The organism is Variovorax sp. 10N420, from assembly GCF_056394705.1.
The window spans coordinates 227,908-283,632 of the sequence record NZ_JBFTIJ010000009.1 but is presented as its reverse complement, the minus strand read 5'-3'; the positions used below and the strand labels follow the sequence as shown (position 1 = coordinate 283,632).

Annotated in this window: 55 protein-coding genes (2 of these 55 cut by a window edge); 31 read left to right on the top strand and 24 right to left on the bottom strand. The window is 63.3% G+C overall.

Annotation, left to right across the window (positions count from 1 at the left end; translation table 11 throughout):
* A protein-coding gene (locus AC1DEK_RS23100) for a hypothetical protein (RefSeq protein WP_478127624.1) crosses the window boundary here: on the top strand, nt 1–125 show its 3' portion. 121 nt of this gene lie to the left of the window's left edge; the window shows 125 of its 246 coding nt (coding positions 122–246); the start codon falls outside the window, past its left edge; the stop codon is at nt 123–125.
* Here the strand turns inward: AC1DEK_RS23100 and AC1DEK_RS23095 are convergent, their stop codons facing one another.
* Nucleotides 126–404, bottom strand: a complete 279-nt coding sequence (locus tag AC1DEK_RS23095) for a hypothetical protein (RefSeq protein WP_478127623.1) — start codon at nt 402–404, stop codon at nt 126–128.
* A gap of 81 nt (nt 405–485) precedes the next feature.
* Nucleotides 486–1,070: a cob(I)yrinic acid a,c-diamide adenosyltransferase gene (locus tag AC1DEK_RS23090; RefSeq protein ID WP_478127622.1), complete on the bottom strand. Its 585-nt coding sequence runs from the start codon at nt 1,068–1,070 to the stop codon at nt 486–488.
* A 58-nt stretch (nt 1,071–1,128) separates the two neighbouring features.
* Here AC1DEK_RS23090 and AC1DEK_RS23085 point away from each other — a divergent pair, with 58 nt between their 5' ends.
* Nucleotides 1,129–2,553: an FAD-binding oxidoreductase gene (locus tag AC1DEK_RS23085; protein ID WP_478127621.1), complete on the top strand. Its 1,425-nt coding sequence runs from the start codon at nt 1,129–1,131 to the stop codon at nt 2,551–2,553.
* Nucleotides 2,554–2,611: 58 nt separating this feature from the next.
* On the opposite strand, the gene AC1DEK_RS23080 is transcribed toward AC1DEK_RS23085, so the two are convergent.
* From AC1DEK_RS23080 to AC1DEK_RS23050, 7 genes are all read right to left on the bottom strand, one after another.
* On the bottom strand, nt 2,612–3,553 hold the full coding sequence (locus AC1DEK_RS23080; RefSeq protein ID WP_478127620.1) for a ParB/RepB/Spo0J family partition protein: 942 nt from the start codon (nt 3,551–3,553) through the stop codon (nt 2,612–2,614).
* Nucleotides 3,554–3,558: 5 nt separating this feature from the next.
* Nucleotides 3,559–4,101, bottom strand: a complete 543-nt coding sequence (locus AC1DEK_RS23075) for an RBBP9/YdeN family alpha/beta hydrolase (protein WP_478127619.1) — start codon at nt 4,099–4,101, stop codon at nt 3,559–3,561.
* Nucleotides 4,102–4,129: 28 nt separating this feature from the next.
* Nucleotides 4,130–4,984, bottom strand: a complete 855-nt coding sequence (locus AC1DEK_RS23070) for a ParA family protein (protein WP_478127618.1) — start codon at nt 4,982–4,984, stop codon at nt 4,130–4,132.
* A 65-nt stretch (nt 4,985–5,049) separates the two neighbouring features.
* Complete coding sequence (locus AC1DEK_RS23065) at nt 5,050–5,664, bottom strand: LysE family transporter (RefSeq protein ID WP_478127617.1); 615 nt, start codon at nt 5,662–5,664, stop codon at nt 5,050–5,052.
* Nucleotides 5,665–5,723: 59 nt separating this feature from the next.
* Nucleotides 5,724–6,362, bottom strand: a complete 639-nt coding sequence (gene rsmG, locus AC1DEK_RS23060; RefSeq protein ID WP_478127643.1) for a 16S rRNA (guanine(527)-N(7))-methyltransferase RsmG — start codon at nt 6,360–6,362, stop codon at nt 5,724–5,726.
* 5 nt (nt 6,363–6,367) lie between these two features.
* Nucleotides 6,368–8,314: a tRNA uridine-5-carboxymethylaminomethyl(34) synthesis enzyme MnmG gene (mnmG, locus tag AC1DEK_RS23055; protein WP_478127616.1), complete on the bottom strand. Its 1,947-nt coding sequence runs from the start codon at nt 8,312–8,314 to the stop codon at nt 6,368–6,370.
* A gap of 165 nt (nt 8,315–8,479) precedes the next feature.
* Complete coding sequence (locus AC1DEK_RS23050; RefSeq protein ID WP_478127615.1) at nt 8,480–8,674, bottom strand: DUF1328 family protein; 195 nt, start codon at nt 8,672–8,674, stop codon at nt 8,480–8,482.
* 173 nt (nt 8,675–8,847) lie between these two features.
* On the opposite strand from AC1DEK_RS23050, the gene gstA reads away from it, so the two are divergent.
* Entirely contained in the window at nt 8,848–9,456 is a 609-nt protein-coding gene (gene gstA / locus AC1DEK_RS23045; RefSeq protein ID WP_478127614.1) for a glutathione transferase GstA, read from the top strand.
* Nucleotides 9,457–9,488: 32 nt separating this feature from the next.
* On the opposite strand, the gene AC1DEK_RS23040 is transcribed toward gstA, so the two are convergent.
* Nucleotides 9,489–10,724, bottom strand: a complete 1,236-nt coding sequence (locus tag AC1DEK_RS23040) for a YbfB/YjiJ family MFS transporter (RefSeq protein WP_478127613.1) — start codon at nt 10,722–10,724, stop codon at nt 9,489–9,491.
* 118 nt (nt 10,725–10,842) lie between these two features.
* On the opposite strand from AC1DEK_RS23040, the gene AC1DEK_RS23035 reads away from it, so the two are divergent.
* Complete coding sequence (locus AC1DEK_RS23035; protein WP_478127612.1) at nt 10,843–11,943, top strand: alkene reductase; 1,101 nt, start codon at nt 10,843–10,845, stop codon at nt 11,941–11,943.
* A 130-nt stretch (nt 11,944–12,073) separates the two neighbouring features.
* Here the strand turns inward: AC1DEK_RS23035 and AC1DEK_RS23030 are convergent, their stop codons facing one another.
* Nucleotides 12,074–13,444 (bottom strand): sensor histidine kinase, encoded by a 1,371-nt coding sequence (locus AC1DEK_RS23030; protein WP_478127611.1) that lies wholly within the window; start codon nt 13,442–13,444, stop codon nt 12,074–12,076.
* On the bottom strand, nt 13,441–14,130 hold the full coding sequence (locus tag AC1DEK_RS23025) for a response regulator transcription factor (RefSeq protein ID WP_478127610.1): 690 nt from the start codon (nt 14,128–14,130) through the stop codon (nt 13,441–13,443). Before AC1DEK_RS23025 ends, AC1DEK_RS23030 begins: the two co-directional genes overlap by 4 nt.
* A gap of 157 nt (nt 14,131–14,287) precedes the next feature.
* Between AC1DEK_RS23025 and AC1DEK_RS23020 the strand changes: the two genes are divergently transcribed.
* A complete protein-coding gene (locus tag AC1DEK_RS23020; protein WP_478127609.1) occupies nt 14,288–14,482 on the top strand; it encodes a heavy-metal-associated domain-containing protein in 195 nt (64 codons plus the stop codon).
* 39 nt (nt 14,483–14,521) lie between these two features.
* On the opposite strand, the gene AC1DEK_RS23015 is transcribed toward AC1DEK_RS23020, so the two are convergent.
* Entirely contained in the window at nt 14,522–15,562 is a 1,041-nt protein-coding gene (locus AC1DEK_RS23015; RefSeq protein ID WP_478127608.1) for a cupin-like domain-containing protein, read from the bottom strand.
* A gap of 99 nt (nt 15,563–15,661) precedes the next feature.
* Between AC1DEK_RS23015 and creB the strand changes: the two genes are divergently transcribed.
* A complete protein-coding gene (creB, locus tag AC1DEK_RS23010) occupies nt 15,662–16,423 on the top strand; it encodes a two-component system response regulator CreB (protein WP_478127607.1) in 762 nt (253 codons plus the stop codon).
* A 4-nt stretch (nt 16,424–16,427) separates the two neighbouring features.
* Nucleotides 16,428–17,867, top strand: a complete 1,440-nt coding sequence (gene creC / locus AC1DEK_RS23005) for a two-component system sensor histidine kinase CreC (protein WP_478127606.1) — start codon at nt 16,428–16,430, stop codon at nt 17,865–17,867.
* Here creC and AC1DEK_RS23000 read toward each other — a convergent pair.
* Together AC1DEK_RS23000 and AC1DEK_RS22995 are read right to left on the bottom strand one after the other, a co-directional pair.
* Complete coding sequence (locus AC1DEK_RS23000) at nt 17,861–18,466, bottom strand: hypothetical protein (RefSeq protein WP_478127605.1); 606 nt, start codon at nt 18,464–18,466, stop codon at nt 17,861–17,863. The two genes, creC and AC1DEK_RS23000, sit on opposite strands and share 7 nt — an antisense overlap.
* 64 nt (nt 18,467–18,530) lie before the next feature.
* Nucleotides 18,531–20,915: a penicillin-binding protein 1A gene (locus AC1DEK_RS22995; RefSeq protein WP_478127604.1), complete on the bottom strand. Its 2,385-nt coding sequence runs from the start codon at nt 20,913–20,915 to the stop codon at nt 18,531–18,533.
* Between the two features lie 342 nt (nt 20,916–21,257).
* Between AC1DEK_RS22995 and AC1DEK_RS22990 the strand changes: the two genes are divergently transcribed.
* From AC1DEK_RS22990 to AC1DEK_RS22940, 11 genes are all read left to right on the top strand, one after another.
* Nucleotides 21,258–23,324: a VIT and vWA domain-containing protein gene (locus tag AC1DEK_RS22990; protein WP_478127603.1), complete on the top strand. Its 2,067-nt coding sequence runs from the start codon at nt 21,258–21,260 to the stop codon at nt 23,322–23,324.
* Nucleotides 23,325–23,344: 20 nt separating this feature from the next.
* On the top strand, nt 23,345–24,235 hold the full coding sequence (xrtQ, locus tag AC1DEK_RS22985; protein WP_478127602.1) for an exosortase Q: 891 nt from the start codon (nt 23,345–23,347) through the stop codon (nt 24,233–24,235).
* Nucleotides 24,216–24,788: a hypothetical protein gene (locus AC1DEK_RS22980; protein WP_478127601.1), complete on the top strand. Its 573-nt coding sequence runs from the start codon at nt 24,216–24,218 to the stop codon at nt 24,786–24,788. Before xrtQ ends, AC1DEK_RS22980 begins: the two co-directional genes overlap by 20 nt.
* A gap of 7 nt (nt 24,789–24,795) precedes the next feature.
* Nucleotides 24,796–26,076 carry a biosynthetic peptidoglycan transglycosylase gene (locus AC1DEK_RS22975; protein ID WP_478127600.1) on the top strand — a complete coding sequence of 427 codons (1,281 nt, stop codon included), beginning with the start codon at nt 24,796–24,798 and terminating at the stop codon, nt 26,074–26,076.
* 44 nt (nt 26,077–26,120) lie between these two features.
* A complete protein-coding gene (locus tag AC1DEK_RS22970) occupies nt 26,121–27,233 on the top strand; it encodes an ABC transporter ATP-binding protein (RefSeq protein ID WP_478127599.1) in 1,113 nt (370 codons plus the stop codon).
* Between the two features lie 73 nt (nt 27,234–27,306).
* On the top strand, nt 27,307–28,578 hold the full coding sequence (locus tag AC1DEK_RS22965) for an ABC transporter substrate-binding protein (protein ID WP_478127598.1): 1,272 nt from the start codon (nt 27,307–27,309) through the stop codon (nt 28,576–28,578).
* A 148-nt stretch (nt 28,579–28,726) separates the two neighbouring features.
* Nucleotides 28,727–29,644, top strand: a complete 918-nt coding sequence (locus tag AC1DEK_RS22960) for an ABC transporter permease (RefSeq protein WP_478127597.1) — start codon at nt 28,727–28,729, stop codon at nt 29,642–29,644.
* Nucleotides 29,641–30,531 (top strand): ABC transporter permease, encoded by an 891-nt coding sequence (locus AC1DEK_RS22955; RefSeq protein ID WP_478127596.1) that lies wholly within the window; start codon nt 29,641–29,643, stop codon nt 30,529–30,531. The genes AC1DEK_RS22960 and AC1DEK_RS22955 overlap by 4 nt, the downstream gene beginning before the upstream one ends.
* On the top strand, nt 30,531–31,265 hold the full coding sequence (locus tag AC1DEK_RS22950; RefSeq protein ID WP_478127595.1) for an aspartate/glutamate racemase family protein: 735 nt from the start codon (nt 30,531–30,533) through the stop codon (nt 31,263–31,265). The genes AC1DEK_RS22955 and AC1DEK_RS22950 overlap by 1 nt, the downstream gene beginning before the upstream one ends.
* A gap of 49 nt (nt 31,266–31,314) precedes the next feature.
* Complete coding sequence (locus AC1DEK_RS22945; RefSeq protein WP_478127594.1) at nt 31,315–32,226, top strand: pirin family protein; 912 nt, start codon at nt 31,315–31,317, stop codon at nt 32,224–32,226.
* A 154-nt stretch (nt 32,227–32,380) separates the two neighbouring features.
* Nucleotides 32,381–32,944, top strand: a complete 564-nt coding sequence (locus tag AC1DEK_RS22940; protein WP_478127593.1) for a Spy/CpxP family protein refolding chaperone — start codon at nt 32,381–32,383, stop codon at nt 32,942–32,944.
* Between the two features lie 76 nt (nt 32,945–33,020).
* On the opposite strand, the gene AC1DEK_RS22935 is transcribed toward AC1DEK_RS22940, so the two are convergent.
* The gene (locus AC1DEK_RS22935) at nt 33,021–33,449 is read right to left on the bottom strand and encodes a serine/threonine protein kinase (RefSeq protein ID WP_478127592.1); all 429 of its coding nucleotides are present in this window, start codon (nt 33,447–33,449) and stop codon (nt 33,021–33,023) included.
* 208 nt (nt 33,450–33,657) lie between these two features.
* Between AC1DEK_RS22935 and AC1DEK_RS22930 the strand changes: the two genes are divergently transcribed.
* From AC1DEK_RS22930 to AC1DEK_RS22915, 4 genes are all read left to right on the top strand, one after another.
* Nucleotides 33,658–34,413 (top strand): endonuclease/exonuclease/phosphatase family protein, encoded by a 756-nt coding sequence (locus AC1DEK_RS22930; protein ID WP_478127591.1) that lies wholly within the window; start codon nt 33,658–33,660, stop codon nt 34,411–34,413.
* The gene (gene clsB / locus AC1DEK_RS22925) at nt 34,410–35,651 is read left to right on the top strand and encodes a cardiolipin synthase ClsB (RefSeq protein WP_478127590.1); all 1,242 of its coding nucleotides are present in this window, start codon (nt 34,410–34,412) and stop codon (nt 35,649–35,651) included. The genes AC1DEK_RS22930 and clsB overlap by 4 nt, the downstream gene beginning before the upstream one ends.
* Nucleotides 35,651–36,643 carry a lysylphosphatidylglycerol synthase domain-containing protein gene (locus tag AC1DEK_RS22920; RefSeq protein ID WP_478127589.1) on the top strand — a complete coding sequence of 331 codons (993 nt, stop codon included), beginning with the start codon at nt 35,651–35,653 and terminating at the stop codon, nt 36,641–36,643. The genes clsB and AC1DEK_RS22920 overlap by 1 nt, the downstream gene beginning before the upstream one ends.
* A gap of 117 nt (nt 36,644–36,760) precedes the next feature.
* Complete coding sequence (locus AC1DEK_RS22915; RefSeq protein WP_478127588.1) at nt 36,761–37,510, top strand: TIGR03915 family putative DNA repair protein; 750 nt, start codon at nt 36,761–36,763, stop codon at nt 37,508–37,510.
* Here the strand turns inward: AC1DEK_RS22915 and AC1DEK_RS22910 are convergent.
* On the bottom strand, nt 37,452–38,162 hold the full coding sequence (locus AC1DEK_RS22910; protein ID WP_478127587.1) for an acyloxyacyl hydrolase: 711 nt from the start codon (nt 38,160–38,162) through the stop codon (nt 37,452–37,454). The genes AC1DEK_RS22915 and AC1DEK_RS22910 overlap by 59 nt on opposite strands.
* Nucleotides 38,163–38,204: 42 nt before the next feature.
* Here AC1DEK_RS22910 and AC1DEK_RS22905 point away from each other — a divergent pair, with 42 nt between their 5' ends.
* Complete coding sequence (locus AC1DEK_RS22905) at nt 38,205–38,705, top strand: polyhydroxyalkanoate granule-associated phasin (RefSeq protein WP_478127586.1); 501 nt, start codon at nt 38,205–38,207, stop codon at nt 38,703–38,705.
* 3 nt (nt 38,706–38,708) lie between these two features.
* Here the strand turns inward: AC1DEK_RS22905 and AC1DEK_RS22900 are convergent, their stop codons facing one another.
* The 6 genes from AC1DEK_RS22900 to dnaA all read right to left on the bottom strand — a co-directional run bounded on the left by AC1DEK_RS22900 (nt 38,709) and on the right by dnaA (nt 46,783).
* Complete coding sequence (locus AC1DEK_RS22900; protein WP_478127585.1) at nt 38,709–39,890, bottom strand: metallophosphoesterase; 1,182 nt, start codon at nt 39,888–39,890, stop codon at nt 38,709–38,711.
* A gap of 144 nt (nt 39,891–40,034) precedes the next feature.
* Nucleotides 40,035–40,505, bottom strand: coding sequence for a hypothetical protein (locus tag AC1DEK_RS22895; RefSeq protein ID WP_478127584.1), 471 nt, complete (start codon nt 40,503–40,505; stop codon nt 40,035–40,037).
* A 126-nt stretch (nt 40,506–40,631) separates the two neighbouring features.
* Complete coding sequence (locus AC1DEK_RS22890; RefSeq protein ID WP_478127583.1) at nt 40,632–41,129, bottom strand: hypothetical protein; 498 nt, start codon at nt 41,127–41,129, stop codon at nt 40,632–40,634.
* A gap of 136 nt (nt 41,130–41,265) precedes the next feature.
* The gene (gene gyrB, locus AC1DEK_RS22885) at nt 41,266–43,893 is read right to left on the bottom strand and encodes a DNA topoisomerase (ATP-hydrolyzing) subunit B (RefSeq protein ID WP_478127642.1); all 2,628 of its coding nucleotides are present in this window, start codon (nt 43,891–43,893) and stop codon (nt 41,266–41,268) included.
* Between the two features lie 134 nt (nt 43,894–44,027).
* The gene (gene dnaN, locus AC1DEK_RS22880; RefSeq protein WP_478127582.1) at nt 44,028–45,134 is read right to left on the bottom strand and encodes a DNA polymerase III subunit beta; all 1,107 of its coding nucleotides are present in this window, start codon (nt 45,132–45,134) and stop codon (nt 44,028–44,030) included.
* A gap of 269 nt (nt 45,135–45,403) precedes the next feature.
* A complete protein-coding gene (gene dnaA, locus AC1DEK_RS22875; protein ID WP_478127581.1) occupies nt 45,404–46,783 on the bottom strand; it encodes a chromosomal replication initiator protein DnaA in 1,380 nt (459 codons plus the stop codon).
* Between the two features lie 350 nt (nt 46,784–47,133).
* Between dnaA and rpmH the strand changes: the two genes are divergently transcribed.
* The 7 genes from rpmH (at nt 47,134) to AC1DEK_RS22840 (ending at nt 52,663) form a co-directional block, all read left to right on the top strand.
* Nucleotides 47,134–47,268, top strand: a complete 135-nt coding sequence (rpmH, locus tag AC1DEK_RS22870; RefSeq protein ID WP_047486751.1) for a 50S ribosomal protein L34 — start codon at nt 47,134–47,136, stop codon at nt 47,266–47,268.
* A gap of 75 nt (nt 47,269–47,343) precedes the next feature.
* A complete protein-coding gene (locus AC1DEK_RS22865) occupies nt 47,344–47,733 on the top strand; it encodes a ribonuclease P protein component (RefSeq protein WP_478127641.1) in 390 nt (129 codons plus the stop codon).
* Nucleotides 47,730–48,020 carry a membrane protein insertion efficiency factor YidD gene (gene yidD, locus AC1DEK_RS22860; RefSeq protein WP_478127580.1) on the top strand — a complete coding sequence of 97 codons (291 nt, stop codon included), beginning with the start codon at nt 47,730–47,732 and terminating at the stop codon, nt 48,018–48,020. Before AC1DEK_RS22865 ends, yidD begins: the two co-directional genes overlap by 4 nt.
* Nucleotides 48,017–49,771, top strand: a complete 1,755-nt coding sequence (gene yidC, locus AC1DEK_RS22855) for a membrane protein insertase YidC (protein ID WP_478127579.1) — start codon at nt 48,017–48,019, stop codon at nt 49,769–49,771. Before yidD ends, yidC begins: the two co-directional genes overlap by 4 nt.
* Nucleotides 49,772–49,836: 65 nt before the next feature.
* Nucleotides 49,837–51,243, top strand: a complete 1,407-nt coding sequence (mnmE, locus tag AC1DEK_RS22850; RefSeq protein ID WP_478127578.1) for a tRNA uridine-5-carboxymethylaminomethyl(34) synthesis GTPase MnmE — start codon at nt 49,837–49,839, stop codon at nt 51,241–51,243.
* A gap of 86 nt (nt 51,244–51,329) precedes the next feature.
* The gene (locus tag AC1DEK_RS22845) at nt 51,330–51,797 is read left to right on the top strand and encodes a Crp/Fnr family transcriptional regulator (protein ID WP_478127640.1); all 468 of its coding nucleotides are present in this window, start codon (nt 51,330–51,332) and stop codon (nt 51,795–51,797) included.
* Between the two features lie 341 nt (nt 51,798–52,138).
* Nucleotides 52,139–52,663 (top strand): hypothetical protein, encoded by a 525-nt coding sequence (locus AC1DEK_RS22840; RefSeq protein WP_478127577.1) that lies wholly within the window; start codon nt 52,139–52,141, stop codon nt 52,661–52,663.
* A 16-nt stretch (nt 52,664–52,679) separates the two neighbouring features.
* On the opposite strand, the gene AC1DEK_RS22835 is transcribed toward AC1DEK_RS22840, so the two are convergent.
* Nucleotides 52,680–54,665 carry a monovalent cation:proton antiporter family protein gene (locus AC1DEK_RS22835; RefSeq protein WP_478127576.1) on the bottom strand — a complete coding sequence of 662 codons (1,986 nt, stop codon included), beginning with the start codon at nt 54,663–54,665 and terminating at the stop codon, nt 52,680–52,682.
* 77 nt (nt 54,666–54,742) lie between these two features.
* Between AC1DEK_RS22835 and AC1DEK_RS22830 the strand changes: the two genes are divergently transcribed.
* Nucleotides 54,743–55,725, top strand: partial view of a KpsF/GutQ family sugar-phosphate isomerase gene (locus tag AC1DEK_RS22830; RefSeq protein WP_478127575.1) — the 5' portion only. 19 nt of this gene lie beyond the right edge of the window; only the first 983 of its 1,002 coding nucleotides appear in the window; the start codon lies at nt 54,743–54,745; the stop codon falls past the right edge of the window.

Sequence of the window (55,725 nt, the reverse complement as noted above, 5' to 3'; positions counted from 1 at the left end):
TGATCGACGGCGACGACATCGATGCCTATGTGAAACTGAACTGGCTCGAGTGGCACGGTGGCGGACTTCGGCTCACCATCACGGGCCGCAATGTCTGCGCACAGATGGCGCCATCGGCCAGCTGATCAGGACTCGACTTTGCGGGGTTGCCCGGAAAGGCGATTACCGCGGTGCCACTCGGCGTAAGGCTGCAAGTACCCACGGCCAATGAACTGCGGCTGCTGGTGGACTTGCCGATGCTCGCCGTCCGCGGCCGGTGAATGGCCGGTCTGCGGCGGCGCTTGCTCACTGCGGGTGCGCTGGTCGGGGGTCACCGGGCGCTGATGATCTCTCGCAAAAGCGCCTCCGGCCATGGTCATCGCCAGGACGCAGACAACGGCAGTCAAGCTTTTCGACTTGCTCATCTGGAACTCCCTCCATATTGAAGTGGCGCACAGTGTGGGCCGGACATGTATGCGTCGGATGAAGCAAAGGTAACTTCTGGTTCATGTCGGCCCTGCGCCGTCGTCGGCGGCTGCGCGCGCCATGCGCTCGCTCTTCCAGTACACATCGTCGCCGCCGTCCACACGATTCAGCACGCGCGCCAGCACGAACAGCAGGTCGCTCAGCCGATTCAGGTAACGCCGCAGCGTATCGTTGATCTCGCTCTGCGCGCCAAGGGATACGACCGCTCGCTCCGCGCGGCGCGCTACCGTTCGGCACACGTGCGCGAGAGAAGCGGCGCGAGTGCCCGCCGGCAGGATGAATTCGGCCAGCCTGGGCAAAGTGGCGTTGTGATCCGCGAGTGCGTTGTCGATCTGCAGCAGCGCCTCTTCCTTGAGCAGCGTGAATCCCGGCATGGACAATTCGCCGCCGAGGTTGAAAAGCTGATGCTGCACGTCGACCAGCAGGTCGCGCACCCTGGCGGGCATCGGCTCACAGAGCAGCACGCCAATGTGCGAATTGAGTTCGTCGACGTCGCCCATCGCCTGAACACGCAGGTGATCCTTTGGGACGCGTGTGTTGTCGCCCAGGCCGGTGGTGCCGTCGTCGCCAGTGCGCGTCGCAATTTGTGTGAGTCGGTTGCCCATGGGTGCCCTGTATCTTCCGGGTGATTCGTAGAATGGTAGACCCTTCAGGAGACAGCCGATGAACGCCCCCACCGCCCTTTCGCATCTGACGCCGGAGATTGCGCTGCGAGAGGTACCCGACGCACTGCTCCAGGCTCTGAAGGCGCGCTTCGGCGATCAATGCTCCACCGCACTTGCAGTGCGCACGCAACACGGACGCGACGAATCGTCTTTCGACGCGCCTCCTCCTTCGGCGGTGGTCTTTGCCGAGAGCACGCAGGACGTGGCCGATGCGGTCAAGCTGGCAAGCGACTTCAGCGTGCCGGTGATTCCCTTCGGCGTCGGTTCGTCGCTCGAGGGGCACTTGCTGGCCGTGCAGGGTGGTATCAGCATCGACGTGAGCCGCATGAACCGCGTGCTGTCGATCAACGCCGACGATCTGACCGTGACCGTGCAGCCTGGCGTGACGCGCAAACAGCTCAATGAAGAAGTCAAGAGCACGGGGCTGTTCTTCCCGATCGATCCGGGCGCGGACGCCTCGATCGGCGGCATGGCGGCGACGCGGGCCAGCGGTACAAACGCCGTTCGCTATGGCACCATGCGCGAGAACGTCCTGGGGCTCGAAGTCGTTACGGCGAGCGGCGAGGTGATCCGCACGGGCACGCGCGCCAAGAAATCTTCGGCCGGCTACGACCTCACGCGTCTGCTGGTCGGCAGCGAAGGCACGCTCGGTGTCATCACCGAAGTCACCCTGCGCATCTATCCCTTGCCCGAAGCCGTATCGGCTGCCATTTGCTCATTCCCGAGCATCGAGGCGGCTGTGCGCACCACCATCGAAATCATCCAGCTGGGCGTTCCGATCGCACGCGTGGAACTGATCGACGTGAATACAGTGCGGATGGTCAATGCCTACGCCAAGCTCAACCTGCGCGAAGAACCCATGTTGCTGATGGAGTTCCATGGGTCGCCGGGCGGGGTGAAGGAGCAGGCTGAAACCGTGCAGGAACTGGCGAGCGGCCACGGCGGAAACGCCTTCGAGTGGGCCAGCACACCCGAAGAGCGCACACGGCTCTGGACTGCGCGCCACAACAGCTATTTCGCGGCGGTGCAGTCGCGCCCGGGTTGCCGCGTGATTTCGACCGACACCTGCGTGCCTATATCGCGCTTGGCCGATTGCCTGCTGGAGTCTGTCGCGGAAGCTGACGCGAGCGGCATTCCCTATTTCCTAGTCGGCCATGTTGGCGACGGCAATTTCCACTTTGGCTATCTTCTGGACCCCAACGCACCGGAAGAGCGCGTAGCAGCGGAGAAGCTGAATCACTCCTTGGTGTCCCGGGCCTTGGCGCTCGAAGGAACCTGTACCGGCGAACACGGGGTCGGCCTGCACAAGATGGGCTTCCTGGTGACGGAAGCCGGTGCCGGAGCGATCGACATGATGCGGACGATCAAGCGCGCACTTGACCCGAAAAACATCATGAACCCCGGGAAGATCTTCAGCCTCTGAGGTTCACCTGCGGCTGGGGACCTTGGTTTATCCAGTGACCCGGTTATCTGACACCTTGTCAGGCCGTCTGGCGGATGCGCTCGATGAGCCCGTTGAGTGCGTCCAGCGAGCCGAAGTGGATCGCCAATTCGCCGCTCTCCTCAATCCGGCCGTTGCGCTTGCTCCGCTTCTTGATGCGAACCTCGACCTCGGCGGCGAGCAGGTCCGCAAGCTCCTCCTCCACACGGAGCAAGTCGCGCGATTTCTCCGCGGCGCCGCGCTTTGATGAAGGCGTGAGGCTGAACTCGGCCGCTAGCTTCTTGACCAGCGCCTCGGTCTCTCGCACCGACATTTTCTTGGCTGCAATCTGATTGGCAGCGGTGATCTGCGTCGCCTTTTCGAGCGAGAGCAGCGCACGTGCATGGCCCATGTCGATGTCGCCCGCCATCAGCATTGCCTGAGCCGGTTCCGCAAGATTCAGCAGGCGCAACAGGTTGCTGGCCGCACTGCGCGAGCGCCCGACAGCCTGCGCCGCAGATTCGTGAGTAAGCCCAAACTCAACGACGAGACGGTGCAGGCCTTGGGCTTCCTCCAGGGGATTCAAGTCTTCGCGCTGGATGTTCTCGATCAGTGACATGGCCGCAGCAGCCTCATCGGGCACATCGCGCACCAGCACAGGCACACTGACGAGCCCGGCCAGGCTTGCGGCCCTGAAGCGCCGCTCACCCGCGATGATTTCGAACTCGGCCTTCTTGGCGAGGGCAAGCTCCGGTTCAAGCCGACGAACCAGAATGGGCTGCATGATCCCTTGCGCCTTGATGCTCTCGGCCAACTCGTAGAGCGCGCCCTCGTCCATCCTGGTACGTGGCTGGTACACGCCGGGAACCATCTGATCGAGATTGAGCGTCGTCGGGCTTGGCGGCGCCGAGTCGTCGGAGCTTGCCTGATCGGCTCCGTTGAAAGTCGGCCCGAGAAGGGCTTCGAGTCCTCGGCCCAGGCCCTTGAGTTTTTTGGTCGCCATGGATATCAGTTTTCTTTCAGGAGGTCGGTCAGCAGCTTGCGGCCTTCGAGCCAGTCGCCCAAGCCGGATTCGCTATTGATGTGGCCGCGGGCACCCAGATTGACGTAGTCGGCACCCCAGTCTTCGGCCATTTGGCGGGAGCGTTCGGCGGTGCAGTACGGGTCATTCGTGGCTGCAATCATCAGGGAACGAAACGGCAACGGGCGCCGCATGATGGGCGCCCAGCCGGGAATCATTTGCCGCAGGTCGTCGCGCTCCAGATCACCGGGGGCGACAAGCAGTGCGCCATGCACCTTGCTCGAATGGCTTGAATGAGCCGCCCATGCGGCCACAAGGATGCATCCCAAGCTGTGCGCGACCAACGCCACCGGCCCCGGCGACGCCAGCACCTCTTCCTCGAGCCGAGCCGACCAGTCGCCGCGCAGCGGGCGCATCCAGTCATGCTGATCGACCCGCTGGTCACCGTGAATGGCTTCCCAGCGGCTTTGCCAATGCGCGGGGTCGCTGTTCTGCCAGCCGGGCAGCAACAGGATTTTCGGCGTCTTCATCGATGCAAGATGCGTTCTCGGCGACGGCTCAGATGCCATCGGGGGCATGCACCGTGACCTCCGGTGCATCCATGGGCACGGGTGCGGGTGACGCTGTCTCGGTCGCCATTGCGCTCGCCGGTGGCATCTTGACGACCAATTCTTGCGCAAAGGCAATGAACGCCTGGCTGCCCTTGGCAGGCGGGTCGAAAACCACGCCCGGCAAGCCGTAGCTCGGAGCTTCGGCGAGCCGAACGTTGCGGGGAATGACCGTGTCGAAAACCTTGTCGCCGAAATGCGCCTTCAATTGCTCGCTGACCTGTTGCTGAAGCGTGATACGCGGGTCGAACATCACGCGCAGCAAGCCGATGATCTGCAGGTTCTTGTTGAGGTTGGCGTGCACTTGCTTGATGGTATTGACCAGATCAGTCAGACCTTCGAGCGCGAAATACTCGCACTGCATCGGCACGATGACACCATGCGCGGCGCACAAGCCGTTAAGGGTCAGCAAGCTGAGACTTGGCGGGCAATCGATCAGAATGAAGTCGTACTCCGCGCCCACTGCGGCCAGCGCCGTCCGCAAACGCTTCTCGCGACGGTCGAGCGCCACCATTTCGACCTCAGCGCCGGCCAGCTCGCGGTTTGCGCCCAGGACGTCGTAACCGCACTTCTCAGCCTTCACTCGGGCTTCTGCCACGGAGGCAGACTCCAGGAGCACGTCGTACACCGTCGTCTCGAGCTGACGCTTGTCGATGCCAGAACCCATGGTCGCGTTGCCCTGCGGGTCCAAGTCGATCATGAGCACACGCTGCCCTACGTTGGCGAGGCCGGCGGCAAGATTGACGGTTGTCGTCGTCTTTCCGACCCCACCCTTTTGATTTGCAATGCAGAAGATCTTGGCCATGTCTTAGCCGCCGTGCCCGAGGACATGGCCAGATGCAGGAGTGCGCGGCGGAAGGTTTTGCATACTTATTTGGAAACCGCAAGCCTGACGCCGAACGCGATCAGGAAAACACCGGCGAGCTTGCCTAGGACCCCCGAGATGCGCGGATTGGCCCGCATCCGTTCTGCAAGGAAATGGGTCAAGAGCGTTGCCGTGGCCCCGTACAAAAAGGTGAGCGCTGCGATCGTCAACGCCATAACGGCGAAGGTGGTGATGCCCTGATGACGTGCCGGATCGACGAACAGGGGGAAAAACGCCATATAGAAGACGATGGCCTTGGGGTTGAGCAGCGTGATCATCATCCCTTGGCGCAGGTAGTGCGACGGACGGATGTTGAGAATAGGAGCAGCGCCAGGCCTTGCGCGCAGCATCTTGAAGCCGAGCCACGCCAGATAGACGGCGCCCAACCACTGCACGCCCCGAAACGCCGCAGGATATGCGGTCAGCAGCGTTGCGACGCCGGCAACGGCCGCCCACATCAGCACCTGATCTCCCGCAATCACGCCTAACGTGGCGGCCAATCCGCCACGGATGCCGCCTTTGCTCGTCGACGTGATCAGCGCCAGATTTCCGGGACCGGGGAGCGCCAGAAAAAGAACAATGGCGGCGACGAACGCGCCGTAATCAGCGATGCCGAACATGCAAATTGCTCAAAAAGGGAAGCGTCGAGTCTAAGCGAGGTCGACGCGACAGATGCGGCTCAGGAAACGAGTTTTCGCATCCAGACGATGCATCGCTCGGCATCGAGCCCTGGAACGTTCAGTTGTTCCACGTGAAACGCTTCGGTCTGCGGGGGAAGTTGGACGATTTCGTCCGCAGGCACCCTGCCCTTCATGGCCAGCCAAACGCCGTCAGGCGCCAGCAGGTGTATCGAACCTGAGACGAAATCGACTAGCGAGGCGAACGCGCGAGAACTGATCACCTCGTAAGCGCCCGTCATGGACTCGACGCGCGCATGGAGGCCGCGAAGGTTACGAAGACCAAGCTCAGAGGCGGCTTGCTGGACAAAAGCGGCCTTCTTGGCGACAGCATCCACACAGGTTACGTGCACGTCCGGTCGCATGACGGCGATCACGACGCCGGGCAGGCCCGCACCCGCGCCGACATCCAGGAGCTTCGCAGGGCCGCTGTGCTCTCGTCCGAGTGGCCCGACGGCCGCCAAGCTGTCGAGCAAATGATGCGTGAGAACCGAATCCGCATCACGCAGTGCGGTCAGGTTGTAGACCTTGTTCCATTTCAGTATGAGGGCGCCGTAAGCCAGCAACTGCTCGGTCTGCCGATCGGTCAGCGCGATCCCGAGAGAAAGCGCTCCTTCACGCAGTCTTTCCTCCTGAACCATTCCGGTCATTCGGCAACCGGCGATTTTGACGCGAGGCCAACCGTGAATGCCCGATGGCCGCCTTTGCGGAGATGAATCATAAGAAGCGAGATCGCGGCCGGAGTCACCCCTGATATCCGGGATGCCATGCCCAACGTCTCAGGGCGGTGCTTGGCGAGCTTCTGTCGCACTTCGATGCTCAACGCCTTGACCTGACCATAGTCGAGATCACTCGGCAGCCGGAGATTCTCGAAATGGGCGGCGCGCTCGACTTCATCGTGCTGACGGGTGATGTAACCCGAGTACTTGGCGGCAATCTCGATTTGCTCGACCTCCGTCTCTCCGAGCGGCGCACTCGACCGGTACTTGCCGCCGTCGAGAGACATCAGAGACTCGTAGCTCACATTCGGGCGGCGGAGGAGCTCACCAAGATTGTGTTCGTGGTCGATGGCCTTCCCCAGCACGCGCTCGGATTCGGCTTCTGGCAAGTTCCGAGGATTGACCCATATCGAGCGCAGGCGCTCTGTTTCACGTGAAACAAGGTCGCGCTTCCGCGAAAAAGCGTCCCAACGCGCATCGTCCACGAGGCCGAGCTTGCGTCCAGCGTCGGTCAAGCGCATGTCGGCGTTGTCTTCACGCAGTTGCAGCCTGAATTCCGCACGACTGGTGAACATGCGATACGGCTCAGTGACGCCCTTTGTGATCAGGTCGTCGACCAAGACGCCGAGGTAAGCCTCGTCCCGCCGAGGAAGCCAAGCCTCTTCGTCGCGGCATTGCAATGCAGCGTTGATGCCGGCAAACAGCCCCTGAGCGGCGGCCTCCTCATACCCTGTCGTCCCATTGATCTGGCCCGCGAAGAACAAACCGCGGATTGCGCGCGTCTCGAAGTTGCTCTTGAGCTCACGCGGGTCGAAATAGTCGTATTCGATGGCGTAGCCGGGCCGAAGGATGTGCGCGTTTTCCAATCCAGCCATCGACCGAACCAGCTGGTACTGCACGTCAAAAGGCAGGCTGGTCGAAATTCCGTTCGGGTAATACTCGTTCGTGGTCAGCCCTTCCGGCTCGAGGAAGATTTGATGGCTTTCCTTGTCCGCGAATCGGTTGATCTTGTCTTCGACGCTCGGGCAGTAACGCGGGCCGACCCCATCGATCTTGCCGGTGAACATTGGGCTGCGGTCGAAGCCAGAGCGGATGATCTCGTGGGTGCGCGCGTTGGTGTTCGTGATCCAGCACGGCATTTGCTGCGGGTGCATGTCAGCACGACCCATGAAGCTGAAAACCGGCATAGGTCCCGCACCGCCCGGCATGCCGTCGCCCGGCTGCTCGGTGCATTTTGAAAAATCGATGGTGCGTCCGTCTAATCGCGGAGGCGTGCCCGTCTTCAAGCGGCCTTGGGGCAGTTTCAGCTCCTTGAGACGCGCCGACAAGCTGATCGCCGGCGGATCGCCCGCCCGCCCCGCCTGGTAGTTGTCGAGGCCGACGTGAATACGCCCGTCGAGAAAGGTCCCTGCGGTGAGAACCACGGTCCGCGCCCGGAACGCGATGCCGACCTGTGTGATGGCGCCCACGACACGGTCGCCTTCGATCATCAAGTCATCCACGGCCTGTTGGAACAGCGAAAGGTTCGGCTGGTTTTCCAGGCGGCGACGAATCGCGGCCTTGTAGAGCACGCGATCGGCCTGTGCGCGTGTCGCGCGCACTGCCGGGCCTTTGCTCGAATTGAGCACGCGGAATTGGATACCGCCCTCGTCCGTGGCAATTGCCATGGCGCCGCCGAGCGCATCCACCTCTTTGACCAGATGACCCTTGCCGATGCCACCAATCGACGGGTTGCAGCTCATCTGCCCCAGCGTCTCGATATTGTGGGAGAGCAAGAGCGTGCGGGCGCCCATTCTGGCGGATGCGAGCGCCGCTTCGGTGCCCGCGTGACCGCCGCCGACGACGATCACATCGAATTCTTCGGGATAAAGCATGAGAGTGAGGGCGCACTGACGCGTGCGCTGCGCAAAGGGGCGCTGATTTTAATCTCCGGCGCCTGTTTGTGCCGGTCAGGGCCAAATCCGCCCAGACCGTCCTCGTTCCAATCCCGGGCCAGCATTGGCCCCCAAGCTATCAAATCGATAGCAGTTGCTTTGGATTCACGGGGATCGGTCCACAGCGTTCTTCACTGCGCCGACACCCAGCGCAGCGAGCACCAGGAACACCACGGCAAGTATCAGGAACAGCCCAAACAGGATCTTTGCGATACCGGCAGCCCCTGCCGCCACGCCGCCGAAGCCCAGCGCGCCGGCGATCAGCGAAATCACGGCGAAAACAATGGCGTACTTCAACATGTACAGGCTCCTCGCGATGACTTCATCGCAGTGCCGCGAGCTTAGAAACCCGCGAAATGTGCACTCATAGTCGCCGCCCGCGAGAAGCCGTAGGACAAAAACGCCGAGGCCTCGAACTCGCTAGCATCAGCCTCTTCCACCAGAATACGTTCCTCATTCATTGGAGTTTTTGCATGAAGCTGTACTACTCGCCGGGCGCCTGCTCGCTGTCTCCCCACATCGCGCTGCGTGAAGCTGGCCTCGCTTTCGAGCCCGTGCTCGCCAGTACGAAGAGCCACAAGCTGCAAGATGGAACCGACTACTACGGCATCAATCCACTGGGCTATGTCCCGCTGCTCGAGCTCGATGACGGTACGCGTCTTCGCGAAGGCCCGGCCATCGTGCAGTACGTCGCGGATCTTGCCCCGGCAAAGAACCTCGCTCCAGCCAACGGCACCCTCTCGCGCTATCGCCTGCAGGAATGGCTCACCTTCATCGGGACTGAGATCCACAAGGGCTTCTCGCCGCTCTTCAATCCCAACATGCCTGAAGAAGCCAAGACGATTTCCAAGACCAAGCTAAAGTCGCGCTACGAGTGGCTCGATGCTCAGCTCGCAAGCAAGGACTACCTCATGGGCGAGCACTTCACCGTCGCCGACGGCTATCTGTTCACCGTGACCAATTGGGCGCAGCCCACCGGGGTCGACATTTCCTCATACGCGAATGTGAAGGCGTGGCATGCACGCGTGGGCGCTCGCCCGGCAGTCCAGGAAGCGATGAAAGCCGAAGGTCTGCTCAAGTAAATTTCGAGCAGGAAGAATGGCGCGGGTTTGATTCAGGACGTCAAGGGCTTCTGCCTCGACGCGAGGATCGCACCGGCCCAAAGTGCTGCGGCCGAGGCCACGAGGCCTCGGGCCAGCCCACCCGGACCATCCGAGATCCACCCGGTGACCGTCGGCCCGACGATCTGCCCCAGCGCGAAGGCGATCGTGAATGCACTGATACCCGTTGCCCACTGCGAAGCCGGCAAGTTGTGCCTGACCAAGGCTGTCGTCGAAGCAACCACCGACAAAAACACCCCACCGAACAACAGCCCCGATGCCATGGTCATCGGCCAAGCAGAGCTCAGCACCGGCAGCAGGGTGGCAACCCCGAGCAGCGCGTTGAGCAGCGCTTGCGGTCCGCCGCCGCGAGAGCGGTCCAACAGCCCGGCCCAAATTCGTGACGACGCCATGCAGGCCAGCCCGAGCAAGGCGTAGAACAAGGTGATGTCGCCTGGCCTCGCGCCCTGCTCGCGCAACAACGCGATCACGAAGGTCATGTAGCCGATGTATCCGGCCCCGAAAAGCGTGTAGCCGGCGAGTGCCCAACCGAAGCGCCGCACCGGCGCAGCTGCGACAGATGACCCGGCGTGCGGCGAGTTGGGCGCCCTTTGCGCATTTTTTGCATGCATCTGTCCCGGCATTGCACGCATTGCGGAAGCCAAGACCGCGGTCGCCGCAAAGCTGGCGGCTGCCAGCGCCCACCATGCCCAGGCCCAGCCGTGCGGAGCCCCCTTTGCACCTTGCAGAACAGCCGGCACGAGGAGCGCGGAGAGCGTGATTCCGGCACCCGTACCGCCGTAGTACAGCCCCAGCAGAAAACCTGCACGAGAAGGCTGCAGTGTGCCCAGACGCGCGGCGAGCAATCCCCCGGCAACGAAGACCCAGGCGCTCGCAAGGCCTGCCAGCAACCGCTGCAGCAGCAACGCGGCCGCTGAAGTGAAGAACCCACTGGCGACCATGAAGAGGCTCGCCCACAGCGCGCCGCCCACGAGCAGGCGCACGGGTCCGAAGCGCCGTAGCAGCGCGGGCGTCATTAACGCGCCGAGCAGGTATCCCGCAGCATTGGCCGTGTTCATGCTGCCGGCCAGCGTATAGCTCCAGCCGAGGTCTTCGCGCATCGGCGGCAGCAGCAGGCCGTATGAAAAACGCGTGATCCCAAGTGAAACAGCGGCGCCCAACGAGAGTGCCAGCGCGAGCCGCAGTACTTGTGCGGGGGTGGTCAGAAGCGGGGCGTCGTGAACGATCATGGATGCGCGGTCATTCTGCGGCACTGCATAGCAGCAATGCGACAACCCCGCGACAGCGAAGGGAGACGCCGAGGGTTTACCCTCCGTTTCGCCTCCACAACAACCATCAAGATCAAAAATGTCCTCCCTCTTCGATCCCGTGCAAGCTGGCGACCTCCAGCTCAGCAATCGCATTGTCATGGCGCCGCTGACGCGCAACCGTGCGCCCGATGCGGTGCCGCGCGACATCACCGCCACCTACTATGCACAGCGGGCCAGCGCCGGCCTGCTGATCACAGAGGCCACCGCGATCAGCCATCAAGGCCAGGGATACGCGGATGTGCCCGGACTCTACGGCACAGAGCAGCTCGACGGCTGGAAGCGCGTTACCCAGGCCGTGCATGCAGAGGGCGGCAAGATCGTCGTGCAGTTGTGGCACGTCGGGCGCGTCTCGCACACCGAGCTTCAGCCGGAGGGAGGCAAGCCGGTTGCGCCGTCGGCCATTGCGGCCAAGACCAAGACCGTGCTGATCAAGGACGGCGTGCCGACTTTCGTCGATACCTCCGAGCCTCGGGCGCTCGACGTCGGTGAGCTGCCCGGCATCGTGCATGACTACGCCGTCGCCGCACGCAACGCCATCGAAACGGCTGGCTTCGACGGCGTGGAGATTCATGGCGCCAACGGGTATTTGCTCGACCAGTTCCTCAAGAGCGGCAGCAACAAGCGCACGGACGACTACGGCGGCAGCATTCAGAACCGTGCGCGGCTTTTGCTCGAAGTGACGCGCGCCGTGGCGGACGCCGTTGGCGGCGGCAAGACCGGCATCCGCTTGTCGCCCGTCACGCCGGCCAACGACGTGCATGACGACAACCCGCAGCCGCTTTTCGACTATGTCGTTCGACATCTCGCGCCACTGAATCTCGCCTACATCCACGTGATCGAAGGCGCCACCGGTGGCCCGCGCGAACTCGCCGACCGTCCCTTCGACTACGAAGCTCTCAAGGCCGCCTACCGCCAGGCTGGCGGCAAGGGCGCGTGGATGGTGAACAACGGCTATGACAAGCCGCTCGCGGAAGAAGCACTCAAGGAGGGCGACGACCTGGTCGCCTTCGGGAAGCCCTTCATCTCCAACCCCGATCTGGTTCGCCGTCTGCGCGAAGGCGCACCGCTGAATGCGTGGGACAAGAATACGTTCTACGGCGGCGGCGAAGAGGGGTATATCGACTATCCGGTGATGTAGCTCGCCCCCAGGCTTGCCCACTTCGTGTGGCCGCCAACCCCCTGCCGGGGGCAACCCCGGTGGCCCGGCGGAGCCGGTTCCACGGGGTTTCTGGAGGGGCACCGCAGTCTTTGGGGTGGGTGCGCCGGCTTCAGGATGGGGGGAACGCGAGGCTTACGCGGAGGCCGCCTTCGGGGGACGCTTTGGCGAAGGTGAGTTCGGCGCCCAGCAACCTTGCGTAGCGAGCGACGATCGCCAAGCCGAGGCCGGCGCCTTGGCCGAGCTTTTGGCCGGCGGGGCCTTGCGCCCAGCGGCGCAAGAGGTCGCTCTGGGTTTCCGGCGGGATGCCGGGGCCGTCGTCGACGACGCTCATCGTGTGGCCAACGAGTTCGATGGTGATCGTGCGGCCACCGTAGCGCAGTGCGTTGTCGATCAGGTTATCGAGCGTTCCTTCGACCAACGCGGCATTCGCCAGCACGGTCACGGGTTCGTCGAGACCCTGCGCGCCGAGGTCAACGCCCTTGGAATCCGCGCGCGCGAGGTGCCGCAGCACCGCTTGCTGGATCAGCTCGTCCAGCCTCAATGGCTGGCGCTGGAGTCCGGTGCGGCTTTCGTCGGCCAGCGCGAGCGCAAGCAATTGGTCCACGAGATGGCTGGCCCGCGCCTGGCTGGCAGCGATGTTCTGCAACTGCTCCCGCCAGACGTCCGGCGCCTGCTGGGCAAGGCCGTATTCGGCCAAGGCGCGTATTCCTGCCAGAGGCGTACGCAGTTCATGCGCGACATTGCCGGCAAACTCACGCTGAGCCGACGCGCTCTGCGCAAGCCGATCGAGCAGCGCATTGAGGGTGTCGCCCAACTGCTCGAGTTCGCGTGAGCTTCGGGCGACCGGCACGGGGGCAAGATCGTGAGCATCCCGCTTCTCCAGGGTCTGCCGCAGTTCCCCGAGTGGACGAAGCTCGCGTCCGATGCCGCGCCAGAGCCAAGTGGCCAGTGCCGCCAGAAGCACGAACTGCGGCGCGAGCGAATAGACCAGCAGCCGCTCGACCAGCACTGTTCGCGCCTGCGTGGTCTGCGCGATGACCACGCGATACGCGTCCGGCGCCTCGTGGTTCAGCACCACGGCGCGCAATGCCTGGCCGTGATACAGCACATGCGAGAAACGATATCGCGCGCCCGCCTCCGGCGCAGGCGCCTGCAGCCCTTCATGGCCCGCCAGCAGTGACCCATCGGGCCGCAGCACGGCAAAGAACACCGCTTCGGACTGATCGAAAAGCACACTCGTCACCTCACGCGGCGAGAGCAACAACTCCATGCCGCGCTCGCCCGCCTGCACGTTGGCGGACACGGAATAGGCATCGTCGAGCATCGCCCGGTCGAAAGCCTGCTCGGTGAAATAGCTCGCCACATAGAGCGCGACTGCTGTCCCGACCAGCCACGTCAGTGCCAGCGGGAACAGCACGCGCTGCAGCACGCGCGCGGTCAACGATGGCGCCGCCGAGTTGCGCGGCGGCGTTCCGGTCACGCGTCGGCTTCCAGCAGATAGCCGATGCCGCGCAGGGTGCGAATGACGGCCCCGCTGCCGACCAATTTCTTGCGCAAGCGGGAAATGAATGCTTCGAGCGCGTTGTCGCCCAACGATTCATCGAAGGTCGAGAGCTTGTCGGACAGCTCTCGCTTGCTGATCGTGCGGCCGGGCGGGCTCATCAACTCCCATAGCACTTCGAATTCGCGGGCGGGCAGGTCGAGCGGCATGCTGCCGACACCGAAGCGCCGTGCTCGCCGGTCGAGGCGCAGGTGTCCGAGGATCGCAATGTCTTCCGTGCCCTGCGCTCGCCGGACGAGCGCGCGCAACCGCGCCTCGACTTCCGCGAGATCGAAGGGCTTGCCCAAATAGTCGTCCGCGCCCGCATCGAGCCCGGCGATCCGTTCCTCTGTGCGATTGCGCGCGGTAAGAACCAGCACCGGCGTCCGGTCGCCCCGGGCTCGCGCATGGCGCAATGCCGTCAATCCGCTCGCAAGCCCGCTGGTCGGGCTGACCGTTGCAGGCAAATTGAGATCCAGCAGCACGGCATCGAAAGTCTGCACTCGCCAGAGGTGATCTGCCTCCTCTACGCTTGCCGCCACGTCGACACGGTGACCCGCATCACCAAGGCTGCGCAGCATCACGCCGCGCAGGACCGCATCGTCTTCGACCAAGAGGATTCGCATCGGGATTGAGAGATGAAAAGGTACGTCTTTTTACAGCATGGAAGAGGCGGAGCGCCGCGAAGACCGGTAGGCTGGGCGCGTCACGTCCCCTCGCTGGACATTGACATCGTGAGAAGGTTCACACTCCCATTTCACTCAACTCGAAGGAGCAACCACGATGAGCCAGAAGATCCAGGTCACGGGCATGAGCTGCGGACATTGCGCAAACTTGGTGCAAAACGCCGTGCAGACCATCGACCCCAAGGCACAGGTCACGGTCGACCTCGAAACAGGTCATGTCGACGTGGTCAGCCAGCATCCGAGGGAAGACATCATCGTGGCGATCGAGAACGCCGGCTACAAGGCTCAATAACGCGGGCGCTGGCGCCGGCCTCGGCCACGCCCTGGATGCTCAATCCGTAGGAATCCGGATCCGAAGCTGGCGCCGCGAAGGATCGGGCGCCGTTTCCGCAGAGAGGGGCGCGATGATTGCGGGAAACACCAGCGCCCGCGCCAACCCAGGCGAGCGACGCTGAAAACCTTCCAGCCCCGTCAACACTTTGTCGATCAGCGTGAGCCGCTTGGCCAGCGCCTGGGCCGCGCGCTCGGAATTCTTGGTCGCCTCGACCGCCACGACCTCATCCTGAAAGCCCTTCCAGTTCGATGGATCCAGCATGTTCGTGCAGGTCGAGATCGACGTCGACAACGCCCTCGCCGCATGCCACCAGCGCGCCGGCACGAAGATCATGTCTCCCGGCTTGAGCACCGTGCGATACAGCGTTGCCTTGGCCAGCAGCGGAAAGCGCACGCGATCCTGCATCACCGGGTCGTCGACCATCGATTGGTTCGGCAATGCCGAACGCGGATAGAGGTACTGGCTGTCTTCGGGTGGAAAGACCACGAATTCCTTCTCGCCGTAGATCTGGACGATGCCAGCGTGAGAGTTCTCGCCATCGAAATGCATGACCGGAAACTTGCTCCCGACCCCGCCCACCAGCAGCTTGAGGTAGCCGTCCGGACGGCGCCACTTTTCCGGCATTAGCGGGCTGGCATAGCGCCGCGGAAATGAAAACTTGATCTGCGGCCGCACGTCCGGCAGCAATTCCGGCAGCACCTCATGCAGGAACGATCGGTACATGTACGGACCCGGATTCTCGGCACTGGACGCAAGAACCTCGTCGATGAATTGATCGAAAGGCATATCCCGCCCGTAGCCGATCGCCACCGGCTGGCCGCCGAATCGCTTCTTGAAGTTCTCGGGCGTCCAGGTGCGCATGGCGGCCCAGCCTTTGCCGACGTTCGAAATCACGACCGGCCGGTTGCCATGCATGTAGCGCGCGAGGAAATCGTCGTAGCTCAGCTTGTCGCCGTCGACGCGTTCGATGGGAAGCCAGGGGGCCGGCGTGCGCGCCTCGCTTTCAATCGCGATTCCCCCGTCAAGGATATTTTGCATTTGCATACAAAGATACTACAAGGAAGCCCTTGGCTTGCCTAGCAACCATTGGTCGATGTCCAAAGGAACAGCTGCCGCCGGTCGCTACCATCGGCTCCCATGCTCCCCAACCCGCGCATCCTCCTCGTCGAAGACGAATCCGCCATTGCTGACACCGTGCAGTACGTGCTGCGCACCGATGGCTTCGTGCCGCTCTGGTGCCCGACGGCGCAGGAGGCTATCGCGCAGTTCACGGCCGATCCGCCCGCGCTTGCAATTCTTGACGTCGGTCTCCCGGACATGAACGGGTTCGAGCTCTTCAAGCGGCTGCAAGCGCTGCCCGGCGGCGCGCAGGTGCCCATGCTGTTTCTTACGGCGCGAAGCGATGAGATCGATCGCGTCGTGGGTCTGGAGCTCGGCGCGGACGACTACATCGCCAAGCCGTTTTCGCCGCGCGAACTGGTGGCACGCGTACGAACCATCCTTCGGCGCAGCGCACGCACCGGTCAAGCCCCGATCGCGCCTGTGCCCTCATCGTCGCCCTCGCCCTCGTCTCCGCCGGCATCGCCTTCGCCAACAATGCCTTTCGCACTCGACGCCGAACGCATGCAGATCCGCTACTACGGGCGCCTTCTCGAACTCTCGCGCTACGAATATGGGCTGCTGCGCCTGATGGTGCAGCGCCCCGGCCGCGTCTTCACGCGCGACGAATTGCTGCGGCTGGTGTGGGACGAATCGAGCGAAAGCTACGACCGCACGGTCGATGCGCACATCAAGACGCTGCGCGCCAAGCTCAAGGCGATCGCGCCGGACATCGAGCCGATCCGCACCTTGCGCGGCACGGGCTATGCGCTGAACGAAGAACTGCCTCAGAGCACGTGACAGGGTGAGCCGAAGAACACGCATCTTCGTCGGCATCCTGCTGATCTACACAGCCGGCATCGCATTCCTGCTCTATCGGGTGGTTGCCGACATCGATCCGCGCTACCGCGAATCAGCGGAGGAATCGCTGGTCGAGACATCTCAACTCATGGCGAGCCTGATCGAGCAGGACGTCATTGCCGGCGCCATCAACACCTCGCGGCTCGAGCCGTTGTTCCGATCGGTCTATGCCCGTCAGTTCTCGGCGCAAATCTACAACCTGCACAAGCGCCACGTCGAACTTCGCGTCTACGTGACTGACCGCAATGGTCATGTGCTCTTCGACTCGCTGGGCCGCAACACCGGGGCGGACTACTCGCAATGGGCCGACGTCAGCCGCTCGCTCGCCGGCACCTACGGCGCGCGCACTTCGCGCGACATCGAAGGCGATCCGATGACCTCCGTGATGTATGTGGGCGCGCCCATTCGCTGGAACGACGAGATCGTCGGCGTGGTCACCGTGGGCAAGCCGGTGCGCAGCTTCGGCCAGTTCGTGCAAGACGCTCGCGCGCGCACGCTAGGTGTCGGCGTGGGCTCGGCCTTTGCGCTGCTGGTGCTCGCGATCATCGTGTCGGTGTGGCTGGTGCGGCCATTCGGATTGATCTCGGACTATCTCGGCTGGCTGCGCAACCAGCGCAGCCTGACTCTCTCGCGAATGATCCGCCGCGCCGTAGACACGTTGCGCAGCGGCGTCGGCGAGATGCGGGATGCGCTCACCGGCCGCAACTATGTCGCCGACTACGTGCAGACCTTCACGCACGAGATCAAGAGCCCTCTGTCGGCGATCCGCGGCGCGGCAGAGCTGATCCAGGAACCGTCAATGCCGCAAGCCGAACGCGAACGCTTTCTCGCCAACATCACGAGCGAAACGCAGCGCATCCAGGAGATCGTCGACCGCATGATGGAGCTCACGGCCCTGGAGGCGCGGCGCGCGCTGGAGCGCAGCGAACCGGTCGCGCTCGCGCCGCTTCTTTGCGAGGTCGGCGCGGGCGCGCAAGCCGCGGCCTCGGCGCGCGATATTCATGTGAACGTCGCCATCCACAACGAAGCCAGCGTCGAGGGCGACCCCTTTCTCCTGCGCCGCGCGATCAGCAATCTGCTGGACAACGCCATCGATTTTTCGCCTCCAGGCGCCGAGGTTCTTCTCGCGCTGGAGACAGGCGGCCGCAGAGCCCGAATCATGGTGCGCGATCGCGGACAAGGCATTCCGGACTACGCGAAAGACAAGGTCTTCGAGAAGTTCTATTCGCTCGCACGGCCGCACAACCGCAAGAAGAGCACCGGGCTCGGGCTCGCATTCGTCAAGGAAATTGCCACGCTGCACCGCGGCCGGGTCGAGCTCGCCAATGCGCCGCGCGGCGGCGCGCTGGCGACGCTCACACTGCCGCTGCTATCACATCACTGACCAACCAGCGCCAGATAGGCCTTGCGCGTGCCGGGACTCACCGAGTCGATGAGCTGCTGGTAGGAGGTCTTGTGCCGAGCCAGCATGCGCGCGGACGCCACGGTCTTCGATTTGCAATACCAGTGGCAGGTGTGTTGCATCAGGAAGAGCTCGGCCGACATGGTGAAGGCCTTGGCCTTCGAGCTGCGGTGCGCCTCATTGCGCATCACGTCCGCGATGCCGCGTGCGTGGATCGCGAATGCCTTTCGCAGATCGAAGGTCAGGGCCGGAAAGAACTGGTGCGCGTAGGGAATGGCAAGGGGCAGCTTGCTCACGCGCGTCTCGCTTGCGTCGATGTTGGCAAACTCGGCCGCAAAGCTGTCGAACTGCGCGGACAGCTTCTGCTCGGTGCTGTCCAGAAGGGCCCATATCTGTGCGCGGCGTTCCGCGTCGTCTTCGCCGAGGCAACGCAGATAGCCTTCGGTCAGGTTCTCCATCAGCTTTTCGATCTGGTAATGGCCCAGATGGCTGCCCAGCAATGCGATGCGGCGGCGCTGATCGACTGACTTGAGAATGGAGGCGCCGACGACGATGAAGGTCGCCAGGATCAGAATTTCCATGACTGCGTGAGAAGAGAGGGATGTGGAGTGTAGATACCTCCGCCAGCCCCCTCGTCTTGGGGCGCTACCTGAACAGATCGAGGATGCGGTTGCGCTCCTCGGGCGCCGCCGGCGGGCTCACCGGCACCCCGGCCAGTTCCTCCGCCATCGGAGCGGGCGCCTGAACCTGGGTGTCGACGCCCAGGCTCGCAATGCCGCGGCCCGGCGCGTAGTCATCGAAATACCATTCGCCTTCGACGTTGACCACGCCCGCAGGCGCGCGCGGCTCGCTCACCGGAACGCCTTGCAGCGCGGTCTGCATGAAGCCGACCCAGATCGGCAAGCTCAGGCTGCCGCCGGTTTCACCTCGAACGCCCAGCTGGCGGGGCGTGTCGTAGCCCACCCATGCAATGCCGACCATCGTCGGCTGGAAGCCCGCAAACCAAGTGTCGAAGGAATCGTTGGTCGTGCCGGTCTTGCCAAAGATGTCGTTGCGCTTGAGCGCCTGGTGGGCCTTCGTCGCGGTGCCGCCATTGACGACGCTCTGCAGCAGCGATCCCATCACGAAGGCGTTGCGCGCTGGGATCGCGCGCTTGTCTTCCCCAAGCACCGGAGGCTCGGTCTCCAGCAATACCTTGCCCCGCAGATCGGTGACGCGCGTCACAAGATAGGGATTGACGCGATAGCCGCCGTTGGCGAACACCGAATACGCAGCCGCCATCTGCATGGGCGTGACGGACCCGGCACCCAGTCCCATCGGCAGATTCGCCGGCTGCCTCTCGCGGTCGAAGCCGAAGCGCGTGATCCAATCCTGCGCGTAGTCGACGCCAATCGACTGCAGCACGCGGAGCGTGACGAGGTTCTTCGACTCTTGCAGCGCACGGCGCAGCGTGATCGGCCCTTCGTAAGTGCCCTCGAAGTTCTTCGGCTCCCAGGCTTGTCCACCCGGGCCCGCTTCGAAATACAGGGGCGCATCGTTGACGACGGTGCTCGGCGTGAAACCCTTTTCGAGCGCCGCGGAATAGATGAAGGGCTTGAAGCTGGAGCCCGGCTGGCGCCATGCCTGAGTGACGTGGTTGAACTTGCTCTTGCCATAGTCGAAGCCGCCGACCATGGCCTTGATCTCACCGGAGCGCGGATCGAGTGCAACGAATGCGCCTTCGACCTCCGGCAGCTGGGTGATCTCCCAGCCGCCCTTCGCAGTCTTTGCCACGCGGATCACCGCACCCCGCCGGATCTTGATCGCGGCAGCCGCCTTGTCCGACAGACCCGACTGCGCAGGCCTCAAGCCTTCGCCCGTGATCTGCAGCGTCTCTCCGTTCGCGCGGACGGCCTTGACCTCCTTCGCGTTGGCCTGGAGAACCACGGCCGCGAGCACGTCGCCGTTGTCCGAATGGTCGGCGAGCGCGTCGTCGACAGCGTCATCGAGATCCTTGGGATCGTCCGGAAGCTCCGCAAAAGCCTCAGGGCCGCGATAGGGCTGGCGGCGCTCGTAATCCATGATGCCGCGGCGCAGCGACCGGTAGGCCGCCGCCTGGTCAGCGGCGACGATCGACGTGTAGACGTTGAGGCCGCTCGTGTAGATGCTGTCGCCGTACTGCGCATGCATCATCTGCCGCACCATCTCGGCGGCGTGCTCCGCGTGCAGGCGGTTCGGGTCGGCAGCATCGCGCAGATGCAGTTCTTCCGACTTGGCTTGCGCCGCTTGCTCGGCGGTGATGAAGCCGGTCTCCTGCATGCGGTCGATGACGTAGAGCTGCCGCGCACGCGCACGGCGCGGATTGCTCACCGGATTGTTCGTGCCCGGCGCCTTGGGCAGCCCCGCCAGCATCGCGGCCTCGGCGATCGTGACGTCCTTCAGCGGTTTGCCGAAGTAGGTATCGGCAGCGGCCGCGAATCCGTAGGCGCGATTGCCCAGGTAGATCTGGTTCAGGTAGATCTCCAGGATCTGGTCCTTGCTCAGCTCGCGCTCCAGTTGCATGGCCAGCAGGATCTCGTAGGTCTTGCGGCTCAGCGTGCGCTCCGAACTCAGGTAGACATTGCGCGCCACCTGCATCGTGATGGTCGAAGCGCCCTGCTGCCTTCCGCCCTTCAGGCTCGCGACCGCCGCACGCAGGAAGCCCTTGTAGTCCACACCGCCATGGTCATAGAAGCGCGCGTCCTCGACCGCCAGGACGGCGTCTTTCATGACCTGGGGAATATCCGCGAAAGGCGTGAGATTGCGGCGCTCCTCGCCGAATTCGCCGATGAGGCTGCCTTCGGACGAAAACACTCGCAGCGGCAGCTTGGGTCGGTAATCGGAAAGCTCCGAAATATTGGGCAGCTTGGGATAGATCAGGACCGCCGCGATGCCCGCGGTGATCAGAAGCACGAGCGCGCCGGCCGCGACGATGGTGCCGCCCCACAAGGCGATGCGCCGAAGCCGGGTCGACCGCTGGGCGGGCCCGCTGGAAGGTGATGTTTTGGACATGACAAGAAGCGTCGACGGAGGGGAAAAGCTCGGGGAGTCCGTTGCGGAACCGCACTTTGCTATCGAATAGATAGCAGCAGATGGCGGCATGGCGCTGTCGACCCGCAGTAGGAGCGCTCAGACAATTCTCAAGTTCCCCACCGAAATTGCATAAGAAGCGAGGTCCTCATACTCGCCCATGGAACTGAAGCCCATATGAAGTCCCCGCTCGCCGGGACTTCATACAGGCTTCACACAAGGCCGCTGGCTTCAAACAGGCTTCCAACTGTCTTCTCGCCCGCCCACGACATTGGCTCCCGTGCACTGTTGCACGACGCCCTTCCGAGGGACAAGGACCACGTCATGGACGCCACTACACCCCGCCCCGGCCGCTGGCTCTGGCTCGGCACATTCGGCCTCGCGGCTGCTTGCTTCTTCATGCTCGTGGCGCAGCCCGCAGAGGCCCAGGAAGGGCCCGCGCCGCGCCTCAAGACCGAAAGCCCGTACTTCTTCGTCAAAAGCGACGATCCCGAGGTCGATCGCCTGCCGCTCAAGGGCACCGAAGTCGATGTGAAGATTTCGGGCGTGATCGCCGACGTCACGGTCACGCAAACCTATCGCAACGAAGGCCTCCGCCCCATCGAGGCGAAATACGTGTTCCCTGGTTCGACCAAGGCGGTGGTCAGCGGGCTCAACGTGCGGCTTGCCGATCGCCTGATCACGGCGCAGATCCGCGAGAAGGCACAGGCACGCATCGACTACGACAACGCCAGGAAAGAAGGCAAGACGGCCGCGTTGCTCGAACAGCATCTGCCCAATGTCTTCCAGATGAACGTCGCCAACATCCTGCCGGGCGATGACGTGAAGGTCGAACTGCGCTACACGGAACTGCTGGTTCCCCAGGGCGGCAACTACCAGTTCGTGTTTCCGACGGTCGTGGGGCCGCGGTACAACAGCCCGCAATCTGAAAACGCGCAAGCCCGATGGGTCGGGCAGCCGGTCTTGCGTGCGGGCGTTGCAAGCGGCACCGCATTCAAGCTCAAGGTCGCGCTCGACACTCCGCTCGGCATCAAGGAGATCCGCTCGCTGACGCACGAGATCGAAGTCAGCCGCCGCGACAACGACTCTCATGCCGACATTGCGCTGACCCGATCCGCCGAACCCGCAGACAACCGCGACTTCGTGCTCGACTATCGCCTGGCGGGCGAGAAGATCGAATCGGGCCTCATGCTCTACAAGGGCCAGGGCGAGAACGCGGAGAACTTCTTCCTCGCCATGGTCGAGCCGCCGAAGTCCGTTGCCGCCAGCGCCATCACGCCCCGCGACTACATCTTCGTGGTCGACATCTCGGGCTCGATGCACGGCTTTCCGCTGAACACGGCCAAGGTCGTGCTGGAGCGCCTGATCGGCGGGCTGCGGCCGAGCGACACCTTCAACGTGCTGCTGTTCTCGGGCAGCAACCGGATGCTGTCGCCGCATTCGGTGCCCGCCACGCGCGCCAACATCGATCAGGCGCTCTCCACCATCGGCAACTACAGCGGCGGCGGCAGCACGGAGCTGATTCCGGCACTGAAGCGCGCCTATGCCGAACCCAAGGCAAAGGACGTGTCGCGCACGATCGTGGTCGTGACCGATGGCTACGTCACGGTCGAGCGCGAGGCTTTCGAGCTGGTCCGCAAGAACCTCTCCAATGCCAATGTGTTCGCCTTCGGCATTGGCTCGTCCGTCAATCGGCACCTCATGGAAGGCATTGCACGTGCAGGCATGGGCGAGCCCTTCATCATCACCGACCCCCTTCAGGCGCCTGAACAGGCCACCCGCTTCCGCCGCATGATCGAGTCACCGGTGCTCACCAGCGTCAAGGCTCGGTTCGAAGGACTCGACGTTTATGACGTGGAGCCGGCCGCGCTGCCCGACGTGCTGGGCGAGCGTCCGGTGATCGTGTTCGGCAAGTGGCGCGGCGAGCCCAAAGGCCGCCTCGTGATCGAAGGCCGGAGCGCCAGCGGCCCCTATCGCCAGGAACTGGAGGTCGATCCCCACGCACCGCGCGGCACCGCCGCCTTGCGCAGCCTCTGGGCCCGTCATCGCGTCGCGAGCCTGAGCGATCAGGAAGCGCTGGAAGGCGGCGACGAGTTCCGCCAGCGCATCACCGATCTGGGCCTGCGCTACAGCCTTCTCACGCAATACACGAGCTTCATCGCTGTCGACGAAGTGGTGCGCAACGCAGCACCGCAGAACAACGTCGGCGTCGACCAGCCGTCGCCGCTGCCCAAGGGCGTCAGCGAAATGGCGGTCGGGCAAAGCCTGGGCGCCGAAGTGCCGAGCACACCCGAACCCGAGGTGTTCGGCGCCGTCGCGGTGGTGCTGTCGATGCTGGCGATGCTGCGCCGTCGCGCACGCCGCAACGACACGCGTCGATTCACTTCGTGAATGCGGGGAGGAACGACGCCATGACGCTCGCAGGCCTTGCACAAACCCATCCGCGTGTCATCGACTGGGGCATCCAGCTCGATCGCGCGCCCGCCGCCGGCTTGCTGGCTTTGCAAGCCGCCGCCCTCGCGCCACACTGGATCTGGATGGCCCAGCGGCTGCGCGACGGATCGGACGATCCGCTCGGATTGCTGGCACTCGCAGCGCTGGCCGTACTGACCTGGAAATTGCGGCGCGAGCTTCGGACTTCGCCCCGGCTTGGTTGGCTCTCGGCGGCCACGCTCGGCACGTTGGCAGCCACCCTTCTGCGTACCGGTGCAGGGGCGTTGCCATCGATTCCGCCGCTTGCAGCCGGTCTTGTCGCGGTGCTCTCGGTGGCGTGCGCGATGCTGGCCTTTCTGCCAAAGCGCGTGCCGGCACTGCCTGTCGCAGCCCTCGCTGTGCTTGCACTGCCGCTCTTGTCCTCGCTTCAGTTCTATGCGGGCTATCCCCTGCGCGTGCTCGTCGCCGAGGCCTGCCGCTGGATGCTGGCATCCGGATTCGACGTGATGCGTGAAGGCAGCAGCCTGTGGATCGACGGGCAATTGGTGATCGTCGACGCCCCGTGCTCCGGCGTGCAGATGGTCTGGCTTGGCTACTTCACCGCGTGCGTGGTGGCGTTGTGGGCCGGGCGCGACGATCGAGGTTTTCTCGCGCGCTTGCCAGCGGTCGGCCTGCTGGTGCTGGCCGGCAACATCATTCGCAATGGCGTGCTGATGGCCCTCGAAGCAACGGGACATTCGCCGGCGCCCTGGGCGCACGAGCTGTTCGGCCTGGCCATCCTTGCGCCGGTCTGCGGCGGCATCGCGTGGGTCATGGGTCGTACCGTTTTCACATCCCCCGGAGGCCGCAGTGTCCATCACGTTCCTTGACCGCTGGTTCGCCAATCGATTCGTGAACCGGATCGCTCACAAGTCACTCTTCGCGGCCGCGATGCTGTTGTGCGTGGTCTGGTCCGCTGCCACGGCCTTGCACCCACGCATGGAGCCCGGTTCCCGCGCCGCCTTCCAGGAGTGGCCAGCCGAATGGGACGGCGAACCGCTGCGGCCCCTGGCCCTCGGCGAAGTGGAGCAGCGATTCGCCGCCCACTTTCCGGGCGCCATTGCCCGGCTGACCGATGGCCGGCAAGTCCTGGTCATGCGACGCGTCGACAAGCCGACCCGCATGCTCCACCCTGCCGCCGATTGCTATCGTGCGCTCGGCTACGGCATCGCACAGGCGCGGCTGGAGCGAGACGTCCATGGCCGACTGTGGCGTTGTTTCGTCGCCGAGCGCAGCGGCATACAGAAATTGCACGTCTGCGAGCGCATCGTCGATGCCGGCGGCAACGCTTTCGCCGACACTTCAGCCTGGTACTGGGCGGCAGCCAGTGGCCGTTCGAACGGGCCCTGGCAAGCTGTGACCCTGGCCAGACCGATCGAGTGAGAGAGATTTGCTCAAAAAAGCGCTGCTTTATTTTTTCTTCGCGACCCTGGCCCTGGTGCTGACCGCCGCGGTCGCCGCGTTCCTGATCGTGAGACTGGCGCTGGCCCCCGGCCCCGACGAGTGGCCAGCCCGTGTCCAGGCCGGCCCGCTGTCTTTCGATGTCGGCGTGCCGACAGCCATCCGGCTGGCGACTTCGTCATGGTTCGCGCCCTGGATTGCCGGCCGGACGCTCGACACCAGCTTCGGCCCTGTCGCTTTTGGCTGGAACGAGCCTACGGGCACGCTTGAACTGCAATGCGCCCCCTGCAGCGCGACGGTGCCCGCGCTGGGCAGCGCACCCATTCGGTTCGAGCGCCTGAAGGCCACCGTGCGGCGCGACGCGGGCACGCTCAGCGGCATTCTCGAAGCCTCGCCTTCCGATCCAACCTCGACCGTCACCGAGGCGAAGGGCAACCAGACGCTCCACGCACGATGGGATGGACGCCTGTCGCAGAAGGCCCTGCTCCTCAACATTAACGTGCCGGAAGCACCGATCGCCAGCTGGTACGCCATCCTGGCACCTGATTTGGCCGAGCTGCGGCGGGCACGCATCGGCGGCACGCTGGGCCTGCATGCCCAAGTCGCCCTCCCGGCGGGTACGTTCTCGTTGCAGCCGCAGATCAGCCAGTTCACCGTCGACGGATTGGGGACCGAGGCGATCGCCAACGCACGCACCGTTTGCGGCGCACCAAGCCGGCTCACGAGCGAAAGCTGGCTCGCCCGCGCCGTCATCGCGGCTGAAGATCAACGCTTTTTCATGCATCCCGGCTACGACCTCACCGAACTGGCCGCCTCACTGGAAATCAACCAGAAAGCGTCCAAAGTCGCTCGGGGCGGCAGCACGCTGACCCAGCAACTGGCCAAATTCCTCGTTACCGGCGGACAGCAAAACGCCGACCGCAAGCTGCGCGAGTTGCTCTACGCGGTCGAAATGGAGCAGACGCTGGGCAAGGCGCGCATCCTCCAGCTGTACCTCGACAACGCACCGTGGGGCGCCCAGATCTGCGGCGCGGAAACCGCGGCACGCACCTATTTCAAGCGCTCTGCGCGCAATCTCGAACCGGCGCAGGCGGTGTGGCTGGCTGCCATGCTGAACAACCCGGCCGCCGCCGTGCGCAAGTGGCAGCAGGAAGGCAACATCAATCTCGATCGCGCAAAGTGGGTGGCGGACGGCGTACGCGGCATCACCAAGCCTCAACGCGACGCGCTGCTGAGCAAAGTCGCCGCAGCCCGCTTCGCACCACCCTGACGTGGCTGGGATCGCTGGCACATGTCTTGCGATGACACGCATCAATGGATGCTGTCACCGCCCCTCCGCCCGCAGCCGTTGAGATCGTCGCGCTGACCAAGCGCTACGTCGCCGGTGCACCGCCCGCCGTCGACCAGATCGACCTGCGCATCGCCAGCGGCAGCTACTGCTGCCTGCTGGGCCCATCGGGTTGCGGCAAGAGCACGACGCTGCGAATGGTCGCGGGTCACGAGTCAGTATCGGGCGGAGACATCTTGCTGGACAACCGCAACATCACCAACCTGCCCGCCGCAGCGCGGGGCACGGCGATGATGTTCCAGAGCTTCGCGCTCTTTCCACATCTCTCGGCGCTCGACAACGTCGCCTTCAGCCTCAAGATGAAAGGCGTGTCCAAGAGCGAGCGCCACAAGCGCGCCAGGAACCTGCTGGAGCGCGTCGCGATGGGCCAGCTCGCAGAACGCAAGCCGGGAGAGCTCTCGGGCGGACAACAGCAACGGGTCGCTTTGGCGCGCGCGTTGATCACCGAGCCGCGCGTCTTGCTGCTCGACGAGCCGCTTTCCGCACTCGACCCCTTCCTGCGGATCCAGATGCGCGCCGAGTTGCGCCGCTGGCAGAAGGAGCTGGGCCTCACCTTCATTCACGTCACCCATTCGCAGGAAGAAGCGATGGCGCTGGCGGACACGATGGTCGTCATGAACCACGGGTTGATCGAACAGGTCGGTCCGCCGCATCAGGTCTACAACCATCCATCCAGCGAATTCGTCGCGCGCTTCATGGGCGGCCACAACGTCTTCGCCGTGCATGACGGACTCATCGCGGTGCGCAACGATCACATGCAGATCGCGCCGGCGACCGGCGCCGCAGGAGAGACTGGCTTGCCGGCGCACGTCACCGATGTGGAATACCAAGGCACCTACGTGCTGCTCGGACTGCGGCTCACGGGCGTGCGGCCCGAGCAAAGCAGCGTCTCGGTGCTGCTGTCCGAAAAGGCCTTCGTCAGCCGCACCTTCGAAGTCGGCGAAAGCGTGCGCCTGAGCTGGTCAGAGGCCGACGCCCGCCCGCTCGGCGCCGGCGCCACGCGCCCTGTCAAACCTGGCAACGGCGCACCGATTCCGCTGCGCGAACCCCTCGCCGCGCTGGCCGCAATGGCCGCCTGACAAGCCGCAAGAAGCCCGGGTCGCAGCCGCCGTCCTCCTCAGTTTCCTCACCACCGCCTCTTCGGAGACCACCATGTCCAAAAAAATCGAAACACCCTCCACCGGCGTGCAGCGCCGCACGCTGCTGCAAGGCACAGCGGGCATCCTCGCGAGCGGCGTCTTCCCCGCCATCCATGCACAGGAAAAGAGCGTGCTGCGCTATCTCGGTACCGCGGTCAACCAGGACAAGGCGATCGCGGACAAATTCAAGGCCGACACAGGCATCGAAATCCAGTACGTGGCAGTCACCACGGACGACGTCACCAAGCGCGCGGTGACCGCGCCCAACAGCTTCGACCTGATCGATACGGAGTACTTCTCGCTCAAGAAGATCGTGCCCACGGGCAACCTCAAGGGCATCGACACTCAGCGCGTGAAGAATGCCGACAAGATCACCACGCTCTTCACAAAGGGCGAAGTCGCTGGCAAGAAGGTCGGCAGCCAAGGCACCGCGCCCATCAAGGTGATCTACCTGGAAGGCGAGAAAAGCAAGGCATTCGCGGCGTCGCCGACGCGGTTCATGTCGCTCATTCCGACCACCTACAACGCCGACACGCTTGGCATCCGGCCCGATCTGATCAAGCGGCCGATCGGCTCTTGGGCCGAGCTGCTCAATCCCGAGTTCAAGGGCAAGTCGGCGATCCTGAACATCCCGTCGATCGGCATCATGGACGCGGCGATGGTGGTGGAGTCCAAGGGCATCCACAAGTACGCGGACAAAGGCAACATGACGAAGGCCGAGATCGATCTCACGATCAAGACGCTGATCGAAGCCAAGAAGGCGGGGCAATTTCGTGCGCTGTGGAAGGACTTCAACGAGTCGGTGAACCTCATGTCGTCGGGCGAAGTCGTGATCCAGTCGATGTGGTCGCCTGCGGTCACCGCCGTGCGAAGCAAAGGCATCGACTGCACCTTCCAGCCGCTGAAGGAAGGCTACCGCGCCTGGGCCTCCGGCTTCGGCCTGCCGGCAACGTTGTCGGGCAGGAAGCTCGACGGTGCGTATGAATTCATCAACTGGTTCCTCGATGGCTGGGCGGGTGCCTACCTCAATCGCCAGGGCTACTACAGCGCTGTCCTGGACACCGCAAAGGCCAAGATGGAGCCATACGAGTGGGCCTATTGGATGGAAGGCAAGCCTGCGGCGCAGGACATCAAGAGCCCGCAAGGCGACGTCATCGCCAAGGCCGGTGCGGTGCGCGACGGCGGCAGCTACGAAGAGCGCATGGGCGCAATTGCCTGCTGGAACGCCGTGATGGACGAGAACGAGTACATGGTGAGGAAGTGGAACGAATTCGTGGCGGCATGAAGCTCGCCCCCCAGGTTGGCTCACTCCGTGTAGCCGCCCACCCCCCTGCCGGGGGGCGACACCAGCGGCCCGGCAAAGCCGGTTCCGCGGTGTCTCACGAACAGGCTTCGTGCGGCTCGCCTCGAGAAATCAACTTTGCTTCTTCGTCATGAGCACTCTTGTTGCGGCCGGCGATGCCGCGCCATCGGCCGCCCGCCCGCTTAACGCGTGGTGGCAGGCGGCGCCGTTCGCGCTGGTGTTCGTGTTGTTCTTCCTGATTCCTCTGTCGCTGATCGCGATGGTCAGCCTGTGGAACTTCAACGAGTACGAACTCATCCCGGCGCTGTCGGCGCGCAACTACCTGAGCATCTTCGAAGGGTGCTCGCACCTCACGGACAACGGTGACCTGTGCGTCACGCTGTCCACCTACATCAGCACGATCAAGTTCTGCCTGCTGGTTTGGGCGATCACCCTGTTGATCGGTTTCGCGGTTGCCTACTTCCTGGCTTTTCATGTGCGTTCGCCGGGCATGCAGACGCTGCTTTTCGTCCTGTGCACGGTGCCGTTCTGGACTTCGAACGTGATTCGCATGATCTCGTGGGTGCCGCTCCTGGGCCGCAATGGACTGGTTAACCAGGGCCTCATGGGCATCGGGCTGATCGACTCGCCTGTCGAATGGTTGCTGTTCTCGGACTTCTCGGTGGTGCTCGCCTTCGTGCACCTGTACACGATGTTCATGATCGTGCCGATCTTCAATTCGATGATGCGCATCGACCCCTTCCTGCTCGAAGCAGCCAGCGACTCCGGCGCGTCCGGCTGGCAGACGCTGTGGAACGTGATCGTGCCGCTCTCGCGCACGGGCATCCTGATCGGCTCGATCTTCGTCATCACGATCGTGATGGGTGACTTCGTGACGATCGGCGTGATGGGCGGACAGCAGATCGCATCAGTGGGCAAGATCATCCAGGTGCAGACCTCGTACCTGCAGTTTCCGCTGGCGGCCGCGAACGCGATGATCCTTTTGGCGGTGGTGCTCATGATCATCTGGGGCCTCACGCGGCTCGTCGACATCCGCAAGGAACTATGAGCATGCGGATCGGCGAACAACGCTCGGCGGGCTTCCGGCCTCTGGCTTTTGTCTTCTCGGTCTTCGTGCTGTTTCTCTACGGGCCGATGATCACGATCTTCGTGCTCAGCTTCCAGGGGCCCGAGGGCGGCCTCACGTTTCCGCTGCGCGGTGTTTCGCTGCACTGGTTCTACAAGCTGGCCGAAGGGCTTGGCACGGTGGACATCGGCGCTGCATTCCGGCGCTCGCTGATGCTGGGCACCGTCGTGATGCTGTTCACTGTGGTGCTGTCGGTGCTGGCGGGCCTTGCCTTCCGCAAGAGCCTCAAGGGCGGCAACGCGCTTTTCTTCATCACCGTGGCGAGCCTGATCATGCCGTCGATCATCGTGTCGCTTGGCATCGGGCTGCAGTTCCGCCTGCTTGATGCGGGGATCAAAGGTGCGCTGACTGCGCTCGATGCGACCGGCACGCTCGAGAACTACGGCACTGCATTGGGCCTGCTCACCTCAGCCCTCGGCGCGCATCTCACGTGGACGCTTCCGTTCGGGCTCCTGATCATGTTTGCCGTGTTCAACCGCTTCAATCCTGCATACGAAGAAGCGGCTCGCGACCTCGGAGCAACGCCCTGGCAGACCTTTTGCCACGTCGTGCTGCCCCTGATCGGGCCGTCCGTCGTGGGGATCGGCATGTTCGGCTTCACGCTGAGCTGGGACGAGATCGCGCGCACCTCGCAGGCGATCGGCGACGTCAATACCTTGCCGCTCGAACTCCAGGGCCTCACATCGACGGTGACGACGCCTTCCATCTATGCGCTCGGCACGGTGACCACTGTCGTGTCCTTTGCTGTCATGGGGCTTGCCCTGGGTGCCGCAGCGCTTCTGCGAAGACGGGCGACGCGTCCCTGCTGATGGCTCGTCTGCTCATCATCAATCCCAACACCTCCGCTTCGGTGAGCCAGTTGCTCGAGCGCCATGTGCGCGCCCAGGCCGGAGATGCGCTTGAAGTGCACACGATCACCGCCCGCTTTGGCGCACCGTACATCGCCAACGAGGCCGGCTACGCGGTTGCGCAGCACGCCACGCTCGATGCCTGGGCGGTCGCGCATGCGCACGGCGAGCGCCCCGACGCCGTGCTGATCGGCTGCTTCGGAGATCCGGGTCTGTTCGCGATGCGCGACGGTGCGGGGGTGCCCGTCAGCGGGCTCGCGGAGGCCGCCTTCACGTCCGCCGCAAAGTACGGCCGCTTCGCCGTCGTGACCGGCGGCGAGCCGTGGCGCCCGATGCTCGAACGGCTGGCGTGGTCGCTCGGATATTCGCCATCGCTCGCGGGTATCCACACCTTGGCACCGACCGGAGCACAACTCGCGGCCGACCCGATCGCCGCCCACGCACTGCTTGCCGAAGCCTGCCGCGACGCGGCCCTGCGCTTCGATGCGCGAGCGGTCATCCTGGGCGGCGCGGGCCTTGCCGGCATGGCCGCCGAAATCGCCCCTGCGGTGCCCGTCCCTGTCATCGACAGCGTGCATGCCGGTGCCGACTGGGCGGTGCTCGCGACCCAGGCGGCTCCCGCATCGGGCGCCACTCGGACGGGCTTCGGCATCGCCTGGCAAAGCGTCTCCTGGGAACTCGAAGCGCTCGGCTGAGGCGCCCCCACCCCTAGCGCGGTCGTCCCGACCGTGCCACCATGCTTGGATGACCACACCCACTCCAAGCCACGCCCACAGCGCGCACGCGGTCGAACCGATCGCCCTGGCCCAACCCCGTGGCGTCGACCAGATCGTTGCCGGCGTGTCCACCAGCGACGGAGATGGCGTCAAGCTCACCCGCGTGCTGCACCAGACGCTGCAGCAGCGGCTCGATCCCTACCTGATGCTCGACGCCTTCGGCAGTGACAACCCCGGGGACTACATCGGCGGCTTTCCGAGCCACCCGCACCGTGGCTTTGAAACCGTGACCTACATGATCTCGGGGCGCATGCGTCATCGGGACAGCCATGGCCACGAAGGGCTGCTGTCCAACGGCGGCGTGCAATGGATGACGGCCGGCCGCGGCCTCGTACACAGCGAGCTGCCGGAACAGGAAGAAGGCCTCATGGAGGGCTTTCAGCTGTGGCTCAACCTGCCGGCCAAGGACAAGATGCGCGAGCCCTGGTATCGCGACATCCAGAGCCATGAGATTCCGGAATTCGTCACGCCGGCAGGCGTTCGGGTGCGTGTCATTGCTGGCGAAAGCCACGGCGTCGCCGGCGCGATGCAGCGTGAACATACCGAGCCGGTCTACCTCGACATCGCGCTGCCACCCGGTGCCGAATTTGCGCAGCCACTGCCGGACCACTACAACGCGTTGATCTACGTGTTTCGCGAGTCGATCTACATCGGAAGCAGCGAGATCCCGACCAAGCGCATGGCGATACTTGCGAACGACCCGGGCAGCGATGGCGTCGTGCTCCGCGCCCCCGCCTCCAATCACAGCATTGCGCGAGCGCTCCTGATCGCAGGCAATCCGCTGCACGAGCCGATAGCCCAATACGGGCCCTTCGTCATGAACACCCGAGAGCAAGTGACGCAGGCCGTGCATGATTTCCAGAACGGAAAGTTCAGCTGAAGCGGAGGCTGAAACCAAGGCCGAAGGCGGCGCGAGCGTTCATCTATCTTTACGCCCGCTAACCCGACCCTCACCGTCGCGAAACACGGGCTCGCCACACTTCCCTTCACCTGCTGCCCATCGGCGGCGGGCTTCTTCGAAAGGAAGCACTCTCATGATCTCGTCTCGCAAAAGCCTTCTCTGTGCCGGTCTGCTGGCAGTCTCGTTCGCCTCGACTGGCGCCTTTGCGCAAGCGACCCCAACGCCGGCGGCGCCTGCTCCAGCAGCGGTCGCACCGCAGCCTGGTGCGAATCCTTCGCACACACGGCCGGACCGCGCGCAGCGCTTCGAGCAGATGCAGCAGCGCCACGCGCAGCATCTCGCAGAGCTGAAGGAAAAGCTCAAGCTCGCGCCTGCGCAGGAAAGCGCGTGGAGCACGTTCACTGCCGCGCAGCAGCCGCCGGCGCCCCCTTCAGGCCAGCCCCGCATGGACCGCGCCGAGTTTGCCAAGCTGACCACGCCGCAACGGCTTGACCTGATGCAATCGCGCCAGGCCGAACGCACCGCCAGGTTTGCCAAACGGGCCGAGGCCACGCGGACTTTCTATGCTGGACTGACGCCCGATCAGCAGAAGACCTTCGATGCCGAGTCGATGCGGCGCTTCGGCCCTGGCGATCGGGGTGAACATGGCGAACACGGCGGCCGTCGCCATCCAACGGCGCCAGCCAGCAAGAGCTGAGCCTCGTCAGCGGATCCCGAAGCCCGCGGCGGAAGTGCCGCGGGCTTTTTCATTTTTGGTTCGCCGGACCTCGAGCCTATTGGGGCGTGCCAGTCTTGGTCGTCGGATTGGTCGGCACGTCAGGCCGCTCACCCTTTTGGCCAAACTGCGGCTTGGCTTTGCGCCCCGACTGGCTCACTTCCGCGCGCGACATCTCGCCCGTCGGCTGCGCAACGGCATTGGGTTGGTTGTTCACGGTCGTTGATGCTTCGCCCTTGGGCACCTGGTTGTTGGCGTTGTTTCGGTTGTGCGCACGCGCCTCTGCCTTCACCGCCTCGCGTGAAGCCGGCTGCGTGCCGTCGGGCCGCTGGGTAGGATTGCCGACGCCCGCCGGAGTCTTCGTACTCGCCTGGCCGGCCACCGCAGGGTCGGGCTGCGCCGGCTGCGAGGTCATCTGCGCGGACGCAATGCCCGCCAGGCCGAGAAGTCCGGCCAAAACGGTGCTCGTGAACAGTGCTTGCTTCATGATGGCTCCTGTCTTGTCTCTCATGGAATGGAATCCACCGTAGGAGGGGTGCCTGCTGCGACATGTGAGGAGCGGCACGCCGTGCCTGTAGGAGCACGCCCATGAGCCGCGCAGGCTGGCAAAGAACGTGGTGCGTTCCTACACTTGCCGAACTTTGGCCAGCTTACAAACTTCAACTGTGAAGCCCTCGTCCCACACGGCGGCTGTGATGCCCTTGCCGACCTCGCTCAAAGTCATGACCGTGAACACCCACAAGGGCTTCACGGCCCTGAATCGCAAGTTCATCCTTCCGGAGCTCAGGGAAGCGGTTCGTACAGTGGGCGCGGACGTCGTGTTTCTCCAGGAAGTGCTCGGCACGCACTCGCGCCATTCGCGCAAGATCGACAACTGGCCGGAGGCGCCGCATTACGAGTTCCTCGCGGACACGATGTGGCCCCAGTTCGCCTATGGCCGGAACGCCGTCTACCCCAAGGGGCACCACGGCAACGCGGTGCTCTCGAAGTTCCCGATCGTGCACCACCGAAACCACGACGTGTCGATCACCGGACCCGAGAAGCGAGGACTGCTGCATTGCGTATTGCGGCTGCCCGCGAGGCCCGTCGACGTGCATGTGATCTGCGCGCACCTCGGGCTGGCTGAAAGCCATCGGCAGGAGCAGCTCGACCTGCTCTGCCATATCGTGCGCGACGAGGTGCCGGCCGACGCGCCCTTGATCGTTGCGGGCGATTTCAATGACTGGCGCGGCAAGGCGCATCGCATCCTCGAAGTGGGCGCCGCGTTGCGGGAGGTGTTCGTGCTCGCGAACGGCAACGCCGCGAGGACCTTTCCGGCGCGGTTTCCGGTGTTGCCGCTGGACCGCATCTACGTGCGCAACGCGGCGGTGCATGCGCCGGTGGTGCTGCCCCGAAGGCCCTGGTCGCATCTTTCGGACCATGCGCCGCTCGTCGCGGAGATCCAGCTGTGAGCGCGGCCGGCAGTCAGCGCTGGATCGGCGGCAACCAAGTCGAGTTGCTCGAGAACGGCGAGACATTTTTCCCGCGTGTGTTCGACGCCATCCGAAGCGCGCGCCAGGAGGTCATCGTCGAAACTTTCATCCTGTTCGAGGACAAGGTGGGCAAGGCGCTCCACGCCGCCATGCGCGCGGCTGCCCAAAGAGGTGTGAAGGTCGACCTCATGGTCGACGGCTTCGGTTCGCCGGACCTTTCGCCTGAGTTCATCGAAGGGCTGACCTCCGCCGGCGTCAAGGTGCGTGTGTTCGATCCCGGCAGGCGCCTGTTCGGGCAACGGCTCAACGTCTTCCGCCGCATGCATCGGAAGATCGTGGTCATCGACGGATCGATCGCCTTTGTCGGCGGCATCAATTTCGCGGCCGATCATCTGCTCGATTACGGCCCCAAGGGCAAGCAGGACTACGCAGTGGCACTCGCAGGTCCGATCGTGGCCGAGATCCATCGCTTCGTGCTGCATGCCATTGCCGTAGGCGGCAAGGGACCCAGCTGGTTCAGGCGGCGCCTGAAGTCCTCTAGTCGAATCCGCCCCGAGCCGCAGGGCGAAGCCGAAGTGCAGTTCGTGACGCGAGACAATCGCCGCCATACCGACGACATCGAACGCCGCTATCGGGCCGCGATCCGGAGTGCGCGGCAACGCATCGTGATTGCCAATGCCTATTTCTTCCCCGGCTACACCTTGATCAAGGAAATGCGACGTGCGGCGCGGCGCGGGGTGGACGTGCGGCTGATCTTGCAGGGCAACCCGGACATGCCTTTCGTGAAGACAGCCGCGAGCATGCTCTATCACCATCTCCTGCACGCCGGCGTTCGCATCTATGAGTATTGCGAGCGGCCGTTGCACGGCAAGGTTGCTCTCGTCGACGAGCAGTGGAGCACAGTCGGATCGAGCAACCTCGACCCGCTCAGCCTGTCGCTGAACCTGGAGGCCAACGCGATCGTGCGCGACCGGGCATTCAATCAGGTGCTGTGGGACCGTCTCGACTCGCTGATGCAGCATGGCTGCAAACAGATTCATGCGGCCGACCTGACGGAATGGAGCGCCTGGCGGCTGGTGCGCAGCTTCTTCATCTTCCATCTCTTGCGCTGGTATCCGGCGTTGATCGGCATGTTGCCGCGACATGCGCCGCTGCTGAAGCCGCTTGAAGGCTCACAGCCACGCGGCTCGGGCGCGACGCGAACGGATGCAGCGTGATGGCCTCCACACCGGCGACGGGCGCCGTGGCGCCCCCAGGAGGCCCTGCCTCGCAAGGATGGCACCGCACTAGACGAATCGCAGCATGGGTCTTCTTTGCGCTGGTGCTGTTCCTGATCTTCCGGCAGGCGCGCACCATCGATTGGCGCGGAGTGCTCGCGTCGGTGCGCGAGATTCCGCTGCCGCTGCTGCTCGCGGCCGCGGCGCTGGCCGTGTGCAGCCACTTGCTCTACAGCACCTATGACTTGCTCGGCCGTCGGATGACGGGCCACCGGCTGCGCACCAGCTCGGTGATGGGTATCACCTTCATCAGCTATGCATTCAACCTGAACCTGGGCGCACTGGTCGGCGGGATCGCCTTCAGGTATCGCCTCTATTCACGGCTCGGCCTGGACAACAACACGATCACCCGCGTGCTCGCCTTCAGCATGTTGACCAACTGGTTCGGCTATTTCGCGGTCGCTGGAGCGGCTTTCTGCTTCTGGCCCATGCCGCTGCCTCCCGAATGGAAGATCGGCGACGAGGGCCTGCGGATTCTTGGCGCTTTGCTGATTCTGGCGGGGCTCGCCTACCTGATCCTTTGCGCCATTGCGCGCGAACACACCTGGCGCATACACGGCCACGAGATCGACACGCCGCCGCTGCGCATTGCGCTGCTCCAACTCGTGATTTCATCCGCCAACTGGTCGCTGATCGGGGGCGTGATCTGGTTCCTGCTCGAGCAACGACTGCCCTACCCATCCGTGCTCGGCGTGTTTCTGGTTGCGGCCGTGGCGGGAGTCATCACGCACATCCCGGGCGGGCTGGGAGTGCTGGAGGCCGTCTTCATCGCGCTGCTGTCGCACCGGCTCTCGCAAGACCAGCTGCTCGGGGCGTTGCTGGCTTATCGCGCGCTCTACTATCTTCTCCCGCTGATCGTGGCCTGCGTGGTCTACATCGCGACCGAAGTGCACACGAGGCGCCTGCGGCGCCGATTGGCAACAGCCAGGTAGCGCCGGATCGGCGGTCGCGAGATGGGCGGCCCCTCGCCAGTGAAGCCAGCGCATCCTTCGCCGTTTTACGCCTCACCGCCTACAGGAGCGTCCAGAAGCGAGACCTAACTTGACGGCATGTCGCTTCATTCCGTCACCCTGGCGAGCCAGACCGACCTGGACGGATTCCGCCGAGAAGCCCGGGTGTTGCTCGCAACGCTTGTCCCACCAGAGGAGGTCGAGTGGAACGCGCCGCAGGGGGTCGCCATCGCCCCTTCATGTGCGGCGGCAAATGGCGAAAAACGGCATTCCGCCGACAGGCCGCACGGGGGCGTCAATCTCTTCCTGCCTCGCTCATTCATGTCTCTGTGCGATGTCGTCATTCTGCACAGCGACCCCGGTCGTTTCGACCTCCTGTACCGCTTGCTCTGGCGGCTCGTGCACGAACCCGGCCTGCGCCGCAGCCCCTTGGACAGCGATCGCGTGCGCGCGGTGCACATGGCGCAGGCTGTGCGGCGCGATATCCAGCGGACAAAGGCGCTCATCCGCTTCAGGCCTGTCGATTCAGGTGTAGAAGGCGCCCCGCTGCACATCGCGTGGTTGGAGCCCGATCACTACATCGTCGAGGCGATCGCACCCTTCTTTGCGCGCCGGTTCGCCCAGATGAACTGGGCCCTCCTCACCCCGACCTGCAGTGTCCGATGGAATCGCGAGGCTCTGGAGTTCGGGCCGGGAGTCGACAACGCCGACGAAGGCCTGTGGCTCACGCGCTATAGGCAAGCTTTTGAAAGCGCGCGATCCACGCGCGGATGCAATGAGCCGCCTGAACTCAGAACCGATACAGGTAGCGCACCCGCACAAAGTTCTCGCCTGGGTTCGGCTCTTTGATGCCCCCATTGGAAAAATGCTGGATCCGCAGCGAGAGTTCGTGCTCCCGCGCCGCTCCAAAACTGCGCCCCACGCTCAGTTGCTCGGTGAACTGGAAGGCAGTGGTGAACTGGCGGTCAGGCGTGCGATAGAGGCTGTCCGTCACTGTGCCGCCCAAGCCTGCTTCGACAAACCAGGGGGATTGGCCTTCGCCGAATCTGTAGCGGAAGTTGCCGATCCCGCCGATTTGCGCATAGTTCTTCTTGTCCGCGCCATTGGGCGGTTCTGGTGCACGCCAGGCGCTCAGGAAGAAGTCCCAATAAAAGGTCATGACGCCGCCCCACATCGCTCGTGGCGCCATCAGCGCCGGAACGACCAAGCCAGCAGTCAGGGAGTCGGTGTTATTGGAGCCACTGGGTGTGCGGCCGAAATCGATGTAGGCGCCCTTCATCTCGTCCGAGGAAGCTGCCGCAGCACCCAGAGAGAGGAAAACGGATCCCGCGAACAAAACCGTTCTGAAAACGGCAGGTAAGTGATGCATTCTTCTAATTCCACGAGGATGAAAATCGACGAAGATCGTAAGGTTTTCGAGCCCGATCTGCTGGCCACCACGGCAGGCACGCGAGTAGGACACCATCCTTAATTGAATGTTGCAGCGCAGCAAAAGAGACATGGGAGGTCTATAGTCCAGTGGACTCCAAGCACACAACGTTCCATGACACGCAGCATCTCCTCCCCGCGCTTCTTCAACCCGCTCATGCTGTGGGCTGATGTCGCCGTCAAGACGACAGAAATGCTCGTGTGCTCCCGGTCAGTCATTCAGATGCGCACCGAGCGCATCGCCCGCGCGGGGCTGACCCCCACGGACGAGGACCTTGTCGAATTCCAGCTCATGAGCCACGAAAAGCTGGCGGCAGTGAGCGAAGCCGGTGCCGCGATGGCCAACCAGCTTCACACCACACAATTCGCGCTCACCAACCGCGCAGTCCGTCACTGGCTCGGCAGCGGCGTGGCTCTTTTCTCGCTGTCCATGAGCGTGACCGCGGCAGAGGCCCTGACGCACGCCGAGGCGCTCGGAAGTGCGGCGGCCGGATCGGCGGCAGCCATCACACAGTTGAGCAGCGCAGGCGCGCGCATCGTGCAGCGCGGGCTCAAGCCGATCCACACGAAGGCCACCTCCAACGCTCGCCGCCTTGCCGACGCTATCTCCGCGTGAGGCTCAGGACGCCACCACGAGGCGCAGCAACGTGATCTCCGAAGGCGCTCCGAAGCGCTTGGGCGGCCCCCAATAGCCGGTGCCGCGGCTCGTGTAGACCCACATTTCGTGCAGCTTGTGCAGGCCGGCCGTGAAAGGCTGCTGCAGCGGAACGAACAGATTCCACGGAAAGAACTGCCCGCCGTGGGTGTGCCCGGAAAGCTGGAGGTGATAGCCCGCCTCGGCTGCGGCTGGCGCAGTGCGAGGCTGGTGCGCGAGCAGCACGCGCGTATGAACCAGCGGAGGCGCGTCCAGCAATGCGCCTTGCGGATCGCTCGTGTGTGCGACATCGAAATGCGCTCCGGTGTAGTCCGTCACGCCAGCGACGACAAGCGCGCTTTCGAGCACTTCTTCGTCGGTCTGCGCGCCGCTCACGTTGCGCGTCTGCAGCACCACGTGCTCGTTCAGCAGCACGCGCAGGCCCAGCCGGCGAAGCTCGTCGACCCATGCATGAACGCCGGCGTAGTACTCATGGTTGCCGGTAACCACGAATGTGCCATGCCTCGCGCGCAGTCCCTCGAGGGGCGCGATGTGCTCCCGCAGCTCGGACACGGTTCCATCGACCAAGTCGCCCGTGATTGCGATCATGTCTGCGCTCAACCCATTGACCGCGTCGACGATGCGCTGGATGTAGCTTCGCTTGATGGTCGGACCGACGTGGATGTCGCTGAGCTGCGCAATCGTGAAACCGGCCAGCGCCGAAGGCAGATCGCGAATCGGCACGTCCACACGCACCACGCTGGCCGTACGGCGAGCATTGAAAAAGCCTATCAGCGAAGTCGCTGTGGCAAGTACGGGCACCGCGATGGCGCTCAGTTCCTTCCAGTGCGGCCAATCGACTGCCCACCCGCCGGCCAGCGTCGCAAGCCAACCCAGAAGCAAGCCCGCATCGCGCACGATCGTGAGCACGAACATGGATGAAAACCAGCCCATGCTCAGAAGTCCGATCCATTTCCAGCCATCGGCGAACTGCCGGCGTTTCGAGCGCATGCCGATGAAAGGAAGGGGCATGGTCGCCGCAGAGACAACCAGCACTGCCAGGAGCATTGGCCAGCCGAATCCGTGGCCGGCCAGCGAAGGCAGCAGCCGTAGCCCGATGTAGACGTGCAGCAGCGTGGTGAGGAGGATCAAAGGTCGAAGCGGCATGAGCGCCTGGCAGGACGGGCAAACCCGGACCCCCCATGTGCGAGCAGGAAGCTGCACATTCAAGGTGTGTGCCAGTGGTCGGCCGATATTAATATCGACCGAATATCCGCGCGCGAGCGACTGCGCGTGGGCAACCAGCGAACGTCAGGAGTGCGCTGCGATGCTCGTGCCGGCAGGCCACACGAAAGTCGTACGCGACGAGCTGCCCGGCAGGATGTCCACCTGCTGCTTCAGCGTCTGGCCGCCCAGGGTCGCCTCAACTTCGTAGTGCCCAGGATCAAGGCGCGCCACCATGAAAGGGCCATCGGCAACAACTCGGCTCAGCACCGTCTCGCCGGATGCATTGCGCACCGTCACCACGACCTCAGCGGCAAAGTCCGCGCGCTTTCCGTCCTTGACGGCGAACTCGAAGGTCGCCGGCCATCGAGGCGCGACGGTTTCCATCAACTCGGCCTCGTCGCTCCCCACGCCGCCGCTCATGTACTCGACGCCGTTCATCATGTGGATCGGGGGGTTGTAGACCGCATGTGCCGCCATTGCACCGAAAAGCGACACGCTACCGACGGCCACTGTGAACAGGGTGGCGGCGGGTCGCCAAACACGCATAGTTCTCATCGCGATGTCCTTCTTGTTGCCCAAATGAATGTGAAGCCAGCTTCACGCCATCACTATCTGCAACAACTCTTAGGAGAACCTGAACTGCAAGCGCGTTTTTTTGCGCCGCCTGCAGCGGAATCCGACTCAGTCGCCCGTGCTGGCGGAAGCCTGATGTTCGGGCCGAGGCAATCCCATCTCGGAAGCGAAATCCACGTTCGAGGGCCACGTAAACACAGCTTTCGATCCCAGTCCGTTGAAGACGATCAGCGGCTGGGTGAGCGTCACGCCGCCCATCGTCGCATCGATCTCGTAGGCACCTGGATTCAGCCGTGCGACCATGATGGGAGATCCGGTTGAAACCGTCATCACCTCCCTGCTGGAATACCGCTCCCGCACGACGATGCTCACGTCGGACGGAAACCGGACTCCGGGGGCTGATCGCGCGATACCGAACTCCAGAGCGGCGGCCCAGCGCGGCGCAACCGTCTTCATGAACGACGCTTCATCACTGCTTCTGCCGCCACACATGTATTCGATGCCGTGCGCCACCTTGATCGGTGGATTCGTCAGCGCGTGCGCGGAGGTGAAAGCACCGAAGATGAGCGCGGCCGCGAGGGGCCGGCAAAAACGGTTCGGGATCATTGCTGTGCTGTCCTCTTGCTCAAAATGGCGTGAAACCGCCGGAGATTTTGCTTAGCAAGAGTCGGGCTAGGAATAGCGTTTACACGCAGTTTGCGGTTCCCAGCCCGCAGTTGGTTACCGCAACGACAGCCGAAACTCAAACGTCGATATTGGCCGCCCGAAGCGCGTTCTGCTCAATAAATTCGCGGCGCGGCTCGACCTCGTCGCCCATCAGCATCGTGAACACGCGATCCGCCTCGATGGCGTCGTCGATCTGAACGCGCAGCAAGCGCCGCACGTTCGGATCCATGGTCGTTTCCCACAACTGCTCGGGATTCATCTCGCCGAGTCCCTTGTAGCGCTGGCGTGCGGTTGCGTTCTCGGCCTGGCCGATCAGCCAGCGCATTGCTTCGCGGAAGTCGCCGACCTTTTCTTCCTTGGCTCGGTCGCCTTCGCCGCGCTTGACGACAGCGCCCTCGCCCAGGAGATCACGGAATGTCTTGGCGGCCTCCGCGAGTGCCGCGTAATCCGCACCATGCACAAAATCCTGGGTCAGCACGCTGCTCTTGATATTGCCGTGATGGCGGCGGCTGATACGCAAAAGCGGTTTGTCCGTTCGCGCGTCAAATTCGCTCGAAACGTCCGCCGGTGCACCGGTGGTGTTGAGTTCGCGCAGCTTGTTCTGGAGCGCGACGGCCGACGCCTCGGCACTGGCTGTCGTGTCGAGGTCGAGCGACACCCCGTCGGCAATCGCGCGCAATGCTGCGGCGTCCAGGAAGACACCGAGCCTTGCGATCACGGCTTCCGCCAATTGATGCTTGCGCGCGAGTTCAGCCAAGGTGTCGCCGCTCAGCGTCGTCGGCTTGTCGCCGCCGGTCATCACGCTGGCGTCCTTCAGCGCCACCTTGAGCAAGAAGGCATCGAGCGCGGGCGCATCCTTCAGGTATTGCTCTTCCTTGCCGACCTTCACCTTGTAAAGCGGCGGCTGGGCGATATAGATGTGGCCGCGTTCGACCAATTCCGGCATCTGCCGGTAGAAGAAGGTCAATAGGAGCGTGCGGATGTGGGCGCCGTCCACGTCGGCATCGGTCATGATGATGATGCGGTGATAGCGCAGCTTGGCCACATTGAAGTCGTCGGCACCGCCGCCTGAAGTCGTCGCACCTGCGCGACCGATGCCGGTGCCGAGCGCCGTGATCATCGTCAAGATTTCGTTGCTCGTCAGGAGCTTTTCGTAGCGCGCTTTTTCGACGTTCAGGATCTTGCCGCGCAGCGGCAGGATGGCCTGGAATTTCCGGTCGCGACCCTGCTTGGCCGATCCGCCCGCGGAGTCACCCTCCACCAGGTAGACCTCGCACAGAGCCGGATCCTTCTCCTGGCAATCCGCCAACTTGCCGGGCAGGCCCATTCCGTCGAGCACGCCCTTCCGGCGCGTCATCTCGCGCGCCTTGCGCGCGGCTTCGCGCGCTCGCGCCGCTTCGACGATCTTGCCGCAGATGATCTTGGCGTCGCCGGGCCGCTCCTGGAGATAGTCGGACAGCAAGCGGCCGACGATGTCTTCGACTGGCGCACGCACTTCGCTCGACACCAGCTTGTCCTTGGTCTGGCTCGAAAACTTGGGCTCCGGCACTTTTACGCTCAACACGCAGCAAAGGCCTTCGCGCATGTCGTCGCCGGTCACTTCGACCTTGGCCTTCTTGGCCAGCTCGTTTTCTTCGATGTATTTATTGATCACCCGCGTCATCGCCGCACGCAAGCCGGTGAGGTGAGTGCCGCCATCACGCTGCGGGATGTTGTTGGTGAAGCAGAGAACCTGCTCGTTGTAGCCGCTGTTCCACTGCATCGCGACTTCGACGCCGATGTGCGTTCCGGGGATGCCGCCATACGTATCCGCCGGCTTTTCTCCCGACGCATAGAAGACGTTCGGATGCAAAACCGTCTTGCCCTTGTTGATGAACTCGACAAAGCCCTTGACCCCACCGGCACCGGAAAAATCGTCTTGCTTGCCCGTGCGTTCATCGATGAGCCGGATCCGAACACCGTTGTTGAGGAAGCTGAGTTCACGAAGGCGCTTGCTCAGGATCTCGTAATGGAAATCCGCGTTTTCCTTGAAGATTTCCGTGTCAGGCAGAAAGTGCACTTCAGTGCCGCGCTTTTCGGTTTCGCCCGTCACCTTCATCGGCGAGACTTCGAAGCCGTTCACCGTCTCCAGGATGCGGTTCTGCACGAAACCCTGGCTGAATTCGAGCGTGTGAACCTTGCCTTCGCGCCGAACGGTGAGGCGCAGCATTTTGCTGAGCGCGTTCACGCAACTCACGCCCACTCCGTGGAGGCCGCCCGAAACCTTGTAGCTGTTCTGATTGAACTTGCCGCCGGCATGCAGTTCAGTAAGCGCGATCTCCGCCGCCGAGCGCTTGGGCTCGTGCTTGTCGTCCATCTTCACGCCCGTGGGAATGCCGCGGCCGTTGTCTGTCACTGACACCGAATTGTCGGTGTGGATGGTGACAACGATGTCGTCGCAGTAGCCCGCGAGCGCCTCGTCGATCGAGTTGTCCACGACTTCGAACACCAGGTGGTGCAGACCCGTACCGTCCGACGTGTCCCCGATGTACATACCCGGACGTTTGCGAACTGCCTCCAGACCTTCGAGGATTGTGATGGAACCTTCGCCATAGGACGTGTCGGCCGACGGCGGCGTCACCTCGATCGGAATCGCGTTGTCGATCTCAGGGGTGTAGACCGGCTCGGTGTGCGGCACTTCCAGCTTGTTCTCTTCGCTCATCAGAATCTTTCTCATCGGCAGCCCCGGAGCTACCGTCATTTCGGGAAACACCGCGGGACCGGCTTTGCCGGGCCCGCTGGTGTTGCCCCCTGCAAGGGGGTTGGCGGCCACTCGAAGTGGGCAAGCCTGGGGGTGTGCTAAATCCTCATCGGCATGACGACGTACTTGAAGGAGGCGTTCTCAGGGATGGTCATCAGCACAGAACTGTTTGAGTCGGCGAGATCCAGCTTCACCATCTCCTGGCTCATATTGGTCAGCGCGTCGATCAGGTAGGTCACGTTGAACCCGATCTCGATCGAGTCCCCGCCGTAGTCGATGTCGAGCTCGTCCTGCGCTTCTTCCTGCTCGGCATTGTTTGAGGCGATGCGCAAGGTACCCGGTTCGATGTTGAGCCGCACGCCTTTGAACTTCTCGCTCGTCAGGATCGCCGTGCGCTGAAGGCTTGCGAGAAGGGGAGCGCGCCCCAGCGTCACCGAATTCTTGTGATTCTTGGGGATCACGCGGTTGTAGTCGGGGAACTTGCCTTCGACTAGCTTCGTGACGAACTCCATCCCGCCAAAGTTGAACTTGGCCTGGTTGTTCGCGAACTGCATCTCGATTGCGCCCTCGGCATCGGACAGCAGCCGCTGCATTTCCAAGACTGTCTTGCGTGGCAGGATCACTTCCTGGCGGGGTACTTCGACGTCCAGCGTTGCCGACGCGAACGCCAGCCGATGGCCGTCCGTTGCCACGAGGCTCAACTGTTTACCTTCGGCCACGAACAGGATGCCATTGAGGTAGTAGCGGATGTCGTGCACCGCCATCGCGAACGACACCTGGCTCAGCAGATCCTTCAGCGTCTTTTGCGGAACGCTGAAAACCGGACCGAAATTGGCGGATTCCTGCACCAGCGGGAAGTCTTCCGCAGGAAGCGACTGCAGCGTGAAGCGACTCTTGCCACCCTTGAGCACCAGCTTGTTCGCGCTGGATTCAAGGCTGACCGTCTGGTCGGACGGCATAGTCCGCAGGATGTCGATCAGCTTGCGCGCGCCAATGGTCGTCGTGAAGTTACCCTCGTCGCCACCCAGTTCAGCCTGGGTGCGAATCTGGATTTCCAGATCGCTGGTGGTCAGCTGCAACTGGCCGCCCGTCTTGCGGATAAGCACATTGGCCAATATCGGCAGGGTGTGCCGCCGCTCCACGATACCCGCCACCGACTGCAGCGCTGCGAGGACTTTGTCTTGCGTAGACTTCAAAACGATCATGTTCTTACCTCTTCCTTTATTTCTTTAATTCAAATTAGTAGTAGTAGATAAGGGGCGCGCCCACCTGTGGACAGGGCGATTTTCCGTTTCTACGACAAGGACTTGGCGAGCTCCGTTCGCTGTGCGCAGCAGTGCTTCCGTGATGTCGTGCAAATGCGAACAACTTCGGGTCGCGCGACGGCCCTGTGGACAAGCCGTCATTTGTGCTTGAACTTTCCCCAGAGTTGTCCTTTGACAGGACTCGAGAATCTGCGTAAAGCGCTCATCCGTCATCCCTTGAGCGTTTGCTCCAGCACGTGCAGTTGCTGATTCAGTTCGGTGAGCTGCTGCCGCTCACCGGAAATCTTGCGCACTGCGTGCAGTACGGTCGTGTGATCGCGGCCTCCGAAAAGCTCCCCGATTTCGGGCAGGCTCTTCTGGGTCAGTTCCTTGGCCAGGTACATCGCGATCTGTCGCGGCCTTGCGATCGAGGCCGGCCGCTTCTTCGAATACATGTCCGCGACCTTGATCTTGTAATAGTCGGCCACCGTTTTCTGGATGTTCTCGACGGAAATCTGACGGTTCTGGATCGACAGCAGGTCGCGAAGTGCTTCCCGTGCCAATGCGATGGAGATTTCCTTTTGATTGAAGCGCGAGTAAGCGAGGATCTTGCGCAAGGCGCCTTCCAGTTCGCGGACGTTGGAACGGACGTTCTTGGCCACGAAGAACGCCACCTCCTCCGGCATTTCGGTGCTTTCGGCGCGCGCCTTGTTGATCAGGATCGCAACGCGCATTTCGAGCTCGGGCGGCTCGATGGCGACAGTGAGCCCTGAATCGAAACGGGAAACCAGTCGCTCGTGGATATCCGCAAGCCCCTTGGGATAGGTGTCGCTCGTCATGACGATGTGCGACTTCTTTGCGAGCAAGGCCTCGAACGCATTGAAGAATTCTTCTTGTGTCCGATCCTTGTTCGCGAAGAACTGGACGTCGTCGATCAAAAGCAGGTCCAGAGAGTGATACCGCTCCTTGAACTCGTCAAAAGTCTTGCGCTGATAGGCTTTGACCACATCTGAGACGAACTGCTCGGCGTGGATGTAGAGAACTTTGGCATCCGGCCGGTCGGTCAACAGCCGGTTGCCGACGGCATGCATCAAGTGCGTCTTGCCGAGACCAACGCCGCCATAAATGAAAAGCGGGTTGTAAAGATGGCCGGGAGTACTCGCGACATGCATCGCCGCGGCGCGCGCCATTCGATTGGCAGTACCTTCGATGAGCGTTTCGAAAGTGAGACCCGAGTTCAGGCGGTTCTTGAATGCGGCGGCTGCCAGATCTTCCCCTGCGCTCGGCAGGTCTCGCGGAACATCGACCTCTGACACGACCGTCAAGCTCGTCGGCCGGTTAACGATTTCTCGAGGAGCAAGCGCTAACTCGATGACAACTGGCTGACCATAAAGGTTCTCGGCCATGGAAGCGATCTTGCCCGCATACTGCGCCCGAATCCAGTCCAGCTTGAACCGGTTGGCAACAAAGACAGTGACACGCGAGAAGTCGTCTGCGACCCTTGCGGTGAGCGGTTTGATCCAAGTGTTGAATTGCTGTTCGGACAGTTCCTGCGCGAGTTGATCGACGCAGGCTTGCCAAAGGCTGTCACCAACGCCGTCACTCGGCATGGGTGCTCTGAAAAGTGGTTTGTCCCTCAGCCATCTCTCGTGTTTGTGTTGTGGATAGTCGCACCCGCGATGCGCCGCCGATTCTAACTTGTCAAAAACTTATCCACACCATTTCGAAGCCTCTTGCGGCGATGTGGATGGCGGCACGGGATTGTCTGCCGCCAAAATCTTTGTGATAATCGCGGGTTTCCCTGAAAACCCTTTAGCGTGTTTCGGGGTATCTCGGGCTCAGGTCGGCCCCAAGCTTTGTCTTCTGGACAGCTTGGAGCGGCTCGGGGCGACTTGGGGTTGACGCCTCGGGGCGCAAATACCGGGACTGCCGGGTCATCCGGTCACATCAGGAATCCATCATGAAACGCACTTATCAAGCATCCAAAACCCGCCGCGCCCGTACCCACGGTTTCCTGGTCCGCATGAAGACTCGCGGCGGCCGCGCGGTCATCAACGCACGTCGCGCCAAGGGCCGCAAGCGCCTCGCCGTCTGACGGCACGCATCGGCACGGTTGCCAGTCATTCGGTGTGCGCCAACATACTCTGACGGCGCCCTGCGGTTGACTTCCATGCAGCGGCTCAAGACCCGCGCACAGTTCCAGGCTGTACTCGCAGGGGCTACCGTGGCGCGCACTGCCCACTTCGCACTGCACCGCTGCACGTTCGACGTGCAGTCGGGCACGACTTCGCTCTTCGACACGCACGATGTGTGGGTCGGCGCCATGGTCCCCAAACGCTGGGCGCGCCGCGCAGTGACCCGCAATTCGATCAAGCGCCAGATCTACACCGTGAGCGGCGCCGCCTCCGAAGGCTTGCTGCAGCGCTCGGCGCATGTCGTGCGTCTCCGTGCGGCATTCGATCGCAAGGCCTTCGTGAGCGCGACATCCGATCGGCTCAAGGCAGCCGTGCGAGCCGAACTTCAACAATTGTTGACACGAGCCGCTGCGGCTGGCCGATGATGAAGCGCCTGTTGATTGGCCTGGTCAAGGCCTACCGCATGCTCCTGAGTCCCTGGCTTGGGCAAGCCTGCCGGTTCGAGCCCACTTGTTCCGTCTACGCCATCGAAGCGCTCGAGCAGCACGGCGCAACGACTGGCAGTTATCTCACCCTGCGTCGCATCGCCAGGTGCCAGCCGTGGTGCCAAGGCGGCCACGACCCGGTTCCCCCCAAGGCCCAACAGTCGACTTCGCCATCGAAGTCGCTGTTCGCCTTTCTCTCTACCGACGACAAGAAGTCTTCTTCATGAACGATATCCGCCGCACCATCTTGTGGGTGATTTTTGGTTTCTCCCTGGTGTTGCTATGGGACCAATGGCAGGTCTACAACGGCCACAAGCCGACCTTCCTTCCGTCGACGAAGACAGCTGCACCGGCCAATGCGCCGGCTACCCCAGCGCCGTCGGCCAATGGTGTGCCCGCCGCGGCCGGTAGCTCTACGAGCGCAGTGCCCGCACAGGGCGCGGTTTCTCCGATTGGCGAAAAGGTGACTGTCTCGACAGACCTTTTCAAAGCGGTGATTGACGGAGAGGGCGGGACCCTGTCCGAGCTGCAACTGCTCAAATTCGTCGACCAGACCAACAACGGCGGTTTGGTCGAATGGGCACGTCGTCTGGTCGGTTTGCCCGTGGCGCAGAGCGAATCCAGACCCGTGATGTTGATGGAAAACGGATCCCCGGCGACGCGCTATGTCGCGCAGACAGGGCTTCTGAATCCGGTGGATACGGGCGATCGATTCCCGAATCACTTGAGTCTGATGTCCGCGCGGAGCGGTCCTCGCGAGTTGGCTGACGGCCAGAACAGCCTGGAGGTGGTATTTGAGTCTCAGCCGGTAGGGGGCCTGAAATACGTCAAGACCTACGTATTCCAACGTGGCGACTACTCCATCCACGTCAAACACCAAATCGTCAACGTCAGTGACCAGCCGCGGGATGCACAGCTGTATCTGCAGTTTGTGCGGCATGGCACGGTCGCATCGGGCACGATGTTCGGCACCAACACCTTCACGGGCCCGGCCATCTTTACCGAACAGAAGAAGTTCCAGAAGATCGCGTTCACCGACATCACGAAGAACAAGATTGAGCTGCCCGCACCCGCCACCAACGGCTGGGTGGCAATGGTCCAGCACTACTTTGTGTCCGCATGGCTTCTCAATGTGCCGGGTAGCGATGCGATCAAGCGTGAGTTCAGGGTGGCGGATCTGGGCAACAACCTGTTCTCCGTAGCCATGGTCCTGGAGTTGCCCAAGCTTGCACCGGGGGCTGCGCAGACCGTCGACAGCAACCTGTTCGCAGGCCCAGAAGAAGAAAAGAAGCTGGAGGCGCTCGCGCCAGGCCTTGATCTGGTCAAAGACTACGGCATCTTCGCAATCATCTCCAAGCCGCTTTACTGGCTGCTCAATCAATTGCACGGAATCCTCGGCAATTGGGGCTGGTCGATCGTCGCGCTGGTCGTTCTGTTGAAGGCGGCATTCTTCTGGCTCAATGCGAAAGCCTACGCGAGCATGGCGAAGATGAAGGCCATCAATCCCAAGATCATGGAGATGCGCGAGCGGCTGAAGGACAAGCCGCAGGAAATGCAGCAGGAGATGATGCGGATCTATCGTGAGGAAAAGGTCAACCCCATGGGCGGCTGTTTCCCGATCGTGATCCAGATCCCTGTGTTCATCGCGCTGTACTGGGTGCTGCTGTCCTCTGTCGAAATGCGGCACGCGCCGTGGATTCTGTGGATCCATGACTTGTCGGCGCCCGATCCATGGTTCATCCTGCCGGTCGTCATGACCGCGACATCGCTGTTCCAGACTTGGCTCAATCCGACGCCGCCGGACCCGATGCAAGCCAAGCTGATGTGGATCATGCCGCTGGCGTTCAGCGTGATGTTCATCTTCTTCCCGGCTGGCCTGGTGCTGTACTGGATCACCAACAACGTGCTGTCGATTGCTCAGCAGTGGTTCATCAACAAGCGCCTTGGTGTGCTTGGCAACAAGACCCCCAAGAAGTAGGGGCGATCACACTCTCATCGAAGAAGGGCCGCGCAAGCGGCCCTTCTTGCTGAAAGAATCACGCCATGCTTGCGCGTCCCACCGATCCGATCGTTGCCATTGCCACGGCCTCAGGCCGCGGTGCCGTCGGGATCGTGCGAGTGTCCGGAGTGCAGATGGCGCCTCTGATCGCAGCGATCTGCGGCCGAAGTCTCAAGCCGCGAGAGGCCACGTACCTCCCGTTTCGGGACGCCACGGGAGAGCCCATCGACCATGGACTCGCAATCCATTTCCCTGCGCCCCACTCGTTCACGGGCGAGGATGTTCTTGAGCTGCAAGCACATGGGGGACCAGTCGTGCTGCAACTGTTGCTGGCGCGATGCCTTGAGGCTGCCGCTGAACTCAATGCCGCGACGGCCCAACCTCGACTCAGTGGCCTGCGAGTCGCCGAGCCCGGTGAGTTCAGCCAGCGCGCCTTTCTCAACGGCAAGATCGATCTGGCCCAGGCGGAAGCCATTGCTGATCTGATCGATGCCAGCACGGAAGCCGCGGCTCGCAGCGCAGGGCGGTCGCTGTCGGGGGAGTTCTCGAAGGAAATCCACACACTGCTCGACGCCCTGGTTCGTCTGCGGATGCTGGTCGAAGCGACGCTGGACTTTCCGGACGAGGAAATCGATTTTCTGCAGGAAGCCGATGCCGCCGGCCAACTGACTTTGCTGAAATCGCAATTGGGGTCTGTTCAGCAACGTGCGCGGCAGGGCGCGCTGTTGCGGGAAGGCATCAAGGTCGTGATCGCTGGTCAACCGAACGCCGGCAAGAGTTCATTGCTCAATGCTTTGGCCGGTGCCGAACTGGCCATCGTCAGTTCGGTCGCCGGCACGACGCGCGACGTGGTTTCGCAGACGATCCAGATCCACGGGGTGCCGCTGCACGTGGTGGACACGGCCGGCTTGCGCCACAGCATCGACGAAGTGGAGCAAATCGGCATCGCGCGTGCCTGGGGACAGATCGAGGACGCAGACGCGGTGCTCTTCCTGCACGATCTCACACGCGCTCAGTGGCCGGACTACGCGGAGGCGGACTCGGCGATATCGGGCGCCCTGGCAACCAAGCTACCTATCGGCGTCCCCGTCATCGATGTGTGGAGCAAGCTGGACGCTGTGCCGTCAGCGCCCGAATCCACAGGCATCAACCTGTCCGCGCGGACCGGCTTCGGGATCGAAGCGCTTCGTGGCCGCCTGCTCGAAGTCGCAGGGTGGCAGTCGGTTCCCGAGGGGGTCTACCTGGCCAGGGCACGCCATGTACAGGCCCTGTCGCGCGTCGAGCAGCATGTCGACTGGGCGGCAGAGCACTTGGCAGCACGAGCCCAGTCCCTGGATCTTCTGGCCGAGGAACTGCGCCTGGCGCAGAACGCGTTGAACGAAATTACCGGCGAATTTGGCGCCGACGACCTGCTGGGCGTGATCTTTTCCCGCTTCTGTATTGGTAAGTGACCGAGAATGCAAGCGCTTGTGACAAGTGTCACTATGCATTTAAGCTTCCGCAGATACTCCAGCAGGCACAGCAGGGGCTCACAACGATGTCATCCAGCATTCAAGATCTTTGCCGCGCGATCGCTCAGAACACCAGTTACGACGCGTTTGCGCCCGCTTTCAATGCCCAGCAATGGGAAACGGTCGCCTCGTATCTACAACCCCACGACATGCCTGCAGGCCAGGTGCTCATCGATCAAGGCGCCGTCGACCGGACGCTCTTTTTTATTGAACGGGGCGCACTCAGCGTTCATTTGATCGGCGAAAAGGGGCAGATGCAACTCGCGATCCTGAATCCTGGTTCCGTCGTCGGCGAGGGCGCATTCTTCTCACGGTTGCCGCGCTCGGCCAATGTGGTTGCGACGGGTGCGGCCCGTGTCTGGCGATTGACGGCGCTGCGATTTGCCGAAATGTCCAACCGCCAGCCGAATCTCGCGCTCGAACTCACGCTGGCTTTGGGCGCTGTGATTGCCAAGCGGATGGTGAACAAGCCGAAACGGGTCGCGGTGACCTGACCATGCCGGCAATATGTGCGGACTGCCGCACGGCCAACCGAGACGGTGCCAAGTTCTGCAAGGGTTGCGGCCATAGGCTCAGGCTCGTTGTGCCGGCCAATTCGACTGAGGGCCGACCCGATACGGAAGAGAACACTGAAGAGGATTGGCCCGCTACGCAGCGCATGCCCATGCGGCACCAGTTGGAGCGCGTCGAAGACTCACCGCCGTCGCGAGGCCTGTACGCATCTCTTCCGTCGGGCGGATGGCAATCCAAGGGTCCAAACTCGTCGGCAGCAAGTCCCCAGACGGTCCAAACGGGCTCGCGCGAGAGCGGGTCAAGGCGAATCGCCTCTTGGGGCTTGATCGCCGCGATCCTCGTCGTGGTCGGCGGCTGGTACGCGCTCAACTCGCGAACCGTCAACGAACCGGCGAAAGTCCTGGATCGCATGCCGGTCGTCCAGCCGACACCTTCGCCCCCTGTTTCAGAGTCAACCGCTTCGGCGCCGGCCGCTGATGCGGCGGAGGCCCCGCCGCCGCCACCACCGGCACCGCCCCAGGCAGAATCGCAGCTCGCGCCGCCGCAGGATGCGCCCATCAAGCCTGCCGCCGCACCTGCCAAGGCGCGCAAGCCGGCAGCGGTCCGCATTGCAGCGCCGGCAGTTCCGCCTCCGCCGTCCCCCGTCGCCGCGCCCGAGCCGGCCCCAGCGCCCGCCGCTCCGCCCAGTCCGCAGTCCGCTTGCGAAGGCCTCAATTTCTTTGCACGCGCAAGATGCATGGCAGCGCTGTGTGCCAAAGCCGACTACAGGGCGCACGCTCAGTGCGAAGCCGTGCGACGCCAGCAGCAGATCGAGGAAGAAAAGCGGAATCCGTCCTTGCTCAACTGACGGGCAAGGCGCCGCATCACCCCTTTTGCAGCTTCTCGATCGCCATCGCCAGCGCGCCAGGTTTGCCTGACAGCACCAGCGTATCTCCATCCGCGAGCACCGCTTCCTCCGTAGCGTCTGCCGTCTTTCCGTCCCGGCGGCGCAGGCTGGCGACGCGTACGCCCAATGCTTCAAGCGCAAGTCGCGCGAGCGGTTGCCCGATGGCGCGCGCTCCCGCCGAAAGAGTGAAGGTGTTGAGCCGCTCATGGTCGACCTCATCGGCCTTGTCGTCATCGGCGCCATGGAAGTACCCGCGCAGCAGGTTGTAGCGCGCATCTCGCTGATCCTGCACCACGCGGATCACGCGACGCATCGGCACGCCGACGAGCGCGAGCGCGTGGCTGGCGAGCATGAGGGATCCTTCGATGGCTTCGGGCACGACTTCGGTGGCGCCGGCGGCCTGGAGCTTCTCGAGGTCGCGATCGTCCTGTGTACGCACGATCACCGGCACCTGCGGTGCATGCGAGCGCGTATTGGCCAACACCTTCAGTGCACCAGGGACGTCCTGGTAGGTCACGACCACCGCGCTGGCACGAGCCAGGCCTGCCGCCATGAGCGCCTGCAGCCGCGCCGCATCGCCAAACACGACGGAGTCCCCCGCCGCAGCGGCCTGGCGAACTCGATCCGGATCGAGATCGAGCGCCAGATAAGGAATGCCTTCGCGCTCCAGCATGCGCGCGAGGTTCTGCCCGCAGCGGCCGTACCCGCAGATGATCACGTGTTGGGCGGTGTTGATCGTCTTGCGGGCGATGCTTGTCATCTGCAACGATTGCTGGAGCCAGTCGCTCGCAACCAGCTTTCGCACGATGCGATTGCTGTACATGATGATGAAAGGCGTGGAGAGCATCGACAGCACCATCGATGCAAGGACGGGATTGACGAGCCATTCCGGCAGCAGTCCTCGGCCCTGTGCCAGCGCCAGGAGCACGAATCCGAACTCGCCTGCCTGGGCCAGATACAAGCCAGTGCGCAATGAGACGCCGCTTGTCGCACCCAGCATGCGCGCGAGCGCCGTCACCAGCGCCAGCTTGAAGGCCAGCGGAATCAGCAGCAGCGCCGCAACGAATACCCACCTCTGAACGACGACATGCCAATCGAGCGACATCCCGACCGTGATGAAGAACAAGCCCAGCAGTACGTCGTGAAACGGGCGGATGTCTGTCTCGACCTGGTGTTTGAACTCGGTCTCGGAAACAAGCATGCCTGCGACGAAGGCTCCCAGAGCCAGGCTCAGGCCAGCCAGTTGCGTGAGCCAAGCCAGTCCGAGGGTGACCAGAAGAAGGTTGAGCATGAACAGCTCTTCGCTGCGCCGCCGTGCGACCAAAGTCAGCCACCACCGCATCACGCGCGGTCCGCCGTACAGGAGAACGGCGATCAGGAAGATTGCCTTGATCGACGCGAGACCGAGCGCCTTGAGAAGCGCTTCCGGAGGTGCGCCCAGAGCCGGAATCAGCACCAGCAGCGGCACGACGGCGAGATCCTGAAACAGCAGCACGCCCATGACGCGCTTGCCGTGCTCACTGTCGAGCTCGAGGCGTTCAGCCATCAGCTTCACGACGATCGCGGTGCTACTCATGGTGAGCGCACCCGACAGCACGAGGGCAGTCTGCCAATCGAGACGCCATTGCTGCGGCAGCACCGTGGCGATCAGCAAGGCGCCCGCGGTCGCCATAGCGATGGTCAACATCACCTGCAGAAGACCGAGCCCAAACACGTGTCTGCGCATCGCGCGGAGCTTGGGGAGGCTGAATTCCAGCCCGATGACGAACATCAGGAAGACGACGCCGAATTCGCCCAGGTGCTGGATGCCTTCGGAGTTCTGGGCCAGTGCAAAGGCATGTGGGCCTATCAAGACGCCGGAAGCCAGGTAGCCAAGCATGGGCGGCAGTTTGAGAGAGCGGCACGCGACCACGCCGATGACCGCGGCAAGCAAGTACATCAGCGTCAGGTCGAATGAGGTCATGGCTTGATGCTACTGAATGTGCGAGGGTTCAGCGGCGCGCATTCCGGCGCGCCGGCGTCGCCCGATAAAATCCCGCGATGAGCTTTCGCCCCGACTCGCCCCTGACTGCCGACCCTGAAGCCATGCTCGCGCGAGCTCGCACCACTTTCGACATCGAAGCGGCTGCTGTCCTCGGACTGAAGGAGCGTGTCGGGCCGAGCTTCGTCGAGGCGGTCCAAAAAATTCTCGATGTCCGCGGGCGCGTGGTCGTCATGGGCATGGGCAAGAGCGGCCATGTCGGCCGCAAGATCGCTGCCACGCTCGCTTCGACGGGCACTCCGGCCATGTTCGTGCATCCCGCCGAAGCAAGCCACGGCGACCTCGGCATGATCAAGGCGGTCGACCTCGTGCTCGCCATCTCCAATAGCGGCGAAGTCGAAGAGCTCACCGTCATCCTTCCCGTGGTCAAGCGGCAAGGCGTGCCATTGATCGGCATGACCGGGCGCCGAGACTCCACCTTGGGGCGCCACGCTGACATCGTGCTCGACAGCAGCGTCGAGAAAGAAGCCTGCCCTCTCAACCTCGCGCCGACGGCCAGTACCACCGCGCAAATGGCGCTGGGTGATGCACTCGCCGTCGCCCTGCTCGATGCGCGTGGCTTCGGCACCGATGATTTCGCGCGTTCGCACCCTGGCGGCGCACTCGGCAGAAAGCTCCTGACTCACGTCAGCGATGTCATGCGCTCGGGCGACGACGTGCCGCGCGTCGCGCCTTCAGCCAGCCTGAGTGACCTGATGCGCGAGATGAGCGCCAAGGGACTCGGCGCGACCGCGGTGGTCGACCCCACAGGACGGGCGATCGGCATCTTTACCGACGGTGACCTGCGCCGGCAGGTCGAAACCGGCGCCGACTTGCGCGCGCTCACTGCCGGCGACGTCATGCACGTCGGGCCGCGCACGCTGCGCGCCGATGCGCTGGCTGCTGAAGCGGCCGACCTCATGGAACAACATCGCATCACCAGCGTGCTGGTGGTGGATGCGTCCGGCGTCCTGATCGGAGCACTCAGCATCAACGATCTCAT

Coding starts and splice junctions, on each gene's coding strand:
- AC1DEK_RS23095 (WP_478127623.1), bottom strand. CDS start 404: ATGAGCAAGTCGAAAAGCTTGACTGCCGTTGTCTGCGTCCTGGCGATG.
- AC1DEK_RS23090 (WP_478127622.1), bottom strand. CDS start 1,070: ATGGGCAACCGACTCACACAAATTGCGACGCGCACTGGCGACGACGGC.
- AC1DEK_RS23085 (WP_478127621.1), top strand. CDS start 1,129: ATGAACGCCCCCACCGCCCTTTCGCATCTGACGCCGGAGATTGCGCTG.
- AC1DEK_RS23080 (WP_478127620.1), bottom strand. CDS start 3,553: ATGGCGACCAAAAAACTCAAGGGCCTGGGCCGAGGACTCGAAGCCCTT.
- AC1DEK_RS23075 (WP_478127619.1), bottom strand. CDS start 4,101: ATGAAGACGCCGAAAATCCTGTTGCTGCCCGGCTGGCAGAACAGCGAC.
- AC1DEK_RS23070 (WP_478127618.1), bottom strand. CDS start 4,984: ATGGCCAAGATCTTCTGCATTGCAAATCAAAAGGGTGGGGTCGGAAAG.
- AC1DEK_RS23065 (WP_478127617.1), bottom strand. CDS start 5,664: ATGTTCGGCATCGCTGATTACGGCGCGTTCGTCGCCGCCATTGTTCTT.
- rsmG (WP_478127643.1), bottom strand. CDS start 6,362: ATGGTTCAGGAGGAAAGACTGCGTGAAGGAGCGCTTTCTCTCGGGATC.
- mnmG (WP_478127616.1), bottom strand. CDS start 8,314: ATGCTTTATCCCGAAGAATTCGATGTGATCGTCGTCGGCGGCGGTCAC.
- AC1DEK_RS23050 (WP_478127615.1), bottom strand. CDS start 8,674: ATGTTGAAGTACGCCATTGTTTTCGCCGTGATTTCGCTGATCGCCGGC.
- gstA (WP_478127614.1), top strand. CDS start 8,848: ATGAAGCTGTACTACTCGCCGGGCGCCTGCTCGCTGTCTCCCCACATC.
- AC1DEK_RS23040 (WP_478127613.1), bottom strand. CDS start 10,724: ATGATCGTTCACGACGCCCCGCTTCTGACCACCCCCGCACAAGTACTG.
- AC1DEK_RS23035 (WP_478127612.1), top strand. CDS start 10,843: ATGTCCTCCCTCTTCGATCCCGTGCAAGCTGGCGACCTCCAGCTCAGC.
- AC1DEK_RS23025 (WP_478127610.1), bottom strand. CDS start 14,130: ATGCGAATCCTCTTGGTCGAAGACGATGCGGTCCTGCGCGGCGTGATG.
- AC1DEK_RS23020 (WP_478127609.1), top strand. CDS start 14,288: ATGAGCCAGAAGATCCAGGTCACGGGCATGAGCTGCGGACATTGCGCA.
- AC1DEK_RS23015 (WP_478127608.1), bottom strand. CDS start 15,562: ATGCAAAATATCCTTGACGGGGGAATCGCGATTGAAAGCGAGGCGCGC.
- creB (WP_478127607.1), top strand. CDS start 15,662: ATGCTCCCCAACCCGCGCATCCTCCTCGTCGAAGACGAATCCGCCATT.
- AC1DEK_RS23000 (WP_478127605.1), bottom strand. CDS start 18,466: ATGGAAATTCTGATCCTGGCGACCTTCATCGTCGTCGGCGCCTCCATT.
- AC1DEK_RS22995 (WP_478127604.1), bottom strand. CDS start 20,915: ATGTCCAAAACATCACCTTCCAGCGGGCCCGCCCAGCGGTCGACCCGG.
- AC1DEK_RS22990 (WP_478127603.1), top strand. CDS start 21,258: ATGGACGCCACTACACCCCGCCCCGGCCGCTGGCTCTGGCTCGGCACA.
- xrtQ (WP_478127602.1), top strand. CDS start 23,345: ATGACGCTCGCAGGCCTTGCACAAACCCATCCGCGTGTCATCGACTGG.
- AC1DEK_RS22970 (WP_478127599.1), top strand. CDS start 26,121: ATGGATGCTGTCACCGCCCCTCCGCCCGCAGCCGTTGAGATCGTCGCG.
- AC1DEK_RS22965 (WP_478127598.1), top strand. CDS start 27,307: ATGTCCAAAAAAATCGAAACACCCTCCACCGGCGTGCAGCGCCGCACG.
- AC1DEK_RS22960 (WP_478127597.1), top strand. CDS start 28,727: ATGAGCACTCTTGTTGCGGCCGGCGATGCCGCGCCATCGGCCGCCCGC.
- AC1DEK_RS22955 (WP_478127596.1), top strand. CDS start 29,641: ATGAGCATGCGGATCGGCGAACAACGCTCGGCGGGCTTCCGGCCTCTG.
- AC1DEK_RS22950 (WP_478127595.1), top strand. CDS start 30,531: ATGGCTCGTCTGCTCATCATCAATCCCAACACCTCCGCTTCGGTGAGC.
- AC1DEK_RS22945 (WP_478127594.1), top strand. CDS start 31,315: ATGACCACACCCACTCCAAGCCACGCCCACAGCGCGCACGCGGTCGAA.
- AC1DEK_RS22940 (WP_478127593.1), top strand. CDS start 32,381: ATGATCTCGTCTCGCAAAAGCCTTCTCTGTGCCGGTCTGCTGGCAGTC.
- AC1DEK_RS22935 (WP_478127592.1), bottom strand. CDS start 33,449: ATGAAGCAAGCACTGTTCACGAGCACCGTTTTGGCCGGACTTCTCGGC.
- AC1DEK_RS22930 (WP_478127591.1), top strand. CDS start 33,658: ATGCCCTTGCCGACCTCGCTCAAAGTCATGACCGTGAACACCCACAAG.
- AC1DEK_RS22920 (WP_478127589.1), top strand. CDS start 35,651: ATGGCCTCCACACCGGCGACGGGCGCCGTGGCGCCCCCAGGAGGCCCT.
- AC1DEK_RS22915 (WP_478127588.1), top strand. CDS start 36,761: ATGTCGCTTCATTCCGTCACCCTGGCGAGCCAGACCGACCTGGACGGA.
- AC1DEK_RS22910 (WP_478127587.1), bottom strand. CDS start 38,162: ATGTCTCTTTTGCTGCGCTGCAACATTCAATTAAGGATGGTGTCCTAC.
- AC1DEK_RS22905 (WP_478127586.1), top strand. CDS start 38,205: ATGACACGCAGCATCTCCTCCCCGCGCTTCTTCAACCCGCTCATGCTG.
- AC1DEK_RS22900 (WP_478127585.1), bottom strand. CDS start 39,890: ATGCCGCTTCGACCTTTGATCCTCCTCACCACGCTGCTGCACGTCTAC.
- AC1DEK_RS22895 (WP_478127584.1), bottom strand. CDS start 40,505: ATGAGAACTATGCGTGTTTGGCGACCCGCCGCCACCCTGTTCACAGTG.
- AC1DEK_RS22890 (WP_478127583.1), bottom strand. CDS start 41,129: ATGATCCCGAACCGTTTTTGCCGGCCCCTCGCGGCCGCGCTCATCTTC.
- dnaN (WP_478127582.1), bottom strand. CDS start 45,134: ATGATCGTTTTGAAGTCTACGCAAGACAAAGTCCTCGCAGCGCTGCAG.
- dnaA (WP_478127581.1), bottom strand. CDS start 46,783: ATGCCGAGTGACGGCGTTGGTGACAGCCTTTGGCAAGCCTGCGTCGAT.
- rpmH (WP_047486751.1), top strand. CDS start 47,134: ATGAAACGCACTTATCAAGCATCCAAAACCCGCCGCGCCCGTACCCAC.
- AC1DEK_RS22865 (WP_478127641.1), top strand. CDS start 47,344: ATGCAGCGGCTCAAGACCCGCGCACAGTTCCAGGCTGTACTCGCAGGG.
- yidD (WP_478127580.1), top strand. CDS start 47,730: ATGATGAAGCGCCTGTTGATTGGCCTGGTCAAGGCCTACCGCATGCTC.
- yidC (WP_478127579.1), top strand. CDS start 48,017: ATGAACGATATCCGCCGCACCATCTTGTGGGTGATTTTTGGTTTCTCC.
- mnmE (WP_478127578.1), top strand. CDS start 49,837: ATGCTTGCGCGTCCCACCGATCCGATCGTTGCCATTGCCACGGCCTCA.
- AC1DEK_RS22845 (WP_478127640.1), top strand. CDS start 51,330: ATGTCATCCAGCATTCAAGATCTTTGCCGCGCGATCGCTCAGAACACC.
- AC1DEK_RS22835 (WP_478127576.1), bottom strand. CDS start 54,665: ATGACCTCATTCGACCTGACGCTGATGTACTTGCTTGCCGCGGTCATC.